Genomic DNA, 57,671 nt, shown 5'->3' on the forward strand with positions numbered 1-57,671 from the left:
CGTATTTAGCACGCCAGTCGTAAAGTGACTTTACGGAAATGCCCAGACGATTAGCGACGTCATAAACAGAGTGCCCGCGCTCGGTGACCTGCTTGACGGCTTCAACTTTAAATTCTTCGGTATACCGTTTGCCTTTGCTCATAAACACCTCTAGTTTTAGTTACATTGTAACTGTTAAAAGTGTCTAGCAAAGTCTGGGACGTCCATAAACACCTCTAGTTTTAGTTACATTGTAACTGTTAAAAGTGTCTAGCAAAGTCTGGGACGTCCATATTTTGGAAATGATGCCTAATTCACAGTCTGATATTATCGCTTTGAGAGAGATAAATGTTCATTTAGAGCAGCCAACTATACTTGACGAAGTTCTGGCGCGATATGAGTATTTACGAAACTAGATTCTTAAATTTAACTGAACTTACCGCTCTTTTACTAGACATTCTGGGACCCCAAAACCGTTTGATTTATCCTGACGGAATTTTTCCAGTTGTAGTTGCTCCGGCTTCCGGAGCGCTTACAGTATTTTTATTGAAGCTTTGCCCGAGTCTATATAGTGTCAAAGCATAGATTACTCCAACCAAATGGCTCGGCTGTCCGCTAACAAAAGCATGCCCAGCAAATATGCCGTGGCCAAGATAGATAGCGAGACCGAGGTTTAGTGCAAAATGCTCTACCGTTGGGCGTCGCACAAAAAGAATGATACTAAAGAGAATAAATAAGCAATGCATTGAGAAAAGTGTTACAGCATAAGGGACACCATAATGACCGACCGCATCGAACCATTCTTGTTCAATTTCACGATAAACACTGAACGAACCTTTATTGTTATCAACAAGGTAATACTCTCGTCCGATACCCTCATATAAGGCTGCACCGTCTCCGGTCAGATAGATTTCTGAAGTATAATTCTCAAGGTTTCTCTTATACGATTCGACAAGTCGCATTCGCGGGCTTGCCCCGCCAATTATCTGTTCGGCTTGTTCTATTTGAAACTTGAAGTCATCGAAATTTGCCTGGACATAGATGGCAGCGCCAGTGAAGCTACTCAGAATCAGCGACATAACGCTCCATTTGAGTAATCGTTCTTTAAAGCCTACCGCTCGAGAAAACAAAACTATTATTATCGCAAAACATGCGGCCGTCACGGAGCTCGCTGCCCATCCCGCTTTCGTACCGAGTAAGGTGACTGCTAAGAAGCACGCACCTACACGAAGCAAGTTCCAGAAACTTAGCCGGTAAAATAATTGGGAAAATAACACAGCTAAACTAATTAGAACCGCTAAACCGATGTCATTTCCTCCAACAAAGAATGATTTTATACCGAAGGCATAATCGCCATAGCTTTCATACCCTAATCCAGTAAAAAATGAAAACAACATAACTACACTAAATATCACTCCGTAGTGAGCGATGCCTTTGATAAGTAGCGTAGTTTTATCACCGTAGTGGTTAAGCAATGCAAGCGTTGAAAGTAAGATGGCAAAAGGGTAAAGCCTGCGTAATAAATGTGTGATGTCCTTAGTCAGTAAAACATTTCCATCTGGATAGGTGGATATCAAAAGCATTAGTCCCCATATTAAAATTAAACTTTTAATTATCCAGGGAACTGGACCTGCTAGTGTATATGCAAAGTAGAGTCCGATAAAAAGAAGAATAGTGCGGTAAATGAAGCTCACTCGTAGGAAGTCAAGGCCAAAAAATGAAAGAACCCCATAGGCCGCGTCAAACCAAATTACCGGAAAAATCAGTAACGCAGCAAGTAGCCAGCCTAGCTGTGGTTTACTCAGAGCAACTTTCATGTGGATTTCTCAACTTTCCGCAATAAATAGAGATTGAGTCCTGTTACACCGATGATAATCCAGAAAACAAGAAATGTGACTATAACCCAATTCTTCTTTGGATAGACTGGCCCCGTATTCACTTCAATGCCGGTAATTATATTTATTAGCGAAAAATTCTTACTCGTAATTAACTTCAGACGAGTTTCGGCAATAGTTAATTGGTATGCAATAATTTTACTAAAATCTTCAATGTGGTCTTCGTTTAATAATTCTTTAAGAATTATTATCTGAAATTTTAGGTCCTCGCTAATTTCTTTTAACAGAGACTGTTCCAAAGATTCGAGGATGGTTGTTAGCTCGTCTTTAATATTAGAGAGTTGGTAGCTATGCCAGTGAATTATATGTGATTCGTCATATTCAAATCGATAATAATGCAAGTACTTCCGCGTAAACATCTCGAAGTCTGTATAAGAATCAAAAGTGCTTCTTACATTTTTTTGTTTTCTATAGAGCTCGTCAGAAACCAGTGAAGCAAATTTAGGGCTGCTGGCATAAAAAGCAACCCTAACTTCAGGGCGGCGGGTCAATGCCTTTGACGCGTACGCAGAGTTTATTCCTAATACTGTATCATCGACCTCGCGTAAAATCCCTTGTTGGTATACAGCTGGGTTTAACGTAAAAAGTACGCTAGCTCGGTAAATTTTTGGTAAGTGTGATGCATAGAAATAAGCGAGTACTATACCGCTACCAAAGTAAATCAAGAGTAATAACCAGTGCCTACTGAGCCACCTGAGATAATCAGTGATCGCTAGCTTATTCATTAGCAACGCGGTATGAGTGCAGAATATTTGTTGCAAGCATTAGAAATGTACCGATTATGGTTCCAATTATAAACCATACTAGAGCACCAAAGCCTGCGGGTTTGTGAGGAACCACAACCGGATCAATAATTTCATATACATAATCTTTGTTTGCTTCCACCAGCATCTGGCGCTTGAACTGCTCTTGTAACAGATAAAGCAATGACTCTCTAACTTCTGTATGCTGTGCTTCATTAGCAACGCTCGTCAAGTAATCGACTTGCCGAGTAATCTTTTCTTTGTCTCTTGCACGCATATATCTGTTGATTTCTTCAACGATAATTTCAACAAGTTGAGTAGCAAACAAAGGGTCAACATGCTTTACAGATAAATTTAAAATGCGCGTCGTACGATCGTTATCCAAAATAATAATGTCATTAAGTGGTCCATAGCCGTACCAAGTCTCGGGTTTGGGCTCAATATGCCAAGTATTACTTTCCGGGTCATAAATTTCCAGGTCGTAGATGGGACGTTGCGCACTTTTATCCCAGCCTTCAACTGCGAGTAGATTAGGTAAAAGGTTGTACTTTTCGATGAGCAAGCTTTTGAATGTTCTTGACTCGATAACTTTTATAGCAAGCTGGGTATTGTTCAGGCGTAAGCCTCCGACGTCGATGCCAGCGAGTCCCGCGAAGCCTGACAAACCACCAGCCAGCTCAGCTAAACCACCTGTTCTCTCCTCACTCGGAGCAAGGACTGTAGAAGCTTCGTACTCAGTTGGTAAATAAGCACGTACACTGGCGAATACCAATCCTAAGAAGAGTGGGAGGGTAAGCCACCACCATTTTAATGCTTTTGCGCTCGCAGTAAGTTGCTCACTAGAAAAGATTATTAGGGGCTTTTGGCTCATGTTTGGTCCTATTTGTTTCGAGTGATGCCGATTTTAGCGAAAGCTCGCTCGATTTACTAACGGCAATTACCAAAGAACTGTAAATTTTGCAATTCTCAGCTGTTGAAATTCCTCAGTATCGTAAATTATATGTTATTACCGAGCCTGATTCGAGCCGGGAATGCTTAGCAATGACATCTCGTGGGCGAGCGGTCGGTGCATCTATTTTGACTCTATTAACGCATTAGCGACCAAGGTCTGCGGGGCCATTGATGATGGCGAGAAAGAACTCGGTTGGATACAGTCAAAATTCGGAATAAAAATACCTGCTCCTCACGTTATTTATTCTGCATTTCAATGGTGCTAGGATACGCGACACTAGTCACGTAGGGATGTAGTGAAAGAATGAAAACAATAGTTGTGGCGGGGGCCGGTTATGTGGGGCTGGCCAACGCAGTCTTGCTTGCGCAAAATCACAAAGTGATCGTTGTTGATATTAACGCGCAACGTGTTGAGGCGATTAATGCCAGACAGAGCCCAATTGGCGATGCTGATATTCAACACTTTTTAACTGAGAAAGCACTCAATCTAAGTGCTACCCTGGATGCGAAAAGTGCTTATAGTCAGGCCGACTGGGTTTTTGTGGCAACGCCGACAAACTATGATACCGAAACGAACCAGTTTGATACGAGTTCGGTTGATGCTATTCTCGAAACTGTCCATGCGGTAAATCCTGATGTTCCTGTTGTGATTCGGTCAACTATTCCGGTCGGCTACACCGAGCGGGTTCGTGATAACTATTTGAAGGATTCTATCTTCTTCGCGCCTGAGTTTTTGCGCGAAGGAAAGGCTCTTTATGACAATTTGTACCCGTCTCGGATTGTTGTGGGTGATCATTCAGAGCGAGGCCATGAGTTTGCTCAGTTAATGGTGGAAGGTGCCGTCAAGAAAGACGTGTCGGTGCAGTTTACTGGTGCAACCGAAGCCGAAGCCATTAAGCTATTTGCGAATACTTATTTAGCCATGCGCGTCGCGTTTTTCAATGAACTTGATACTTATGCTTCGCACCATGAACTCAATACCCGCGAAATTATTGAAGGGGTATGTTCAGACCCGCGGATCGGCTCGCACTACAACAATCCAAGCTTCGGCTACGGCGGCTACTGTTTGCCAAAGGATACGCGCCAACTGCTGGCCAATTACGACAATGTTCCGCAAGTCATTATCGGTGCGATCGTCGCGGCGAATAAGACGCGGAAAGACTTTATCGCTGACGAAATTATCAAGCGTTCGCCAAAAGTTGTGGGTATTTATCGTTTGGTGATGAAATCAGGCTCAGATAATTTCCGTGCGTCGGCGATTCAAGGCATTATGCGGCGCTTATCGGCAAAAAATATTGAGCTTGTGATCTATGAGCCAACCTGCACTGAAGAGACGTTTTTAGATTGTAAAGTCCTGAGAAGTCTTCAGGAGTTTAAACAAAACTCAGATATAATTGTCAGCAACCGTTACGCGAAAGAGTTGCAAGACGTCGAGCATAAAGTCTACACCAGAGACGTATTCAACATTGATTGAAGGCACCATCGGGTTGTTTCCTGTTTTTATTGAGAATCTACAAGAATGACGCTGCACTTTTCGGTCATCATTCCAACATACAACGTGGCGGACTACATCACGGCTACGCTCGATTCGTTGGCGAATCAGTCATTACTTCCAACGGAAATTATTGTTGTTGATGACGGTAGTACAGACAATACGGTCGAGTTAGTTCGGCAGCACCCGCTTATTGAACGTATCACCATTGTGGAGCAGGAAAACCAAGGGCAGGGCGTTGCCCGGAATCATGGCGTCACACTAGCGACAGGTGACTATATTTATTTTCTGGACTCTGACGATTTATTGACTGACAATTTCGTCGCTGAAATTGCCGACGCAGTAGCAGAAAATAACGCGCCGGATCTAATGTTCTTTTCGGGCCGCGAGTTTCAAGACGCAGCTTATTCTGGAAGTGCGTTTAACCCAACGAATTATTTACGGCCTTATGAAACAGCATGGCGTTCGCAAGAAGCTTTTTTCGCTGATTTACTAAAGGTCCCTGATCTATCTTGCAGCCCTTGCTTGTACGTAAGTAAGCGTTCGCTCTGGCAAGGTCAAAAGCTATCGTTCAATGAGTTTTATCACGAGGACGAGGAGCTTTTCTATCGTCTGATCTTCGCTGCTCAGTCTTATTATATGACTCAGGACGTTTACTTCCTGCGGCGGCTACGCGATGGCTCGACCATGTCCGGTAAGAAACAGCCGAAACACGCATTGGGGCTACATGCGTTGCTGCAGTCCCTGGTGGCAATGGCGGCGGCAAACCGTGATAAGCCTTTGCGTATGCGGTTGATCCGCAGACGCATACGCCGCTTCGCGGCAAGTTATATCTTCTGTTGTCGGTTGGCGAAGGTTCCGGTGGACTTGCGGCTGGTTTCACGAGCCGCGCGGGAACTTCGCCATATCCGCGGGCATCTATCTATCGTTCGTGCCCTGTTAGGGTTGGGGACTTTGTAACATTTGCACGAGCGCTTTAAGTATTCTAATTTTGGCTATTAAAGTGTGTGCTTTACGTAAATATTTAAGCATCTTTTAGTGACTTGTGGTAACGTTTCGCAGGTAATTATGTGCGTCATAGCGAACTACAACCGTCAGTCAATGGAACTGATTGATGCAAATCACAAAGTCTATATACGTGATGTTTTTGGAAGTGAATGGAAATGGAATTAAAGTAAATGAGCATCTTATTGGTGTTAACAATTGCCACACTGCTGTCGAGTGTCTTGTGCAAAATCCTGATTCCGGTAGCTCAGCGAACTGAACTGCTGGATACGCCTTGTGAGCGAAAGCAGCATACAGGACGGATCCCGTTGGTCGGTGGCTTAGCCGTTTATGGAACGATGCTAATCCTCTCTCTGGCTGTGGTACCGGTAAGCCCCGAGTTCCGCTTGTTTCTGGTTGCTTCAAGTTTCATGGTACTTATTGGCGCGCTTGACGACCGTTATGATATTGACGCGAGCGTGCGCTTTGTTGCTCAGCTGTTAGCGGCCGCCGTCGTGGTGTTTGGAGCCGATGTACAAATTTCGCAATTGGGCAATTTGCTCGGATTTGGCGTTGTGGAACTTGGCGTATTCGCGATGCCCTTTACCTTGCTGGCCATGGTTGCTGCCATGAACGCCTACAACATGATTGATGGTATTGATGGCCTGTTAGGTGCGCTGGCAATGGTTGCCTTTGCAGGCATCTTTATTTTAAGTTTATCGGCGGGGCTTGCATTGCCGGCCATGGTTGCGACAATTTTGTTTGGCGCGTTGATTCCCTACTTAATAAGGAATGTGGGTGTCAAATCGCGTAATATTCGTAAAATATTTATGGGTGATGCTGGTTCGATGTTGATCGGTTTTACCATTGTCTGGATGTTAATCATGCTTACTCATCCGGCACCTTATAAAGAACTTTGGCTGCAGCAAGGTCGCGAAGCGACGGCGATTCGTCCGGTTGCGGTACTATGGCTTATTGCGTTACCACTTATGGACATGTTAGCTATTTTTGCGCGGCGTGTTCTGAAAGGGCAGTCACCGTTTCAGCCTGATCGGGAGCATTTGCACCATATTTTTATGCGTGCCGGCTTCAGTTCAAGAGAGGCGCTAGGGGTGATCAGTGCGCTTGCCGCGGGGCTTATGTTCCTTGGCCTTGCATTTGAATGGTTCGCTACACCCGAGCCACTTGTTCTGGCCGTATTTGTCGGTATTTTCGTTCTTTACCTGTTGATGCTGAAGAACATCTGGCGCATTGTTTCATGGGTGCGCAGAAAACGCGAAATTGAACCGGCGGCAAATAATAAATAATTTAAAGGGGAATACCAGCGTGAAATCACGGTTGCAGCGCAAATTTGAGGGTGTCGTTAAGGCGTCACTTTTTGCTTTAAGTATGGTTTTATTTGCAGTGCCGAGCGTCGCGGTTATGGCGCAAGAGATGGAGCTTTCGGCTGAGCAAATAGAGAAAATCAAACGCATGCCGCGTGCTCAGCAAGAAGCTATTGCCCGGCAGTTTGGTATGAGCCTGAGCGAGCTTGAAGCTCAAGCGAGCGCGGCAAAACCGAGTATCAGTTCTTCCTCGTCAACAATGCAGCCGCGCAATGGTACGACGCAAACAGAAGAAGAACTGCGTCCTCTTGATGAGTTAAGTCCGAGTGAGCTGGAAAAACGTCTTGCAGAAGATGATAGCGCGCTACAACCCTATGGCTACGAAATTTTTAGCGGAGAGCCAACGAGTTTTAATGCCCTCACTAATACCCCGGTGCCCGCGAACTATATTTTGGGTCCAGGCGATGCGCTGCGTATTCAACTTTACGGTAAGTCCAATTCGACGATCACAGCGACAATAGATAATGAAGGCATGATCACCTTAGACAGCCTGGGTCCTATGAGCCTGGCTGGCCTGAGCTATGATGAAGCCAAGGAATTAATTCGCTCTACGGTTAAAGAGCGCATGATTGGCATGGAAGCGGCAGTTTCGATGAGTGAACTGCGGAGTATTCAGATTTTTGTGGTGGGCGAAGCATACAAGCCTGGTGCTTACACTGTGAGTTCCCTTTCGACGGTGAGTCAAGCATTGTTCGCCGCTGGCGGTGTCAGTGAGATTGCCTCTTTACGTGCTATTCAAGTGAAGCGTGGCGGCGATACTGTAGCAACTTTCGATTTGTATAAGTTGCTGACCCAGGGTGATGCGCAAAATGATGTGCGTTTGCAGTCGGGTGATGTCGTCTTCATTCCTACCCGTGGCGAGACCGTTAGCGTTGACGGCGAGATTTTGCGTCCGGCGATATACGAGCTGAAAGACAACGAGACGTTACGTGATGTCTTGGGTTATGCCGGTGGCTTGTTGCCGACGGCATATAAACAGTCGGTACAAATTGAGCGTATTCGCAATGGTGTCCGCCGTATTGAAACCGTTGATTTAACCAAGCCTGGCATCACCTATGATCTGCATGGTGGAGATAGCGTGGCAATCGCCGCAGTAGCTGAACAACCGATCGATAGCGTGATGTTGATTGGTGCAGCGGTGCGCCCTGGCACTTATGAGTGGCGCGAAGGCATGCGTGTCAAAGATTTGATACCGAGTTATCAATCAGCCTTATTGCCTATTACTGATTTGACCTTTGGTTTATTGGTGCGCACAAGTGACGATCGACGTCGTATAAAGGTTCATCAGTTTGATGTTGCACAGGCTATCAATGGTGTCGATAGTGAAAATCTCGTTTTGCAACCGCGTGATCAAGTCGTTGTGTTTAGCCGCTATGAATCTGTTGAAGCTGAAAAAAACCAACTTGCAAGCTGGTTAAAAACTGAATCGGAAAAAGCGCGGGAGGAACGACAGCGCGTGGTCGAGATTTATCGTAAGCAATATCTTGATCGTTTGATTGGTGAAGGCATCTACTCGCAAGAGATAGAAAGCGGTGAGCCTGAGGCTTCGGCGCAGTTGGATCGGCAATTGGGGTCTCTTTTCGCTCTGGAAGGACGCGACGAAGAAGATCGTGATGAAGACTATTACTCGCAGTTTTCCAGATATCACTTGTTGCAGCCGGTACTTTACCAGCTCCGCAATCAATTTAGTGCGACGGGAACCTTACCTCTGGTTTATATCAATGGCGAAGTTCGTTTTCCGGGCATCTACCCGTTAACTGAGAATGCAGATGCACAATCGTTGATCACCGCAGCGGGGGGACTCCGTGAGTCCGCGTATCTTGCGCGCGCAGAAATTACGCGAACCCGCATCAACAGTTCGGGTGAAGCTACGTCAGATTATGTACCGTTCAGTGTGAGAGAGGTACTTAACGGCGAGATTTCGATCGCCTTAAAAGGGCGTGATCGCGTTCAGATCCTACCTATTCCACAGTGGCAAAATACCCTTGAAGTTGCGCTGGAAGGAGAAGTTCGCTTCCCTGGAACCTATACCATTCGTCGTGGCGAAACATTGAGTAGTCTTATTGCCCGAGCCGGCGGTTTTACCGATTTCGCTTTCTTGCGGGGCTCTGTGTTCACGCGCGAAGACTTGCGTGAAGCCGAGCGTCGTCGCTTAGGTGAGCTGGCACAACAACTGCGTCGCGACATTGCCTCGAATACAATTACTGATTCAGGCAATACGGTTGCTTACGGAGAAATGAATCAACTGCTGAGCGACTTGACCAATGTCGAGGCCGTGGGGCGGTTGATTATTGATTTAGAGACGCTTCTCGCATCCAATGGTAACCAGATTCAACTGAAAGATGGCGACCGCTTGTACGTACCAACGGTTCAGAATACCGTGTCGATCATTGGTGAAGTGCAATTGGCCAGCTCCTACCAGCATCAAGCGGGTATCTCGTTGGAGCAATATATAGAGCGGGCCGGCGGCTTACGTCAGAAAGCTGATGACGAACGCATTTACGTGGTTAAGGCTAACGGCAGTGTGATGGTGCCCGAGCGCCGTTCATGGTTTAGTTCAGGGGACTTTGCGCAGATTGAACCCGGTGACACCATCGTTGTTCCGATGGACACGCAATATATGAACAATATTGAACTGTGGAGCACTGCAACCCAAATCATGTACCAGGTCGGCGTAGCCTTAGCCGCATTGAGCGGCCTGTAAGCGTAGCCCGTAATTTTACTACGGGTTATACCTCCCCCGCAGTAGAACTGCGGGCTACCAGGGCAGGAGACTATGCAAGTAACAACGGAATACCTTAATCTCGACTATACCTTTCAAGGCCTTGATGCTGACGCTATCGAGGCCTTTGCCGCTAAGCGGTTGCCGAAAAACTTTGCACAACTCCGCGAACAGCTTCTGCAAGGCGAATACGAGAACCCGAGCGAAGGTCGGAAAGTAACCCACGTGTTAAACCGCAGCCGCCATTCAGTGGTCGCCGCTGCTGGTGGGCGTAATCGCTTTTCTGAAGTCGTTCGCCTGTTACGCAGCGGGAAATGGTCAGGCGCGACAGGGAAGCCGATCACGGACGTGGTGAATATCGGCGTTGGTGGCTCAGATCTCGGCCCAATGATGGGAAGCTTTGCGCTTAAAGAATTTGCCGACGATAACGTCAACCACAAACTCAATGTTCATTTTGTAAGCTCAATGGATGGCGGCCAGCTCTACGCTGTATTGCCTATCGTCGATCCCGAAACCACAGTGTTTATTATTGCGTCGAAAAGCTTTAGTACGATCGATACTCTGGCAAATGTCGATACAGTGAAGCGTTGGATCAAGCCAGCGCTTACCGAAGAACAGTGGCTTGCAGCGCATGTCATTGGCGTATCGAGCAATAACGAAGCCATGAACGATTTTGGCATTCCGGCGGCCCAGCAACTAAGTTTTGCAGATTCTGTCGGTGGCCGCTATTCCCTATGGTCCGCCATAGGTTTACCAATCGCCTTAAGCATTGGTGCCAACCAGTTCGCCAAGATGCTGGAAGGCGCTCGTGCGATGGATGAACATTTTGGTCGTGCGCCGTTACTCGAAAATATTCCACTACTTTTGGCTGTGTTGGGCGTTTACAACCGTGAAGAACGCGGATTAAACAACGTCGCTGTGTTGCCGTACGACGGGCGCTTGCGCTATTTGCCCAGCTACTTGCAACAGCTCGATATGGAAAGCAACGGCAAGCAGCAGGACCGTGACGGCAAGCCGATCGATTACCCAACCGGTCCGATCATCTGGGGTGGCTTTGGACCAAATGGTCAGCACGCGTTCTTCCAACACTTGCACCAGGGTTATGATAATTTCGCTGCTGACTTTGTCGCCGTATTACATCGGAAAGCACCAGGATTTAATGCCGACGTGCAACAAGGTCTCCGCCAGCAACAAACACTTTCTATAGCCAACTGCCTGGCGCACCGGCGCTTGATGTGGTTTGGTGACGGCGACAGGTACCCGGGGCAACACCCATCAAACTTGCTCTTTGTTGACGAGTTGACACCGCAAAGTTTTGGCGCGTTAATTGCCGCCTACGAACATAAAGTCTTTGCCCAAGGGGTCATCTGGAATATCAATTCTTTTGATCAGCCGGGCGTTGAACTTGGCAAAAAGGTCGCCAAAGAAGTACTTGCAGTCATCGAAGGTACCAAGCATGAAACGTTCGACGAGAGTACCCAAAGTATGATTCAAAGACTGACTCAATGAGCTTTAAAAACACCTCCAGGTTGGTAAAGAACGTCGGGTTCCTTTATACCCGAATGTTAATAACCATGGGGGTTTCCTTATATACCTCGCGGGTCGTTTTAGATGTACTTGGTGTTGAAGACTTTGGTATCTATCACGTCGTGGCAGGCTTTGTGGCGATGCTGGGTTTCCTGTTAAGCGCTTTATCCTCGTCAACGATGCGTTTCCTCTCTCATGCGCTTGGCCAAAATGACTTAGCTAAAGTCAACTCAACGTTTCTGATGAGCATTAATATTCATGGCCTCATTGCCCTTTTAATTCTTGTGGTGGCGGAAACCGTTGGTCTGCAGTTTGTTGCGAATGAGTTGACGATTCCTGCTGATCGTCTCGACGAAGCTCTTTTTGTCTTCCATTTTGCGGTGCTTAGCTTCGTTATTACGATTCTGATGGTGCCATACAACGCACTTATCATCGCTCACGAGCGTATGCGTGTTTATGCATGGGTGAGTATTCTCGACGCCGCACTCAAACTTGCCGCTGTGCTGACCTTAAGCCACTTAGCATTTGATGCACTGGAAAGTTATGGTGTACTCATGTTTGTGGTCGCTGCGATAGTTGCGTCCATTTATATTTCCTATTGCCGGCGTCAATTTAGCGAAGCTGTGTTTCGTTTCCACTGGAACCCGGCGCTATTCAGAGAATTGTTCTCACACTCCGGTTGGACCATGTGGGGCTCGCTTTCTGGTGTGGCCTCGAGTCAGGGCGTGAACATTCTTCTGAATATCTTTTTTGGGCCGGCGTTGAACGCAGCGCGCACTATTGCAACGCAGGTAGGGAACGCGCTCAGTAGTTTCGTGATGAATTTACAACAGGCAATAAATCCGCAATTGATGAAATCGTACTCAGCGGGTGACTTGCAATACACCACGTCACTTATGTTCAATGGCTCGCGCTATAACTTCTTTTTGATAACTCTGTTAGCCTTCCCGGTGCTGCTCTATACCGATGCAATTCTGGAAATTTGGTTGGTCAGTGTTCCGGCCTACGCGACCCTGTTTGTGCAGCTACTGTTGGTAAATATTATTATTGATTCAACCTGTAAGCCGCTCATGGCGGTTTCTCAGGCAACGGGCAAGATAAAGCTGTATCAGTTTACCGTTGCTGGGGTGCAATTGTTTAATTTGCCACTGGTCTATGTTGCTTTTAAATCAGGTTATCCGCCAGAAAGTGCGTTCTGGATATTAATTGCACTGTCTTTTGTGGCGCTATGGGTTCGGATGTTTATGTTACGTCGAATTTACGACTACTCGATAAAACAGTACATTACTTCGGTACTGTTACCGTGCGCATTACTTGGCAGTATCTCCGTATTAGCTCTTTGGCTTCTGCGGCAGCACGTTTTGAGTGAGCTTTACTTGTTGTTGCAACTGATGATTATGGTGGTACTTTACGGGTTTGTCGTTATTGCTTTCGGTATAACACGAGCTGAACGGCAGTTTGTGGTTGAGAAAACGACCAGGGTACTCGATAGAATAAGTTTTTTGAAAAAATTTAAAATAGGGAAGTAATGAAGTGGTGAAATCGAACCCATCATTATTGCGTCGCGGGCTAGGCTATCTTAAACGCAAAGTAAAAGAACGACGTCGTTTTAATGAAGAACGAAAACTTAAAGGCTCTGCCGTCCTACCGTTGAAATATTTTCACGGCACATTAAATGTCGGCGACGTGCTCAACGTATATCTAACCGAAGCAATTTCCGGGCGCACAGTGAAAAGTGTTGAAACCGATGCGGTTCCTCATGTGTTGGGAGTCGGTAGCATTATGCATTTCGGCTCACCCAATAGTTGGGTGTGGGGCAGCGGCGTAATTGACCCGAACCAGCCGTTTGATTATGCCCAACTGACAGCTTCACAAATCTGCGCGGTACGCGGCCACAAAACACTGGCGTTACTGCGCGAGAAGGGACTTGAGGTGGGTGATGTACCTTTGGGCGATCCGGCGATTCTGATGCCTGAAATTTATCGTCCTGAACAAGCCGAACCGAGATATGACGTGGGAATCGTTGCCCATTATGTCGACGAGGAACTGGAAACTGTTCAAGCCCTGGCGAGTAAGCTCAATGCCAGACTTATTAGTGTGCGTCAGCACCCTGAAGCCTTTATCAACGAGTTGGTCGAATGTCGGACGATTTTATCATCGTCGCTGCACGGACTTATTCTCGCCGATAGTTATGCTATTCCTAACCTTTGGGTAAGGTTTAGCGATAAAGTTCTGGGCGGCGACTTCAAATTTTTAGATTATTACAGCACCACGAGTGCGGAAACGCCGAAAGCTTATGAGGTTCACTCACTCGACGATGTTGAACAACTTGTGCAGCAGTTGCGTGATAAAGTTACGGTACACCATTATCAAGGCAATACAGCGGAGTTGCGCGCGGCGCTTCCGTTACAAAATTAAAAGCGTATTGGATGACCACATGATAAGAAGAACAGCAAGGCCTGATAATAGCAAGGCATTGGGGCTAAGACAGCTGCTGAGCATTGCCCTCTTTTCTCTGACGCTCTCTGCCGTGCCGGGTGTTCAGGCTACCCCCTGGCTTGATGCTGAAGAGCTTCATGTTCGTCATTCGTTGCAAGTGCTGGCTGATGCGGGGATATTATCGGCCCCCGTGACCACTTTCCCGGTGATGTGGCGTCCGTTGATTGCGGATCTCGAGCAACTTGATCCTGCCACCCTGACCCCCTTGCAGCGGACCGCTTATTATAAGTTAAGTCATTTACTCGAATATCATCGCCGTGGTCATTATTCTGGGTTTAAGATTGCCGGCACCACGGATACTGGCGCACAGCCAAGTTATCACCGACCGATGGAAGGCAAGGCTTTCGCGACGATCACGCATGAACGCATTGGGCAGAATGTTGCCGGGCGGCTACGCGCGACCTATCGCAACAGTGAGGTTAGTCTCAACCCTCGGGTCAGGACCGATAAGTTGTCATGGCAGGGTAGCTATGCGGCTGTGATGGTCGGAGACTGGGCTTTGTCAATTGATCAGGTGCAAAACTGGTGGTCGCCAGGTTCGGCTCAAGATGGTTTACAGACGCTTAGTACATTGCCATTGCGCTCGGTGCGTGCCACCTACACGCCGTCGGAGGCGAGTGGGGCTTTGCAGCGTTTTACCCTGACGTCGTTTTGGGGCGAAAGTGAGGAAGAGTTTTTGGTGCAAGGTGACGCGCAAACCTGGAAACGCGAGCAGGCCTTTGGTGTACGAGCTGGCTGGCGAGCCCATGAGATGCTCGAACTAGGGCTGCAGTATACTGAGTCAGAGCTTGTCGACAACTCACAAAATTGGACTTTTGATGCGCGCCTCACCTTACCCTACCAATTGAGCTTCTATGGTAGCGTCAGCGAGCATGATGTCGAAGGTGTGCGCGGGAACGGGCATATGGTGGGTTTCGATTGGAGTTTTTCCGAGGCTGGTAGCCTTTCGCGTGTTTATGCCGAACACGACCGCAGTGATCTGCGCAGCCTTACGACCATAGGCTATGCGACGTTTAGAAATAGCGGCCACGGCTACGATGTGCGGTTGCAGGATACCCGCGTTCGACGTGATCATAATAGTTTCGGCCGGCTTGCACGCTGGCAGTATTTACCAGAGTTTCGCCCGGGTATCGCACGCATTCAGCAAGTGGAAGTAGTGGCGTTTTATCCGCTCGGAGCAGGGCGGATCGAGATCGGCGTTCAAGGCTGGAAAGATACCTACGAAAGCGGGCGAGAAGACTCGTTTGGAAATTTAATAGCGAGCTATGAAGTTCGCTGGTAAAGCTAAAACGAAGGACGTGTAATGAGAAGGATCGCTAGAAGACTTAAACAGTTAATCAGGTACCCGCTTTATTTGTCGGCCTACCTCACTCGGGATCGGAAAGCAAATGGTCCGGTATTTGTGGTGGGAACCGGGCGCTCCGGTACGCATATGATTTGTCGTTGTGTTAATAAATTTCCACAGGTGTCTGATTATTACGGCGGTGTGGAAAGCCCGGAAATGTTTTGGTCGATCAGTAATGCCACGGTCGAACAAAAAAGCCTTTCTGTTTTTCAGCTCGGCTATTACGCCTACATGATGCGCAAAGTAAATGGTTTATTTCTTGACCAGACACACCCAAACCTATGGAATATTGAGCAGCTTCTTGAAGCTTTCCCAAAGGCGAAATTTTTAGCTATAAAACGAAATGTCCACTCCGTGAGTTACTCGATGAAAAAGCATGGCGGGGTTTCAAAGTGGGCAAAAAATCATACGCTCTATCCGAAACCAAATGGCTTTTTAGGCGTAACACTGCAGAACGCCAAAGTTTATCAGGAGCAACTCACCGACCTGCAACGGGATGTGTTTCGGTGGGCGAGTCATATGGAACGAATCGATGAAGTTGCAGCGCGTTTCCCTGACAATGTCAGGGTTATAAAATATGAAGATGTGGGCAAGTCGATGAAAAGCGTGATGGTGTCGCTTGCAGATTTTATCGGAACGCAACCGCCGTCAGATTTTCTGGTGTTTAAAGAAGCCTCGTTGCACAAACGAGATGCGTTGACCGATGACGAGATGTTGCAAATAGATGATGCTCTGGCCCTGTGGGGCTTGGGAATAAAAGGGTAGGAACATGATGAGTGAATTGCGAAAGTACGTGCTGAGTCAAGATCCACTTGTTTACATCATTGATGATTTTTTCACCGCATCCGAAGCGCAACAGCTTATTAATGCTGCCCAAGAGCAAATGCAACGCGCTAAAGTGAGTTCAGACGCCGAAGGTGTTTACAGTCATGCACGAACCAATCAACTCGCATGGATAAGCCATAAACATTCGATGGTGGTGACAGACCTTGGTAGTCGAATTGCGCAGCAGGTAGGGTTGCCGTTGCGCAATGCTGAGAGTTTTCAGGTGATTCATTATGACCAGAGCCAGGAGTATCGCTCCCATTTCGATGCCTACAATATGGACACTGAGCGTGGCAAACGTTGCACTGCGCGAGGCGGGCAACGGTTATTTACCGCGTTAGGTTATATCAACGCACCTGAAGGTGGTGGCTCGACGTATTTCTCCAAACTGGATATTAATGTAGCCCCGAAGCCCGGCCGACTGCTGGTGTTTGAAAATGTGGTTCGCGGAACCACTGATGTACACCCTAAATCGTTACACGCGGGCATGCCTGTTGTGAAGGGTGAAAAGTGGGCATTCAACCTGTGGTTCCACGAACGCGAGTTTAAATAACCTGCCGCGGCTGATGCCAGCCGTTTCCACTGTAGCCCGCAGTTCTACTGCGGGTGGTGTCAGCCGTTTCCACTGTCTCCCGCAATTGCTGTTAATTACGACTAGACCCGTACTGGAAGTACGGGCTACATTAGGGTCAAATAATTAAGAGAGAAGGAATTCTGATGAACCTAACACCCTCGTACTGGATGCTCGCCGATACTGAAGTTCCGCTGGCATGGGATGCCTCGCAGCTTGATAGTTTTGCGAGCTATTTTAAGCATGCTTTGTTGTTTAACGAGAAACTCATGTTGTCTGACGCGCAAGCGGTCAACTGTATGAACTTTCGGCGCTTGCTGACCAAAAATGAAGATTTCCAGCAAGTCCTCAATAAAGACTTTTTGTCGATTGCGGTCCGTGCACCTGACAACGCCCCCGCCGGGCAATCTCTAACCCAAGTACGTGATGCGTTTGTCCGTGAAGGCAAGCAGCGTACAGAAAACGCAGATGAATTTCACGCCAATGACGATCTGGAGCTGATTAATTCTAAATGTGAAATTAGTCTGTATAACTACACTCAGTTACGCGACAACTATACCAACGGTGTATTACGAATTATGCAACTGCCGCACGTGGCGGCACAACTTGGCGAAAGTGATCAACGCGAAATACTTGATTTGTTGGCCCATGAAAGCGAGCAAAATAGTGGTTTAGGGCGCATCTATTTACAGAAAGGTTTGGGACATGATTTAAAGAATAAGGGCAAAGAAGAGATTTGGGGACGCCACCGTGATCTTCTCATGAAAGTATCAGATGCACCTTATATTACCGGCATTCCAACAGTGATGGCGGCGGACCCAATTTATTCGCCGATGCACGAAGAAGCGTTTAATTTGGTTTCTGGTGGCACCGCATCTGCGGCAGCTGCGGCGGAAGTGACCTCAGTATTGTCGATTCAGACCGATTTAAATCTGAGCTCGTATCAACATGCGTTGGCGCAATTAAAGCTGGAAGATGTGTTCTATTTACGCGACACAAATGAGTACAAGACGTATCAAAAGCTAAGCAAAAAACCGGTAAGTAGCGAAGCTGAACTCAACAAAGTGACCGAGGCGTTGGTAGAGTATCAGCGGTTGATTGATCACTTAATTATTCGGCGTAAGCTTGGCCTCAAATTGGGGCGGTTATTTAAAGCCCACCGGCAAATACAATCGATGCGCAAAGTTTCGCAAGAAGCTGGCGCCTATTCATTGGGTCTGATGCTCAGTGGCGATGCCTTAACTGGTGGCGCGTTAACCATGGCAAATTTTTTCGTTAGTTCATTTCTCGATAAGCAGGTCGAACGTGAGCAGCGCAAAATGGACGCGCAACGTCACTTGTATGCCGCAAAACTAGAGCGCGAGTACAAGACCGAAAAAATCGGAGCCGAGCGTCGGTTTGCTGAACGTCCCGAGACTGTGTATACCTCAGTTGTCGCTAATCCCGCAGGTTAATCAGCTTAGGGCTTGCAGTTCAAGCAAACTAATAGCGTAGAGTGTCGTCGGATCATGTACTTCACCGGCGGCGATCAGCTCCTTGCATTCGGCTAATGAGAGTAATTTTTCTTGCGCTATCGCTTCGGAAACTTCTGGTGCGCTCGGGTTCTGCGCTTTTATCGTCGCCTTAAACAGGTGAGTAGGGGTGCCATGACTTTGTAGCACGTGGATACTTTGCCAATCCTCGCCCTGGTAACCGGTTTCCTCGCTTAATTCCTTCGCTGCACAGGCTTGCGGTGACACACCAGGCTCCCCGAAGCCTTTGGGCACTTCCCATTGCCAATTTCTGTCCTCATGCCGGAAGTTGCGGATTAGCAGGAGTTGGCCGGTCGGCGTAGTCGCAAAAATGATGACCCCGTAAGGAGCATTCCACCAAAACCTCAGATAATTGCCGGTTTCGCCGCCCGGGAAACGCACTTTGTCATTGTATAGCGTGGCATAGCTATTTTCGAACACCGTGACTTGCTCGATGATTTCGATTTCCCCTAAGCGATGGTCGCCCTTATAAACATTAACCACAGTTTGATCCTATGCTATTTGCCAATGTTCCCGATACCTGCCTTTTTTACGCGAACTCTCCCACTTGGTCCAGCTTAAATAGTAGCCCGCAGTTCTACTGCGGGTGAAACCTGCCGGCATCCCGTGTGTCTGCATGAACATTGAGGCGATGGAGGCGACTGAGGCGATTGAGGTGATTGAAGTGATTGAGGTGATAGATGATTAGACCCGTAGTAGAACTACGGGCTACGGTTAAGCGGTGATTACGGAAGCGCTGGCTCCGGGAAAGCAGCCAATCGAGCAGGAATAAAAGTATGCCGTTCGAGTGGCCAAATGCGTTATTAGCTAACGCGTAAAGCTTTACCGGTAATGTCCGTCTATGCCCTCGGAACGTAGTCTGCTGCCAATTGGTACAGTGACGACCCTTGGTCGGCTTCAGTGGCTGTAAGCAAGTGGTCAATGCGTTCAAACGGCAAGCCATCATTAAGAACTTTCTTGTCATTCAGGCGTAGAACGATAGCCTTAACATTCTGATGAATGACTAACATTTCGTAAGTTGCATTAGCGCTTAATCCTTTGGATAGCAGTATTTGTTTGTCAATGCCGACGCCATCTGCGTCACCCCAGCCAACACCATCCTGAGATTTGCGCAGCTCCTGAACTGTTTCCTGAAGTAAAGTTGATGGCGAGGAACTATCGGTTTCGTCAATCACCACATAAATTGGAATACGGCCATTGCCCTGAAGGCGATTACGAAGCACGTTACGGTACATGAGTAGTCCGGAGGTGTTACCCAGTTCAGGATTAGCGTTTATTTCGCATATTGCCGCAGTGGACTCCTTCCAGGACACACTGATATCAGGAATAATCAGATCAATACCTGCGTTATCGAGCCGCAACGCCTGTGCAGCGCGAATGGCGAGTTGTTTATTATCTTCGTGCATTTTGTCGAGCGCCTCGATGGGGCGTCCACCAGCAGAAATATTGGCAACACGACGAAAATAAACAAACTGGTCTTGCGCTGGAACACTTTGTGGAGTCAGTCCCTGAGCTTTTAATAACTGCAAAGCTTCTTCATCAAGTATTAACGTAGCAAGATTCTTATTGGGGCCTTCGCGACGCCGCTCGTGGCGGTTTTCAAGTGTCGTGAGTTCAGCGATAGTGTGTTTGTTGTCGCCAAACACGCCCGCCGGTACACGTTCTATCGCAAAGTCGACGTGGCCGTCGTGCACATGAATACGGTAATCGCGTCCCTGAATATGTTTTTCGACGAGGACATTCTGACTGTATTTCTGCGACTTTTTGAAAGCTTCGTTTAGTTGAGTTTCGTTTTGTAAATTCGCAGCGACGCCGACGCCGCCATCAAGATCAGCAGGCTTTACAACTACTGGATAACCTAAACGTTTGGCTGCCTCTTGGGCTGTTTTGAGATCGTTAGCGGGAGCGATAGCCGGCACCGGTAAGCCCGCACGTCGTAACATAAGGTTGGCCTGCCATTTTTGACGAGCGATACGCACCGGGATGACGCTGGTGCGTTCGGTAAAAGTATGGTTGAGCCATTGTGACTTATGCCCCTGTCCGAATTGCGTAAGGTCGCTCTGCAGGAGAAAAAATGGAATATCCAGTTCGTAAGCTGCAGCAGCAAAAAATTGATGCGTTCCTTTTTTCATTGGCTCGCGTAGCGGCGTCAGAACCTTCATTAACCAACTTTCCGCAGGAGCGCTGCCTTTTTCCCGCAGGTGCAGCTCAACAACCATTACCACAACACTCCAGGCTCGATTGACAACTTCGGGCGAGCAGTGAGGCACACTGAGTGCGACCGTTGACCATTCGTTTGAGTATGCGGCGTTTTTTGGGACATCGATATAGGGCCGATGAGGCAAAACGGTATAGTTCAGGTAGCCAAGCAACTGTTCGGTCATATCGCACATTTGCAAGAGTAGGCTTGGCCAGTCGTTAGCGGTCTTGGCAGGCTCATCTAAGCACTCGAGCGTTTGACACCACCACTGCTGCACCTTAGCAAATAACGTTGTTGCTTGGGGCTGTAACAGAAACTGTTGTAGCTGCGGAGCGGCTTTTAGCTTAGCCATTACGCAGGGCTGCTTCCGGCCATGTAGATACCCGGATACGTAGCGTTGGTTGCCGGGTTGAAACCATTTCAGTCGATAGTCCATGTGGAATCCGTATGAATAACTTTAATTAATTTGCAGTAGGATAGCCTAATTTGTTGCCAGAAAGTACTGAAGTCTTGCACCGGTTGTTGACAAATTATTAGCAAGGTGTGACCGCCGCGATTGTCATGAGAGACCAGTGCATACCGACGCTACCATCGGTATTTTCGGTAACGCCTAGCTGTGTTTCGATGCTACGCAGGGTGTCCGCCGGAGTAGATTTCTGTATGTCGAATAACTGATGGCAGAAAGCGGCCATGCTTTGGCGATCAGGGAAGCTCCAGTGAAAGTCGTTGCGGTGGCATTGCTCAATGATAAACCCGGCGTGTTCGAGTTCGTTTAGTGTGCCCTGATCGAGAAAGAACCGTTCTCGGGTGATGGTGCCAGGCACGGCACCGTGGTTGGTAAAGCTGGCGCATGGCTCGTGGGCGAGGTAAACAACGCCTGCAGGCAGATATGGTCGTAGGTAGCCGCCACCTGCCGGCACATAGGCCACGGTCATGTTAGGGCTCAGCTGCGCTGCAGCGATAACCTGCTCAAACTCTTGCTGCCGCGCCGCTGGAAACTGCAGCATAGCGCGATCGTAGGCCGATCCGCGCTGCCCGAAATGTTGCTGGTAGCTTTTTCCCACAACGCACCTATCGTGTGTTTATTTAGCGTAGTTTCAACATACAGTAAACATAACTATCAAAAAAGGGCGTTCCTGTTAAAAATGGTGGGGAAAGATCAAGGCAAGCGACGGCTGGCTGGCATCCTGCGTGTCTTCGTGGGCATTGAGGCGATGGATGATTACACCCGTAATAGAACTACGGGCTACCACCGACTATCTCGATCCGCAGCTTCATGCGGCGCTACGTCTAAAAGCGGCGCATACGCATCGGTCGGTGTCCGAGATTGTCAATGATGCGGTCCGTGCGGCGTTGGCTGAGGATCAGGAAGATCTTGCGGCATTTGACGAACGTGTAGCCGAACCAACGATGAGTTACGAGACGTTTCTCGCGGAGTTGAAAGCGCATGGCAAAATATAAGATCGAATTTAAATAATTGGTCGCGAAAGATTTGCGTGCCGTCCCGAATGTCCAGGTCACCGAAATCCTGGAGAAGATTGCGCTGTTGGCGGACGATCCGCGACCGGTTGGAAGCGAGAAACTCTCTGGGCAGGAGCGCTATCGTATTCGACAGGGAGCTTACCGTGTGGTGTATGAGATTGACGATGGTGTGCTTGTTGTTATGGTGGTCAAAGTCGCCCACCGGAAACATATTTATCGCAAGCTATAACAATACATAAGCGTGAAGGTAGTCGGAATTACAATGATAGTTGCGACCCAGTCAACTCGGGTCATCCCTTCAAGTACACCGCCTTTTTATGAAACCTAAAAATGATCCATTTAAGCATCTACTTAAGTAACGAGTTAGTTAGGTAGTCAGGATCAGAAAATAACATATCCGAGAGTACGAATTTTAACCAGATAGACAAATAGCCCTACAAATAACGCGGATATTATGCGGCTCATCGAAAAAGTCTGATTCTTTAAGCTAACTTCACTAGGTTGAGGGCAAAGGCTTATTTAGCCAGAACTAAATCAGGCGCTCCTAATATAGGAGGGTCTAGCAATCCGACACAGCCAGGCCGGTACAGGGTCTGAAGGAAATGTTGCTCGAAAGAGTTTTTGGAAATCGACTCTTTAGAAAAAGCACGGTTCAAATGCTCGGTCGTTGCATTGAGACGAAAGCGGAGGAACTTTTGCAGCACTATTCGCACACGTTCAAGGATGAGAAAAAGCTTAAAAACTTCATTCAAAATAATGACCTGACCGAAAGTAATGGCTTACTACAGGTTCTTTCGGGATGCGATCGACATCAGGTCGAGCCACTTCTTCAGGTGCTTAAAACTCACTTGCCGGATTTTTCAGTATTCGGTGTCTCCACCGCAGGGGAGATTGCGCAGGGACGGACGCTCGAGGGTTCGCTACTGCTCAATTTCATGGTGTTCGAAAAAGACACCAAGGCCAGTCTTATCCGCTTAGAAGATCACACGCCCGCTCAGCTCTCTGTTCTTAAGGATGAATTAGGCGGCCTCAGTCCAGAGGTGATGATTATATATACGAACCCGCTGGATGACTGTCCCGAGGAGTTCGTACGGGAACTCAAGCAACGTCTGCCGACCACGCTTATTGCGGGCGCAAATGCCGCTGATAATTTTGCCTTTAACGAAACCTATACTATTGTCGGTGAGCAAACCTTCACCACGGGATCAGTTATTGCGGTTCTGTCTGGTGAACATTTAATGGCCAAGCAAGAAGTCATGACTGGCTGGAGTGGTATTGGCCCGCAGTTTACTGTCACTAAAGCTGAAGAAAATGTGCTTTATGAGTTAGATAACGAACCGCTTTTGAAGATTTATGAGAACTATCTGGGTTCACAAAGTTTAGACAACTTACCCTGTAGCGTGATGGAATTTCCGTTTTTGCTTAAACGGCCAAAAATGAGTATCTTGCGCGCGGCCATCGGTCGCAATGATGATGGTATTATTTTCGGCGGCAGATTTGAGGTCGGTGATACGGTCATGCTGTCTTTTGCGGATCCGCACGAGTTGCTGACCCAAACACCAGAATTTAAAGCGACCCCAAACGTGGCCACGCTGATATTTTCCTGCGCAGCCAGAAAGTCGTATCTTGAAAAAGATATCGAACTCGAAGTGTCCAAAGTTGGCAGTAATCTGAAAGCCAACGGCGGTTTTTTCTATGGTGAGTTTTATACCGCAGATGCTGACTTCCATTTGCTTAATCTAAGCACCACATTGTTGTTTTTGTCTGAAGGCCAGGAATTGCCTGAAGCCATTTCAGGCTCTGCCGAAAATACCCTTGAACCCAGTACGTTAAAGTCATTGGCTCATCTGGCCCGTACCACAGGCCAGGAACTGGAGGATTCGATTCATTTCCTTGAGCAGCAGCAAAAAGCACTCAACTATACCTCAATTGTCTCGATCACCGACCCTCACGGCGTGATCACCTACGTGAACGGCAAGTTTGAAGAGGTAAGTGGTTACAGCCGCGATGAGTTGATTGGCAACACCCATGCGTTGCTGCGCCATCCCGAGACGCCGGATAGTGTTTTCGCTAACCTGTGGCGGACTATTAATAAAAATAAGCCCTGGAAAGGTCTGATAAGAAATAGAAGTAAGGATGGGCGTTCCTATTATGTACAGACGGTTATCGTTCCCATCGTTGACGATAACGATGAAATTCAGGAGTTTCTGAGTATTCGCAATGAAGTTACCGATATTGTTGAAGCACGGCGTACAATTAGAGAACAAACCCATGACCCGCTGACCGGGCTGCCAAACCGCGTCAAATTGCTAATGGATCTTCGCAAACAAGAGACGAGAAAAGTCGGTGTTTTCGACGTGCGAAACTTTAAAATTATTAATGAGTATTGGGGCATCAGTCACGGCGATAGCTTAATCAAAACTATCGCCGCAGAATTTTTAAAAGCAGCTGAGAAATATGCTCTTAAGGTGTATCAACTTTCCGGTGCATCGTTTAGCGTCAGAATGAAAGCTGGTAGCGACGAGTCGGTATTTACTAAAATCTGCTCAGATTTAAAATCTGAGCTTGAGGACATTGTTTATCAGGTCGGTGACGATATTCACGAAGTCTTTTTCTGTGTAGGCATAGGCGATTCTTACGCTAAGTCTATGATCTTAGCTGAAAGTGCTTTGGATGACGCAAAAAACAATTATTACGGGTCACGCATTTTTTCTAAGACGGAGCAAGACAACGTAAAGAGCACTTATTTTTGGATTGAAGAAGTCAAAACAGCGTTAAAAGAAGATCGGCTGATACCTTTTTTCCAGGAGATCAGCCCGGTGAATCAGTCTGGCTACAGCTGCAAATACGAGGCATTGGCGCGGATAAAGACGCAAAATGGCGAAGTTATTGCGCCCGGTGTCTTTCTTGAGTCATTGAAAAAAACGCCGTACTACGGTGTACTTACGCGGACAATATTCAGTAAGTCGATGCAATTGCTGGCGGTTTACGATTGTAAAATATCTATCAACTTATCGATTCAGGATATTCTCAATGACGCGACCACTGAGTTCATATTAGAAGAGTTGCGCCGCAACGGCGGCCACCGGGTGATTTTTGAAATTACCGAGAGCGAGGCGATTCAGGAGTTCGCCGTAGTCAAAGAGTTTTTTGATAGTATTCGCCAAACCGGCGCCGCGATTGCAATAGATGACTTTGGCAGTGGCTATTCAAACTTTGCTTATCTGGTTGAGCTTAAGCCTGAGTTTATCAAAATTGACGGTTCAATTATTAAATCAATTGCCGTGGACGCCAGCAGCCGGAAAATTGCTAAAAGTATTATCGAAATGGCCCACAGTCTGGGCATAAAAACCATCGCCGAATTCGTCAGCGACGCCGAGATTTACAAAATCCTGGAATGGCTTAACGTCGATTTCGTACAGGGCTTCTACATTTCTAAGCCCGAGGAGGGCATCCGTAACGCTAAGCGGCTTGCCTGATTTGTTGTTTTTGGGAGTACATCATGGCACCACGTAAGAACCGCTTCATCACCCGAAAAATGAACAAGCGACCCGCTGAAGTTCTGGTGTCGGGTGTGCTGTTAGCGCTTGTCTTATGGGGTGTCGGATTCCTGTTCGGACTTTTCGTGACCCCAGGCGTTGCCGAACCCGGCATGCTGCAATCGATGTTTGCGCTCGTTCGCGATTTTCTGCAGATCATCGCCGGCCTGATTTTACTGGCAGCGGTGCTGCAGTATTTGCTGCGTGGGGCGCTGTTGAAGCGTTGAGTAAAGGGTGGGAAGGCATCCACGATGAATCGCTTGAGGGATAAGCATCAGGGAAGAGTGTCATGGAATGACAAATCACCGTAAGTTACCACTTCATTGCAGGATTTTCCCATTTTGGTAATTTCTTTGACATTCCGAGTTTCTGTTCCCATAATGGTAACAAAAGGACAGGCTATGCGAATAATTTCAAGGAAGACGTTAGTTGATTTCTGGGAGCAACCAAGCTTCAAAGGTGCGGAACAACCTCTAAAGGCTTGGTACGATGAAGCCAAGCATGCGATATGGAAAACTCCGCAGGACATCAAGGACAAATACGGCAGCGCCAGCTTCCTGGGAAATAACCGGGTGGTTTTTAATATCCACGGCAACAGATACCGCTTAGTTGTAGCTGTGAAGTATGAATTTTCAATCATCTACATTCGCTTCGTTGGAACCCATTCGGAATACGATAAGATCGATGCAGCGACTATATAGAGGTGTTTATGCACGTTAAGCCAATCAAAACTATTGCAGATCACCGTGCTGCGCTTCAGCGTATCGATGAGCTATGGGACGCTGAGCCGAATACTCCAGAGGGAGATGAGCTTGATGTTCTGGCAACTTTGGTCGCGGCGTTCGAGGAAGCTGAATTTCCTATCGAAACTCCTGATCCTATTGAAGCTATTCGATTCCGCATGGATCAACTTGGTTTAAGGGATATTGATCTTGTGGAGATTATCGGTTACCGCAGTCGAGTTAGCGAAGTGATGAGCCGTAAACGGAAATTAAGCATCAGTATGATCCGCCGACTACACACGAAACTAAATATTCCCGCTGAAAGCTTAATTAAAGATTATCCACTTGCACGTTAGTTTTCCTCGCTGTGCAATACATCGTACGTGAACTAGCGCGCGTTAGCTGATTACCGCTACCGTGCAGCTCGGCAAACCGAAATCCTTATGCGGGTCTTTGCTTCGTCTCAAACCAAGCCGAGGCCTCCGGATGGAAGAGTCGAAACAGAGTGAAAATCTCGATCGGAATTACAATGATAGTTGCGACCCAGTCAACCCGGGTCATCCCCTCGATTACACCGCCTAGTAACAGAACAAAACTCATTCCAATTAATATTGAGTAGAACCAGCGAGCGGTATTACTTCCCTTACTGATCTTGTACGGGAAGATACAAAATAAGGCCATGACCGCTGCGCTAAAGGCAAACTCATCGGCGGGAAGGTCAGTCATCCACCTGTCTACTAACATGTTGAGTACGGATAGGGCGATGGTTAACCAGATCGCAATAATTGCTTGTTCAACTTCCTTGGGTCTATACATCTGTTTTCCTTACAGTTTGTTGAAGCAAAGGCAAGTTATCAATAAGTAAGAGATAAATAAACTAATTTTTAACTTTATTTTTGTTGGTGGTTATACTCACGGTAGGCTGGAAATCACCAGAAACAAAGACTGTTGTCAATTGACAACAGTCTGGTAAGGGACTATCTTATGACGATACGGAAAAAGCACAAATCCAAGGAAACCGAGGCGGCTATTGAGCTTGCGGAATCACTTGGCTGGCGAGTAAAGACTTCTGGCAAGAGTGCGCATTGCTGAGGGGCTTAGGAGAACGACAATGAATAGCTATGAGTTTAGCCTGCGCTTTGATGTTGCGGATTGTGGGCTTGACCATGACGAAATGGATGACCGTTTGTTTGACTCTGGTTGCGATGATGCGCTTGTACGCCATGGTCGTAAAGCTGAACTTCTCATTGAATTTGATCGTCAGGGGGCGACTGCTCTGGAAACTATCGAGACGGCCAAGAGGCAGGTTATTGAAGCTTTACCTGAGGCTCGTTTGTTAGAGGCTAAGCCCGACTTCGTAAGTCCGACCGATATAGCGCAGGTGTATGGTCTTTCACGTCAACGCGTACAGATTCTGATGCAAACCCAGCTTGCTCGCATTCATGCATTCACCTGTGTGGGCAACACACAAGTATTTCGCCTGGTAACTGTCATAGATGAACTGACCAAGCAGGGTAAGCAGGACGTTGATGATACAGTGCGGGAAGCGGCTTTCGCAGCAATGCAGATGAACCGTGAAAATGAGCTGGCGCAGATATAGGTGCCCGTAGAGTTTGTTGAGAACAAAATGAAGTCATTAAGCAAAGACCATAATTGCCCGATCTGCAAAATAAGGCTACCTAGTTTCTCCCGATATCCTAGATACGTGTGCTCTTCCTGTGCTAATAGGACGACCGACGCGAATGGCGTATTTGTAAACTATGCCAACAAGGGCATGTATGGAGGAATTGAAGGCTATTATCCTGATTCGGGTGAGGAATATGCATATCAAGAATGTTTTATCGATGGTGTTAAGTGTTTTGCCGATGCGGCCTATATTGGCGGTATAGTTATTGAAACCTGTGAGCTTCATGAGGAGCTTGTTTTAAATGCAGAAGAAGAAAAAGTAATGGATCGGTTGTCTTTAGAAAATGGCGAATGGTACGCGATGGAAATTATTGGTGACGAGTTCGGACGCGAGGTACGACACTACTCACCGATAAAAATTATCAGTGTCAAACCGCTCAAATCAGGTAAGAGTTTTTTCACTATGCAGTTTTACCATGCGAATTATCCGGAAGGGGTCAGAAACAAAGCTTATACGTTAAAGACGATTCAGCGCTGCGAAAATTTTCTTTTAGCGAAAAAAAACGGAAGTTCGACTATGCGGTATTTGTTGATTTTTGAACTGAGTGTTGAATGGTTTGAAAAGCATTTCCCGGGGAAGTTGAAAAAGGGTGAAAGAATTGTAGACTGGCTCGAGCGGAATGCATAGTTAGAAAAGAACCCGCAGCAGAAGTGCAGGCTACAAGCGAAGGTGCATATTAAAGCTTCGCTTGTAACTTCTCTTTCGCGTTGAGCCTCAAATTTGGTGCAATTTTGCTCGCTGCATCATATTTGCTGCATGAGAAAATTAATGCGTCATATTTGAGGCGTTATTTTTGGAAAATTTAAATAGGGTATGCATACATATGCCTGCGCCCCTCGTGAGCAGGTCCTGAGCTCCGAATTTGCCCCTCTCCGTCATCACTTACTATAGTTATTAGCGAGCAATGAAGGAGCAGAGGATATGGATAGCAAAGAGCGGATGATTGAGCGTCATTTGAAGGGCAGAGATATTCACGACGAGCGGGTGTTAGACGCGATGCGCGCCGTCGACCGTTCATTGTTTGTTCCAGATGATTTGCAGCATCACACTTATGCCGACAGCCCGTTGCCCATCGGCAAAGAACAGACCATCAGCCAACCTTATATTGTTGCCTACATGGCGCAGGCTCTGCAGCTTAGTGCGAACGACAAGGTATTGGAGATTGGTACCGGTTGCGGTTACAACGCCGCGGTGCTCGCGCAACTTACCGAGCAGGTGTATTCCATCGAAATCATTGAATGGCTTGCCGATCTGGCGAAGGAAAACCTTGCTAAAATCGATAGCGAGAACATCACCGCGCGTTTTGGTGATGGCTATGACGGCTGGCCTGAAGAGGCGCCGTTTGATGCCATCCAGCTGACCGCGGCACCACCCAAAATCCCCGAAACTCTGAAACAGCAGCTCAAAATCGGCGGCAAACTGCTGGCGCCTGTGGGGCGATTGCAGCAACAATTGCAGCTCATCGAGCGTGTTGGTGAGAACGAATTCACCGAAGAGACGCTAATGCCGGTGCGTTTCGTACCTATGACCGGCCAGGCTGAAACCTTTTGAGCACTATGAGGAGCGATACAGTGATAGACATTTTATCTACCCATAAACGCGACTTTGCCAGCATCAAACATCTGCGGCCCTTGCTGGAATCAGTCAAAGACAAACGACTGGTGATGCTCGGCGAAGCATCCCACGGCACCCACGAGTATTACAAATGGCGGGCGGCCATCTCCAAAGCGTTGCTGGAGGATTATGACTTTGATTTTGTCGCGGTAGAAGGTGACTGGCCAGCCTGTTATGAGCTCAATCGTCATGTGAAAGGCTACGATGATGCCATTACCGACACCGACAAGGCGCTTAAAGAGTTTTCGCGCTGGCCTTCGTGGATGTGGGCCAACTGGGAGGTGCACGAGTGGGCACAGTGGTTACGTGAGTTTAATCAGGGACTGGCGCAGGATAAGCGTAAGGGCTTTTATGGCCTGGATGTTTACAGCTTGTGGGAGTCGCTGGATGCCATCATGGACTATCTGGCGCGCGAGGATCCCGCTGCGCTGGAAACCGCGCAGGAGGCAATGCGTTGCTTCGAGCCTTATCGCGATGAGGACGGCCAGAGCTACGCGCTGTCGACGCGTCTTGTGCCTGAGGGCTGCAGCGCAGAGGTGACGAAGATGCTGCAGGAGATCCGCCGTAAGGTGCCGACCTACAATTCGGATCGTGAGCATGCTTTTAGCACCGAGCAAAACGCGCTGGTGAGTAATAATGCCGAGCGCTATTACCGTGTTATGGCCGGGGGTGGTGCTGGTGGTTCTGACGGCTCTGGTGAAGAGTCGACCTGGAATCTGCGTGATCGCCACATGATGGATACGCTCAATCGGTTGATGGAATTTCATGGCGCCGACGCGAAAGGTATCGTCTGGGCACACAACACCCATATTGGCGATGCGTCTTACACGGATATGAAGTCCGCGGGTTTGTTTAATCTTGGTGAATTGGGTCGTAACGAGTATGGTCGTGATGAGGTAGCGCTGGTTGGTTTTGGCGGCTATCGCGGCACTGTTATGGCGGGCAGTTCCTGGGGCTCACGGCCGCAGGAGATGGAGTTGCCTGAAGCGCGCGCCGGCAGTTGGGAAGACTTGTGTTATCAGGCAGGCGATCAGTTCTATATTGCCTCAGCTGATCTACCTGATGTCGCAGAGCTACAGCGAGCTATTCCGCATCGCGCCGTCGGTGTGGTCTATCATCCTAAGCATGAACGCTACGGCAACTACGTGCCGACGCTCATTCCTGAGCGCTACGACCATTTTCTGTTTTTTGCTGAGACGCAGGCGTTGCATGCCCTTGATCTGCAGGGTGACACCAGCCGCATGCCCGATACGTACCCGTTTGGGTTGTAGGGTTGTAGCCCGCAGTTCTACTGCGGGGTGCATCCGGTAATTGCAGCCGTTATTGTAGTTGGCACCGAGGTTGCGGCGAGGCGGACCCGCTGTAGAACTGCGGGCTACGCGCGGTTACCAGGGAAAGGCTTGTGGGATCAGCCAGAGCGCGGTGATGCTGTAGGCGATGACAACCAGGGTGCCGATTTTGGTAAAGTCGCCGAATTTGTAATTGCCGGCGTTCATGACCATCAGATTGGTCTGATAGCCGAAGGGGCTGATAAAACTGGCTGACGCGCCAAAGGCGACGGCCATGACAAAGGGCATGATACTGACGCCGAGACTTTCAGCCATGCCGATGGCAATTGGAAACACGATAGCCGCTGCGGCGTTATTGGTCACCACTTCGGTGATGAGCCAGGTCAACACAAATATGCCTATCAGCGCCAGATAGGGGCTGGTGCTACCCAGCAGACTAAACATGCCTGCCGTGATTGTGGTGGCCAGCCCCGAGGACATAAACACATCAGCGATACACAGTGCTGAGCCTATTACCAGCCAGATATCCAGCGGCAGGCGCCGGCGAATATCTGCCGCGCTGATGACCTGCGTCCCCAGCATCAGCGCAAGGTAAATCACCAAACCGTTGAAGAGCGTCAACAAGCCGCTGGCCGCACCAATCACCACACCTGCGAACCCCGCAAGTGCAATGATCTCCTGCCGGCCACTCAGCATCGGGCTTAAGCGTTTACCTTCGAGCAAAAAGAAGTTCCGCTCAAGGTTGCGATGGCGATAGAAATCCTCACTGGTTGCCAACACCAGCCGATCGCCCGGCTGGATCTCGACTTGTCCTAACTTTCCGGAAATCCGTTCACCGCCGCGGCCAATTGCCACCACCGCTGCATCGAACAATGCCCGGAAGTTGGCCTGTTTCAGCGTGCGTCCGACCAGTGTCGAGGTGGGGCTGACGATGACTTCGGTCAGATTATCGTGCAGCAGCCCGTTGGTGTCGTTAAACACCTCATTGGCATACATAGTAACGCCGGGTAAGGACGAGACCTGCTGGGCCTGCTTTACATCGCCACAGAACACCAGCCGGTCGTTGGCTTGCAGCACGGTTTCCGGTTTTACCGGGCTCATGAGCTGGCCATTACGTACAATTTCCGCCAGAAACAGTCCGTCGAGCGCGCGCAGCCCTGCCTGTTGTACGGTTTTGCCCGTAAGTAGCGAGTCATCAGTGATTTTAGCGTCGAGAAAATAGTCCTGACTGATATCGCTTGCTACCTTGCCTTTGGGGAGCAGGTAGGAACCGACAATAGTTGTTGCACCGGCAACCAGCAATACGCCCAGACCGACAGGCAGGAAGTCGAAAAAGCCAATTCCCGGATGTCCGGTTTCAACTAAAAAGCTATTCACCACCAGGTTGGTTGAGGTGCCGATAAGGGTCAGTACGCCACCTAAAATCGCAAAGTAGCTAAGTGGGATCAACAGGCGCTGCGCCGGATGCTCACGGTTCTTGCGCACGCTCTGCATTAGTGTAGCGACCACCGCGGTATTATTCAGGAAGGCTGAAGTGATGCTCACCAGGCCCATCATTCGTAGCAGGGTGAAGAACTGGCTTTTGTGAAATAAGCTGCGACTGACCCACTGCAGGGCTTTGGTGCGCTCGAGCGCCATCGAGCCCATAAGCAACAGCATTAGCGTGATCAAGCTTAAATTGACGTAGTGATTGAGCAGATTCTGGGCGCTGATGAGGCCGGGGAGGTAAAGTACCAGTGCCGCTGAGACAAAAAGCGTTGCAGGGCGATTACGTGTGGTAATCAGCCCTGCAAAGAGTGCGAGTATGACCAGGCCAACATAGATTTGGCTCATGAGCGCTTCGCCTCGTTAGCTTTTGGTGACGTCTTTGGCGTCCCAGTGTGGGAAGTGCTTGCGCACGAAAGCATTGAGGTCGCGCTCTAGTTCACTGACTTCGTGGCGGGCTTCGTCCTTCTCGACCAAAGGTTGCTCGACCATGCCGGCACCGATGGTGACGTTGGTCATGCGATCGATAATGATAAAGGCGCCGGTCTTACTGTTTCGCTTGTACTTATCGAACACCACTGGCTCTTGCAGGCTAAAATCGAGGGTACCGATTTCGTTCAGGCTGAGGGTCGCTGCGTCTTTTTCTTCCAACGTGTTGACGTCGATGCGGTGATGGATCTTCTCACAGCTACCGCTGGTGAACTTGGTGCCCATCTTGATGTAGTAATCGCGATGCGGTACTAAGGCATCTTCGTGCATCCATACCACTTTGGCGCGTAAACGGTTTGAGGTGTGAGGCAGTGCGTCTTTTTCGACAATCATATCGCCACGACTGATATCGATTTCGTCGTTCAACGTCAGGGTTACGGCTTGTGGTGCGGCGGCTTCCTGCAGTTCGCCTTCAAAGGTAACGATGCTTTTAATCGTGCTGACTTTGCCTGAGGGCAACGCGCGTATAGTGTCGCCGACTTTGACTGTGCCTGAAGCAATAGTGCCGGCGTAGCCTCGGAAGTTCAGGTTTGGTCGGCTGACGTACTGTACCGGGAAGCGGAAGTCGTTGTTCTCCTGATCGCGATTGATTTCCAGCGTCTCCAGATACTCCATCAAAGTACGGCCGCGGAACCATGGCGTATTTCCGCTGCGGTTGACCACGTTATCGCCATCGAGGGCGCTGATCGGTACGAAATGGATGTCAGGAATATCCAGCTGTCCGGCAAGCTTTAGGTATTCGTCTTGTATTTCTTTGTAGCGGTCTTGCTGGTAATCGACCAGGTCCATTTTGTTGACTGCGACGATGACGTGGCGAATGCCAAGCAGGCTGACGATGAAACTGTGCCGTCTGGTTTGCGTTTGTACGCCGTGTCGTGCATCGATAAGGATGACAGCAAGCTCGCAGCAGCTGGCACCGGTGGCCATGTTGCGGGTGTACTGCTCGTGCCCTGGCGTGTCGGCGATGATGAACTTACGCTTGTCGGTGCTGAAATAACGATAGGCCACGTCGATGGTGATGCCTTGCTCGCGCTCAGACTGCAGGCCGTCAACGAGCAGCGCCAGATCGACTTTATCGCCGGTGGTGCCCATGGTCTTGCTGTCTTTGGTAATGGCGGCCAGTTGATCTTCAAAGATCATCTTGCTGTCGTGCAGCAGGCGGCCAATAAGGGTACTTTTACCGTCGTCGACGCTACCGCAGGTAATGAACCGCAGGAGTTCTTTGTTCTCGTGCTGTTCGAGATACTTCAGGATGTCTTGTTCGATTAATGGAGATGCGTGGCTCATGGTTAAAAGTATCCTTCCATTTTCTTTTTCTCCATTGACCCGGCGCTATCGTGGTCGATCACGCGGCCCTGGCGCTCTGATGTGGTGGTCAGCAGCATTTCCTGGATGATTTCCGGGAGCGTTGCAGCGGTTGATTCCACCGCACCTGTTAGCGGATAGCAGCCTAAGGTACGGAAGCGCACCATTTTTTGTTGCGGCTTTTCGTGGGGTTCGAGTGGCATGCGGTCGTCGTCGACCATGATCAGGGTGCCGTCTTTCTCGACGACCGGACGTTCCTTGGCGAAATAGAGATCAGGGATCTCGATGCCCTCTAAATAAATGTACTGCCAGATATCGAGTTCGGTCCAGTTGCTTAGCGGGAACACACGGATACTTTCGCCTTTGTGGACGCGGCCGTTGAAGATGCTCCAAAGCTCAGGGCGCTGATTCTTCGGATCCCAGCGGTGTTTCTTATCGCGGAAGCTGTATACGCGCTCTTTCGCCCGTGACTTCTCTTCGTCTCTTCTGGCGCCACCAAAGGCGGCATCGAACTGGTATTTATCGAGCGCTTGTTTGAGCGCCTGGGTCTTCATGACATCGGTGTGCACCGCGCTGCCATGCGTGAACGGGCCTACGCCTTGCTTGATACCTTCTTCGTTGCTGTGGGTGATGAGCTCAAGGCCGTGTTGTTTGGCCATTTTGTCGCGAAACGCGATCATTTCTTTGAACTTCCAGGTGGTGTCGACGTGCATCAGAGGAAACGGGATCTTGCCCGGCGCGAACGCTTTGCGCGCAAGATGCAGTAGTACCGAACTGTCTTTACCGACAGAGTAGAGCATCACAGGATTCTGGAATTCCGCAGCGACCTCGCGGAAGATATGAATCGACTCTGCTTCCAACTGCTTCAGGTGAGTTAGTTTTTGGCTCATTTTGGCGCGTCCCTACAGCATATGTATCTAGCCGCGATTGTACCTTGTCACCGCTCAGGCTTCCAGCCTGTCGTACGCCATCCCCCAAGGAGGGGCTGCCCTTACATTGTAAAGATTTAGCAGGGGCTGCCCCTTGTGGGTAACTTTGAATGAGCGCCGTTAAAAACTAGATTGGTGTGCGGGATTTGCCATCGGCGTTGAACGATAGTTGGACCCGTACCAGAGGTACGGGCTACTTAACGATAAAGTACGGATTCAGCAGTGATTCTTTCTGGTTATAGGTCAGCGGTTCGCCCTCAAGCGTAACCACTTCGGCGCCGGCCGCCAGCGCAACTGCGTGCGCCGCCGCTGTATCCCACTCGCTTGTGCGGCCCAGGCGCGGATACAAATGTGCTTTACTTTCGGCCACCAGGCATAGTTTCAAAGAGCTTCCCATCGGTACCATTTCATACGGCTTGTTGAGCTTTTCAAGGTAGGATTGCATATCCGGCGATGCGTGGGAGCGCGAACCTACAACCTTCAGCGTAGGAGCACCGCTATCTTCACGGGCGGAGATGGGCTTATCATTTTTGTAAGCTCCAAGGCCAGCTGCGGCGCTGTACATGGTCCGCGTTGCTGGCGCGTAAACAACCCCAGCGAGGGGCTGCCCCTTGTGGATAAGTGCGATGTTGACGGTGAACTCGCCGTTGCGTTTGATGAATTCTTTGGTGCCATCAAGTGGATCGATGAGCCAGTAGGTCTGCCATTGCTGACGCTCTTGCCAGTCAATGTTCGCGGATTCTTCTGACAATTGCGGAAGTTCTGCGAGCGTCTTATCGGTTAGCTTTGTAAGCTCCGCTTTGATCACTTCATGCGCTGCTAGGTCTGCCTGCGTCAACGGGCTGTCGTCGCCTTTGGCCTGCACCGCAATGCGCTCTTCAAAGTCCGGCGCATGGTAAATTTTCATGATTGCATCGCCGGCTTTGCGAGCGATAGCTTCGAGTTCTTTAAGGGTGGTTTTTGTGATCATGCTTAATCCTTTGGCCTACTTCGCAAAGCGACATTTCCCGCCGCTCGTACTTAAGAAATATAGTTGTGCGTGCGCAGGTAGTGGAGAACTTGCTGAGCTGCAGCTTCAATAGAAACTTCGTCAGTTTTCAGGTGTATCTCTGGCGCTTCAGGCTTCTCATAAGGTGAGCTGATGCCGGTAAAGTTGGGGATTTCACCCTTGCGCGCTTTTTGGTACAAACCTTTCGGGTCCCGCTGCTCACAAATTTCTAATGGCGTATCGACGAAGACTTCAACAAATTCATTTGCCTGCATCAGTGCCCGGACCTTGGCGCGATCTTCGGTGAAAGGGGATACAAAGGCGCTAAGTACGATCATTCCGGCGTCGGTGAAAAGCTTACATACCTCGCCGATACGGCGGATGTTCTCAACCCGATCCTCTTCGCTGAAGCCCAGTCCCTTATTGAGGCCCATGCGAATATTATCGCCATCGAGTAAATAGGTATGGTTGCTGTTGCGGTTCAGTAATTCGTCGACGGCATTGGCAATGGTCGATTTGCCCGACCCTGAAAGCCCGGTAAACCAGAGCACCACGGGCTTCTGAGCCTTCTGCTCCGCGCGACGCTCGCGGCTGACCTGATGATTATGCCAAACGATGTTTTCCGTACTGTTTTCGCCACTCATTCGTAGTTCCATGCTTACTGGTGCGTGAGCTTGGTATCATACCGATATTTCGTTCGGCTCGGTAGAGCTTGATGGTTTTTGCGTGCAGAGCCTCAGGAGGGGCTGCCCCCTGTGGATAAGCAGGAGGGGCAGGAGGGGCTGCCCCTTGTGGATAAGTGGGATTATAGCCACCTAAATTGAGGCGCGGATAATCATCCAGAGACCTGCCAGGAACATCATCACGTTCTCGGTCAGTGAGATGAAGCCGAGCGGGACATCGCTGTTGCCGCCCACGCAGGCACATTTAAGTTCACGCTTGTCGATATAAACGGCCTTGATCACCGATATGCTGCCGGCGACACCAATAAAGATGGCGACCGGACCGACAAACCAGCCCCAGAGCCCTGCGAGCATACCGATACCGGCATAGGCTTCTGCAAACGGATAGATGTAGGCGTAGCGTACCCAGCGCTGCGAGAGTAGGTCGTAGCCAAGAAATTGGTTGGTAAAAGCTTCGACATCCTGGAGCTTTTGCAGGGCAAGCAATGCCATGCTAAAGGCGATAAAGCGTTCGATTGTAGGAATTGACCAGAGCGCAGTACCCATGCTCCAGTTCACCGCTAATGCCATTAGTAACGCTAGGCTGAAAATAGCTATTACTGGACGGTAAGAGGCGGCAAACTTGTTCTTAGGACGCGTTTTACCAAAATGATCGAGCAGCTCGTCATAACCGCCGATGCGTTCGCCATCAATGAATGTCTGTGGCGTCGTGTCAACATCATGCTTGTCCATGAAAGCGTCGGTTTCTTCGCGTGTGGTGAGATGATGATCCTCTACCTCATAGCCTTCGCGCTCAAGTAAATCTTTCGACTTCATGCCAAACGGACAGATGTGCTTGTCCATTACCATACGATAAAGCTTCGCTTGCTTGGCCACGGTAACTCCTTTTGTTTGTTGGCTTAATTATAAACTTAGCGGCTGTGGGCGCGAATTCAAGGCGGCTCACCCAGAAGGGGCTGCCCTTACATTGTAAAGACGGTTTCAGGAGGAGGGGCTGCCCCTTGTGGATAACTCCGCTGTGCGGCCGTTTTTAAGTGTCACCGTCCTGTAGGATTAATCGCAAATTGTGTCACGTAATGTACGAATCTGTTCGCGTGAACTGCTGGTGAAGTCGTAAATCAGCATCACGCGGAGGTATCGGCTTACATATTGGCAATGGAACTTTTGGTTGGGTGGCAACCACTCATAGGGGCCGCGTGCGCCTTTGCTGCGGTTGAGATCGAGTTTTACCGCGAATAAGTTTACCGGATCGTTAGCGAATTCTTTGCGCCGTTGCGGGGACCAATCTGCCGCTCCGTGTTGCCATGCCCAGGCGAGCGGCACCAGGTGATCAACATCGATAGCTGCGGCATCGAAGATGATCTGTCCTGAGTACGGATCATTCCAACGTCCCCGCAGGACCCGACAGCCGTTGCGTGTGGTAGTCACTTTAATTGTCGATAGGTCGGTTAGCAGTTCATGTCGGGTGTCCAGGCAGTCTTTATCTTCGTCAATCCAATGTTTGTAGGCATTACGGGAGTATCCGGGATTAACGGTGGCGTGATTATTGGCCCGGATATTTTTCGGCAAGCGCCCGCCATCGGCCAGGCAGGCATCAAGCGAAGGATAGCTGGTGAATATTTTTACCCTTTCGTAATAGGGGCTCCGCAAGTCATGGCAAATCTTTGACGTACTCATTTTAACCGTGGCCGCTATGGCCGGTTGAGTCGGAATGCTCGCAATGAGCAAGGCACAGCACACACCGAAAGCTACTGCGGCCTTGTTCATAGCAGTGCGCAACCCTTGAAAGCATTTCATGCGAGATTGACCTATTGTATTGTAAGTCTATTGCTTATCGTACGGTATTTCTGCGGTACCGCCAACAAGAGGAGGGGCTGCCCTTACAATGTAAAGACGATTTCGGAGGTAGGGGCTGCCCCTGCTAAATCTTTACAATGTAAGGGCAGCCCCTTCTAAGGGAGGCTTAAATGCTAGTAAACATGCTGCTCGTCACCTGGCTTGCCGGGCTTGCGGGGTTTGTCGGTGCGGTGCTGGCAAAGTGGGAGGGCAGAGCCGGAACGTCGCTTAAGCAGCGCTTCGTGCATGGTGTAGTGGCGGCCGGCGGAGGTATTTTGTTGGCTGCGATCACCTATGCGTTGCTGCCTGAGGCGAATAAACATCTCCCGGTATGGGCGGTCGCTCTGGCGTTTGTCGGTGGTGGCGTGTTGTTTTGTGCCATCGACGAATGGCTCGCGAAGAAAATGACTCGCATTTCACAGTTGCTCGCGATGTTGCTCGATTTCGTCCCTGAAGCACTGAGTCTCGGTGCAATGTTTGCCGTAAATCCAAAATTCGGCATGCTGTTGGCGCTATTTATCGGTTTGCAGAACCTTCCTGAAGGGTTTAATGCCTTCCGCGAACTTGAGGATTCCAAAGTGTCGCCCCGACGCCGATTGGTGGGCTTTTTTCTGGTGTCCTTTGTCGGACCTATCGCAGCGCTTGTCGGCTATTACTGGCTGGCCGACTTTCTGCAAACTACCGCAGTTATAATGGCGGCCGCTTCGGGTGGGATTTTGTATCTTATCTTTCAGGATATCGCGCCCGACTCGACGATGCGGCGACACTGGACCCCGCCGCTCGGTGCGGTTATTGGTTTCGTGATTGGAATGGTGGGGCACCAGTTACTTGCCGGATAACGTAAGGGCATCCCCTTCTAAAACTGGACGGTGACGATGATGACGTCGGTGTAGGTGCCGACGGCGACATCCTGGCCGGCGGGCATGCGGCCGTAGATGTCATGTAGCTGGGTGGTGGCGGTGGCGCCGGATACGGTGGTGGTGACGCCGGAACCGTCGCCCCAGATGAAGGAGTAACTCGGGTCGCTGTAAAGGTTGTAGATGAGCGCATCTTCACCGTTTAGCATTTTGCGTTCGGTATAGACGCCGGCACCGGGACTCAGCGATAAGGTATAACTGGTTTGCGCGTCGCAGCTGACTTCTACTACTCCGGTGCTTTCCGAAGGAGCGCCGCTTAAACTGTCGTAGCTGCCAAAACTGACACCCTGCGCCGACACCAGGCAATTTGCCAAAGCATTGCTCGCACCAAGCATCAGGCTAAGTGCTACAACGCAGCGGGCGAATCGATGAGCTGTTATTCGCATGATATGTATCCTAAATCTTGTAAGCTATGTTCGCTCTCGGGCACCACAAGCTGAATCACACATTCCTGCTGTAACCCATCTTGCGCATAGCGAATCGTCACCAGATGTGCGGCCGCGACGCTAGTTAGATAAAGCAAACCGTCATAGCCAATATGCACTGGCTCCGGACGTTCATCAATGTAAGCCTCAGCTCCTACCGGAATGAAGGTACCCTCCGAGTCTGTGACGTTCATCATGACACTGTGCAAACTCGAAACCGCGAACTTGATGACCACGCCGCTGCGATAATAAGGCGCGATTTCCTGTTGAAGCGACTCGATGTTCGCACTTAACGGTAAGTCAGTGGCATCTAATCGGATGCGATTGCGCTGATAGGCGCGCAGTCGCGGGATAAAAGCGAAACCATCGGCGTCAGTGGTGGCGACATGTTGATTTTCCGCATAGACGCGAACATCAGCAAAATTGGGCAGGTGGACCAGGCCAAAACTATCGCGCACCGGTTGGCCAAAAGAAAAGTAGCCGCCGACAAAACTAAGTGATCCGCGAGCGGACGCGCGATAGGCGTCGATACGCTCATTACCGTAGTAACTTGCCTCATAGTTGCCCACCGCCGTGTTCAACTTAACATCGGCCTGGCTGCGCGATTCATCCAAGAAGCCTTGTCTTAACCGATAGCCAAAACCTGTCCCTACTGGCGCCTGGCGTAAAACTTGCGCGTAACCCGTGTCGCGTGAGTTGTAATGGGTCGCACCCGTGCTGAAGTTAGACTGTTCGCCAAAAGGAATATTCAAGGACACAGAGATCTGAAAATCTTCATCCTCTGTTAAAAACTGCAATGCATTAAAAGACAAGTGACCAAACGCGCCCAAATGTTTTGATAAACTGGCGTTAATAAAAGCAACATCCATATCGTTCTGACGCTGCTCTGTATAAGCTAAGCGCATGCTGCCAAAATCGAGTGAAGACCAACTCAAATACGACGTCAACTGAAACTCCGGGTAAGGAATAACCTGTTCGTTCGGACTGATACGGAAATCATTTAACGACTTTTGCGCCTCGATACCGAAATTAAAATTACGGCGTTGATGCTGCAGTCCTAATTGAATTAATTGACCCTGACCATCGGCATGATGATTTCCCGCTACGGAGAATGTCATTGAATTATTCCAGGGTAAAACCTGTATTCCGCCGACACCCAATAACTGATAATCCTCACCAGCGCGTGCTGAAAACTCTGCGGTAAATGCATTACTCACGCCATAACGATGATAAGCATTCGCCAGCCAACCGTCATAATCGGCGTCGGTTAAGCCGTAATTATTTCTTATCGATCCTAGTGCATAGGAATAATCGTGCAGACCCGCGCGCAATGCTCGCCGATCGGTAAAGTAATTTTGATAGGAGACTCGCTGTCGTCCTAATAAATCCGTAACTACCATTTGCACATCGCCATAGCCAGTAATAGTAGGCAGGTCGTCAATACTAAATGGCCCAGTTGGAATCGTGCGACGAAAACGAAGTGCGTCGTTGATATATAAATCGACGGTGGATGGTTCAGTTGCCAATCCGGTAAATGCGAGCGTCGGTACCTTTATTATTTCTGGTTGCGTGGTGAAGTTAGTTGCCCACTTTATTCCGGCCAGGCGAATATCGCGGTTCCATCCCGCTGATCCAGTTAACATGTCACCGATATATAAAGAAGTCATACGCTCTGGAAAATCCGTACGCCAGACAGTATTCAGTCGAATCGATTCAACGGATGAAGTGTCCTCATTATAGCGATGCACGGAAGTTTGGTTTAAATTTCCCCATCGATTGAAAGCGCCGAATTCCAGAAAACCCGCACCTGTGGTCTGCAGATTATTTTCTGTGGCTGTGAGGTCGTAATTCAAATAGAAGCCGGGACTTGAAGGTGCCAATTTAATCGGTGAGCGCTGATGTCCCCGTAATTTTATTTCGGCAAATTGGGTCGCTGGTATTTCGATTGCAAGCTGCATAAGCGCGCGATTGAGTTTGAACTCGACACCGAGATTTCGCAGGGAGTAATAATTTGTCGCGTAATGTTCAAGGAACGGCTGCTCAGGTAGCTTTACCCGCCACGCGCTAAGATCCTCGCCGGCGATGAGGATATCATCATTTTTAAATGCCAGCGCCAGTACTGTGCCGAAACCATTCTTCCGATTTAAGGTGACATCAACCCATAGTTCTTCAACTGCTTCGCTTGCGTCGTGAAAATCAATTACCAGCCGTGGTAAATAACCTTCCATTGCCTTTAAACCAAAAATATCGACAAGCATTGGCGAATTAAACTCCAGATGCAGGTCTGCAGTGGTTGCATTCACTACTTTATATTTAATTGATTTTATCGCCGGATGTCGCTTTGGAATAATGCGTGGTAGCCAATTCTGTACAACTTTTGCGTCCGGCAAAGCTAATCTTAGATGAATATCAGTTGCACTACTTTTTGCCATTACGCTGGCGCTTAGCTCACCTCGCCCTTCAAAAACCAGGCGCGTTTTGTGGGGCTCGCTGCCAAATCGAACACTTTCTATTAATTCCTGCTCTGGCTGTGCTAATACTGTGGGGCTGGTAAGAGCAAACAGCATGACAGAAGCTACCAGTGCGAGAATTGAATAGAGGGATGGCATGCGCTTAATGCGTAGGTAAGGTTTGAGAAACCGCGTCGCCGAGAATATCTGCTTTTACGACTAATTCGTTATGCTTTTTAACCTCCGACGATAGCTTCCATTCATAGTAGCTGTTGGGAAGTATGTATATATTTCCTGTCGGTGCGGAGTTTGTCAGCGCCGGCGGATTTAAAGATAGCTGGTTAATTTTCGCATGCGCGGTACCGGAATTCTCAACCACTAAAAATGAGGAGTCGTCCCGATGCTCAACCCGCCAGTTTAATTTGTTTTGCGCTGCCTTTTCGGGCGCAATAAATACCGGAATAGATATTCTGAGTGTCATGGCAATGCCGACATTATCTTTCGGTGGCAGTTCTTCAATCATTAGTCGATAAGACTTTTCAATTTCTGAATCTGGCTTAATGCGCAAGCCAACCCGAACGATTTGCGTTTGATTTGCCGGAATAACAGCAATAGGGGGCGCGGCAATAAGATCTTTAGTTGCGGTCAGTTGCGTCTTTTGGCCTTCGTGCTGCCAGTTGTAGAGGCGCAATTGAATCGACTTAGGGCGATCACTGGCGTTCTTTACGGTGATCGATGCGACAGGATTCTGGGCTGACAAGGTGACGCGCACCGGGGAAACACCCAAGGTATCTGCCTGGCTGGGAAAGCTGACAAATAACCCCATGATGAGTATGAGTAATGACGTGCGGAAAAGACTGTAAAAAGGCAGGCTAGTTTTACTAGCCTGCGTTACACGGCCTTTTGTTACTTCTAAAAGGCTTTGCATGATTTCACCTTAGTAGGTAACTGTTACGGTGACAGTGTCAGCATAAGCGGCGGATACTTTTGCAGCCGGCTGTGGCTCGATGTTACCGTGAACAGTGAAAGAGGTTGGTGTTGAAAGACCAGCTCCTGTTACCGTCTGTCCTACAGTCGTTCCATCCCAGACAGTGGCATGACCTGCGTCAGTGAATAAACCATAGGCTAAAGTTTCAGCGCCGTCGATCATAGTCCACGTATTTGCAGAAGCTAGCGTTACTACACCTGATGATCCTGACGTACAGGCGACATCAAGTGTAGCTGTACCGCTTGTGCCAACAGATGGGTCAAATGCGCCAAAGGCTAATGGGTTAGTGGTGATCTGACAGCTTGCGGCGACTTCAGCTGATACTTCAAAGGTAGAAGTTTCAGTAGCTGCGTGGGCCGTGGTGATCATCGCTGATGCGAATAAAGACGTTAAGATTAGCTTTTTCATATGTGTTCTCCACAACATTTGTGAGCGTAAGATTACGCAGAAGAACAACCTTGAGAGGAGGACAAAACAACAAGTGGTCGGATGCCACTATGTCGCTCCAAAAAGCCACAGCAGAACAAGAGATGAAGATATCTCGTAGAAACATTGTGTGGTGGTTCCTCGATCATGGGTGGTCATTGCTGACAACCTTTAGACAGGTAACTTTGCGCCATCACCTTTCGATGATTTTGCCTTTATCAACTCAACGTTGCAAAACCAAGCGCCTAATTGTATAGACAGCTTGTGGAACCATCTTTTCACGTTTATCCGGTGAACGCAATAGCAGGGGCTGCCCTTACAATGTAAAGATTTAGGAGGGGCAGCCCCTGCTTCTGAAAGTGTCTTTACAATGTAAGGGCAGCCCCTTCTGGGCTATTTGGCGATAAGGTGCGGATTCAAAAGGGATTCTTTGGTGCTGTAGGATAATGGCTTATGTTCGAGTGTGTTCACTTCTCCACCAGCGGCGAGCACGATTGCATGCGCGGCTGCGGTATCCCATTCTGAGGTGGGGCCAAGACGCGGGTAGAGGTCGGCTGCGCTTTCGGCGATCAGGCATAACTTTAACGAACTACCCATCGGTACCATTTCATATGGCTGTTTCAGCTTATCGAGGTATGCTTGCATATCGGGTGACTGATGTGAGCGTGAGCCGACTACCTTGAGCTTTTCCGGATCTGGATTCTGGCGTGCCCAAATGGGAGTCGAATTTTTAAATGCGCCAAGTTGCTGGGCTGCACTGTACATGGTGTCTATGGCGGGCGCGTAAACGACACCAGCAACTGGTTGATGTTGGTGAATGAGGGCAATATTGACAGTGAATTCGCCGTTACGCTTGATGAACTCTTTGGTACCGTCGAGCGGATCGATGAGCCAGTAGGTCTGCCAATTTTGTCGCTCTTTCCAGCTGATCGCCGCAGATTCTTCGGAGAGTTGCGGTAAGTTTGCGAGAGTGTCGTTTGATATATTTGTGAGCTGCGTGTGAATTATTTCGTGTGCAGCTAAATCAGCTAGCGTGAGCGGGCTTTCGTCGCCTTTCGCTTGCACCGCGATGCGTGTGGCGAAGTCATTTGCTTCATAATACTTCATGATCGCGGCGCCGGCCTGGCGCGCGACCGCTTCAACTTCTTTCAACACTTGCTCGCTGATCATAGTGCAGTCCCTGTTTATGAGATAAGTTCATCGAATCAGCGGCAAATGTTAGGCTTTTTGGGCCAAGACGGCCACACTAAAAGTCGAAAAGCTCACCCAGCAGACTTTTCTTTTTGCGTTTTTTGTAGTCATAACTATCGCTTGGATTTTGATAGTGAGGCTGTTGCGTATGTCGTGGTTCAGGCGCTGGAGCGGGTCGTGCTTGCGGAGCTTCAGGCTGCGTACGTTCGATGATTTTATCGAGCTCGCCACGATCGAGCCAAACGCCCCGGCATTTAGGACAATAGTCGATTTCCACACCTTGTCGTTCGGTCATCATTAAATTCTCATCAGCACATACTGGACATTTCATAGATTCCACCTGGTTGTATTGGTTTATTTGTATTTAAGATACAGGAATTGCCGCGAAAGTTCCTTTACTATAACAAACCTCAAGGAGGGGCTGCCCTTACAATGTAAAGACGTTTTCAGGAAGGGGGGCTGCCCCTGCTGCTGATACCTGTGCATTTCCCGCACGGAAAAAGCTATACTCGCGGCATCAGTAGGGATCCAGACAAGGTCAAAGAATGATTTTAGTAACGGGTGGCGCAGGCTACATCGGCTCGCACACGGTGGTGGAATTGCTGCAAAGCGGTCATGAACTATTGGTGATCGATAATCTCTGTAACGGTTCAGCGGAAAGCTTACGCCGCGTGGCGGAAATCACTGGCAAGGAAGTCGCCTTTCAAGAGGGTGATATACGGGATGCTGACTTTTTACGTGAGATATTTCGCAATAACGCTATTGATACTGTCTTACATTTTGCTGGGCTAAGAGTTATCGGCGAAAGTATTCGAGTTCCACTGCGTTATTATGAAAATAACGTGGTTGGCACGCTTACCTTATGCCAGGTTATGGCGGAATTCGATGTAAAAAAGATTGTTTTTTCATCCTCAGCTGCAGTCTATGGTGATCCCGCGTCGGTACCCATCCGAGAGGATGCTCAGGTTGGTGGCACAACCAATCCTTATGGCACCTCGAAGTATATGGTGGAACGTATGCTGGAGGATATCTGCCTATCAGACCCTAAGTGGTCGGCGATGGTGTTGCGCTATTTTAACCCGGTTGGGGCGCATTCATCAGGAAAAATTGGTGAGGATCCAAACGACATTCCGAATAATCTTTTGCCCTACATTGCGCAAGTAGCTATCGGAAAATTGCCAAAACTGAGCGTATTTGGCAGTGATTACGACACCGTTGATGGCACTGGTGTGCGTGACTACATCCATGTCGTTGACTTGGCTCGCGGGCATCTTGCGGCGTTAGATTGTTTAGCAAATACTCAGGGGGCGGGCTTTGAAGCAATTAATTTAGGCACGGGTAATGGTTATTCGGTATTAGAGATGGTGCGAGCTTTTGAGGCTGCATCGGGGCGCGATGTTCCGTTTCAAATCGTCGATCGCCGACCTGGTGATATTGCCAAGTGCTATGCTGATCCCCGCACGGCCATGGAGCGTTTGTCTTGGCGCGCTGAACATAATCTTGAAGATATGATGCGTGATACCTGGAAGTGGCAGTCGCAGAATCCATGGGGATACCGCTGATTTCGAGCTTCTAAAAAGGACTGATAAGTTGAAACGTGATCTTAAGTGGTTGATTTTTGGTTTGAGTATCGCGGCCTTCTTGGCGGCGGTTTTTGCTTTGCTTATTTATTTTTTGATGAACCTTGTCAAAGGTGAAGCTTATGAACTTTCGCTTGCGGCTGTTTCAGAGCATGCTGCGGTGCAGACCTTGATAGGTGAGCCAATTGAGCCGGGATTGTTGGTGCTTGGCAACGTGAATATCAGAGGCCCTGGCGGCAATGCTGAGCTGCAGTACGACGTTGCGGGTCCTAAGGGAGAAGCTACGGTTTATGCGTACGCCATCCGTGATGCCGGTGAGTGGCAGCTGACGCGTGTGATTGTTGACGTGGACGGCGCGCGCGAGCGGCTGGATGTTGTGGCGCCGAACGACTCGCTTTAGAAGGTTCGGAGGTTAGGGAGAGGGGGCTGCCCCTTCTGCGAGCAGGGCGGCGAGGGTGCGGCGGGCGTCGTCGTCGCCGTGGATGAGGCGGATTTCGCCGACGGGCGGTGAGGCGCTGCGGACGAAGTCGATAAGCTCGGCTTGGTCGGCATGAGCGGAGTAGCCGCCAAGGGTGTGGATGCCCGCGCGGATGATGATTCGCTCGCCGTCGAGGTCGACGTAGCCACCGCCAGGGCCATAATGTTGAATTGCGCGTCCCGGGGTACCAGCCGCCTGATAGCCGACAAAGATGACGTCGGTGCGCGGGTCAGGAAGTAGGGCTTTTAAGTAATTCACCATCCGTCCGCCCGCACACATGCCGCTGGCGGCGATTACGATGCAAGGTTCTCCGGAAGATTTCAGAAAGTTCACAATATGCTCATGGTCAGCGTGGCTCTCGACTGTATGCAAGCGCGAGAAATCAAGGGGGTTGCGGCCTTTGGCCTGCAATGCCAAAGCTTCCTGATCCCATAAATTGGTCAACTGCTGATAAAGCGCGGTGAATTCGGCGGCCATCGGCGAATCGAGTATGACGGTTATCTTCGGCCAAATTCCTTCATTACTGGCAATAATGCCCTCGATCTCATACAACAGCTCCTGAGTACGGCCGATGCTAAAAGCCGGAATGAGTACTGCGCCGCCGTCTGAAACACAACGCTCGATAACGGCGCGTAACCGTGACGAGCGGTCGACGCGTGACTCGTGCAGGCGGTTGCCGTAGGTGCTCTCCAGAAACAATAAGTCGGCGCGCTCAAGTGGTTGTGGATCGGGTAATAACGGGGTATTGCGACAGCCGAGGTCACCGGAAAAGACGACGCGGTAACCCTCTGGTAAATCGAATAATGCTTCACAAGTAAGGGGGTCTGGTGTGGCGGTTGAAAGCGAGCTGGCACTAAAGTTTTTTACCCACTCGAACTCGACATAAGCGGACCCAAGAATATGTCCAGCCTGACGAAACCGGAGCCGAACTGCGCTCGCAGCATCCGCCGACCCCGCAGCTCCCGCAGCATCCGCCGACCCCGCAGCTCCCGCCGCATCCGCCGACCCCACAGCACCCGCCGCCAGCCAACACCAGTCATCATAGTCCACAGGCACCAGCATGCGGCGTAAGCGATTAAGCACCGCAGCTATCAAGGCGGGGTCCCGGGTGAGGCCAATTTTGAGTGCATCGTCGATCACCAGCGGCAGTAAATGCGCGGTCGCTGTGGTGCAGTAAATTGGACCAGTAAATCCTGCCATAAGCAGATAGGGCACACGGCCAACGTGGTCAATATGGGTGTGAGTAATCACTAACGCTTGCACCGCGTCGAGCGGAAATTCGATTTCTGGTGAGGACGGGCCTGCTCCACCGCCGGATGTCTCAGCGCCCTGAAATAGTCCACAATCGATAAGCACTGAGCAGGACTCACCGAGGAAAAGTTCGTGACAGGAGCCGGTCACGCCAGCGAATGCGCCATGATGTTTAACCTTAGGTGGCGTGGTCATGCTCTATTATCCTTAAATAAAAAAACATCGAAGAAACAAAAACATAACTCCATGTATGAATATCTGCAAGTAAAAAGTCTGCAAAGGTTGTCGCTAAAAGTAACTCCCGCTATAATCTTCGCCTATAAGGAATGCCCGAAAGCCATTCATTTACTGGGATGTAAATACGCGTGAAATTACTTACCTCTTTGTTACAACTGCCGCGGGCGGCAAAGCGCGCGATCAGCGTGATCATCGATATTTTCGCGATCCTGATATCACTTTCTTTAGCCTTAGTGTTGAGTCGAGATGCGATAAGCATCGATTCTGCGCTGAGTTGGTTGGGTCTAATCACCTGGCTGCTCATTGGCTCAATCGCCGTTTTCGTCAAGCTCGGCCTTTATCGAGCTGTGGTGCGCTATGTTTCCGTGCGCGCGTTTGGCGTTGTGCTTACTGGGGCAGTGTTTTCCACGCTGTTCTTGTGGGCATTGCTGATCGCATTTAACGTAGATTTGCCGGCTACGGGCATTGTTAACTATGGTCTGACTGCGCTGTTGATTATCGGCGGCAGTCGCTTCGCCATGCGCGAGCTGTACCATCGTATGGTTAGTCGGAAGAAGATCCCGGTGATGATTTACGGTGCCGGTTCGGCCGGGCGTCAGTTGGCACAAGCTCTGAACAATGGTGAAGAATATGCGCCTGCGGTACTGGTCGACGACGACAAAACCTTGCAACGCACCTTGTTACTTGGCATACCGGTCATTGATTCGTCAGGGGTGCCGGACGCTATTGAACGCTATGGTATCCAGCGTATTTTGCTCGCGTTACCTAGTGCGCCACGATCGGTACGTAAGCAAATTCTTGAATCTTTAGAATCATTTAACGTGAAAGTTCAGACGGTGCCCGGGATGGCTGACATGGTCAATGGCGACATGTCGATTGACCAGTTACAGGATGTGCGGATTGAAGATTTGCTGGGTCGTGATGCTGTCGAGCCAGATCCGGCGCTGATGCAGCAGCATATTCGCGATAAAGTGGTGCTGGTGACAGGTGCGGGTGGTTCAATTGGTTCTGAGCTGTGTCGACAGATCGTCTTGCAGAAACCTAAAGCGCTGATTCTGTATGAGATTTCCGAATTTGGCTTGTACAACATCGAGCGTGAGCTGCAGGAGATTATGCAACGGCATAAGCTCAAAGGTATAACGATTTATCCGATTATTGGTACGGTGCAGCGGCGTAATCGTATTGCCGCGGTGATGAAATCGTTCCATGTACAGACGGTTTACCATGCCGCTGCGTATAAACATGTGCCTTTAGTTGAGTTCAACATGGTTGAGGGTGTGCGCAATAACGTATTCGGCACCTGGCATACGGCTGAGGCGGCGATTGCGGCGAACGTCGAGCTTTTCGTATTGATTTCAACCGATAAAGCTGTACGCCCGACCAATGTGATGGGCACCACGAAGCGTCTGGCTGAGCTGGTGTTGCAAGGTCTTGCCGAACGAAATGGCAGCGCGACGCGTTTTTGCATGGTGCGATTTGGCAATGTGCTGGGCTCATCAGGTTCCGTCGTGCCGTTGTTTAAAAAGCAAATTGAGCAGGGCGGGCCGGTGACGGTAACGCATCCTGATATCACCCGTTATTTCATGACCATCCCCGAGGCGGCGCAGTTGGTGATTCAGGCCGGGACTATGGGGGGCTCTGGTGCGGTATTCGTGTTGGATATGGGCGAGCCGGTGAAAATTACCGATATGGCGCGTAAAATGATTCATTTAAGTGGTCTTGAAGTGCGTTCAGAGCAGAATCCGACGGGAGATATCGATATTGTATACAGTGGCTTACGTCCTGGCGAAAAGTTATACGAAGAGTTGCTTATTGGCGACGATGTGGTGGAGTGTGATCACCCACGTATTTGTCGTGCGCAGGAATTGACGCTGGCTTGGCCTGAGGTGGAAGTTCTGCTGGAACGGCTGAATGATGCCTGCCAGAACTTCCGCATTGATGAGTTACGTGAGATTTTACTGGATTCACCTACTGGGTATAAGCCGAGTGACGAAGATATCAATGATCTGATTTGGACAAATATAAAGCAGTAATTTATTCGGCGGGTAGGATGCTCATTGGTGAGCATGTAATGACGGCGGACTCAGGAAAGCGAATGTCAGAATGTGTGTCAGAGAATAGGCTTGAAACCTGGTACGTGGTGCAGACGAAGCCGAGGCAGGAGCTGCGCGCTAATGCGAACCTTGAAAATCAAGGGATTGAGGCTGCTTTACCCATGATCACGCTCGAGCGGATCCGGCGTGGAAAACGGGTGCCGGTGCGTGAACCTCTCTTCCCAGGTTATATTTTCGTAAAGTTCAGCAATTACTCACAAAACTTTCATAAGATTCGCAATACCTTCGGCGTTACGAAGCTGCTACAGTTCGGCGACTCACCTGCCAGAATCTCAGGTGATCTTGTCAATGAATTGTTAGCGCTCGATGGCGAATCTGCGGAAGTTAAAGAATTACAACGACATGCTGTACCGCAGGTCGGGGATAAGGTGCAAATCCTCGATGGCCCGTTTGCGGGGTTGATTGCTGAGATTGTTAAGCTTGATGGAGCATCTCGTTGCGTCGTCCTGCTCGACTTCTTACATAAGCAGGTTCGTGCAGAATTTGACCTAACGAGCGTCGAACGTTAATAAAAGGTTGCTGCACTCCACCGGGAAGTGGGATACTAGCGCACGGAAAATAAAGAATCCCGTAATCGGGAGCGCATTTAGGAGCGGTAACCCTAGGGGCGGTAGCGTGTCTCGATTAAAATTTGACCCGCCGGGCGGTAACAGGCTAAAGTTACAGCAACGGAAAAAATAACAGTATCGTTTGAAGTTGGCAGAGCAAAAGCAAGTTCGAGCGAGGCATTTGAGTTCAACCCGCAGTAGAACTGCGGGCTACAGTAAACAAGGAGTTTATAATGAAAGCATTTACAACTATCGCAGCGGCAGCTGCATTGGCATTCAGCGCATCAGCTGTAGCTAATCCAGAGCCGAAGCCAGAACCAAAGCCAGCTCCAAAGCCAGTTATGCAGGAAGCTGACGCTTCCAGCCAGATTGTTAGCTTGGGTGGCGTAGAAATGACTATGGCACAAGCCGTAGCCGCAGCAGCAGCTGTTGGCATGATGATTGTAGTCGTAGCTAGCGATGACGATGGTTCACCAACCACAGTAACAGCCGTAAACAACTAAGTTAGTCTTAGATTGGACGTCACACGGATGCGTGGTGTCGTTATAGCCGCAGCTCTACTCGGTTTGTCCGGGGGGCTGTCTGGCTGTTCGTTACTGAATTCGCAAGAATCTACTGAAAATACTGCAGCGACCCAATCGCTGCAGTTTTTATTTGCGGATGCCCCAGCCGCGCCAGACCTGGCGACGCTACAGCAATTCCCTTATCCGGTTACCTACGTGCAGTTTGAGGATGCGCCGCGCACTATTTTGGTGCTCGCAGCCACAGGCAATCACGGGCAGTACTGGTTCTCGGCGGGCGACGAAGCTCTGACGCTATGGCAAGGTCGTGTTATCCGCTCCAGTGCGCTGGAACGGGAAAACCGTGTGCATACGGATCAGCTTCACAAGGATCCGCTGGCCTGTTATTTAGAGCAGCCGACAGAGCAGCCGACAGAGCAGCCGCAACAGCAAAGCCAACAACAGCAAAGCCAACAACAGCAGCCGCAGCAGCAAAACTGCCGCAGCAACTGGCAGCGCAATATCCAGATTCAGCGTCCCACCGCGCGGTATACCCCGCACGATCCGCAATTTGAAATCGTCACCTTGCAGGTGCAGTCAGAGTTTCAGCGCAATGGTCGCGATCTGACGGAGCAGGGTACAGCGACAGAATATGTCGCAGGCAAGGCGGTGAAGACCCATGATTTCAGCAATAGTTACCGTTTGAGTATCGACAACCAGTACGTGATCAGCAGCAAGCAGTGGCTGAGCCCACAGCATGGTTACGTCGAGCTGGAGATGGTCAATCTCGCACGGCCAATTGCACCGCGTGGCGATGCTCAAGTGACCCGCTTCCAGGTGCCAATCACCTCAGAAGCGCAACCAAGATTGCGCTATTTCGTGGAAGCCAATCAGCAGCACTTTTATCCGGACAGTTACTGGCCAGGTCTGCGCATTCACAGCGACGAACTCGATGAGCGCTTTGTTGGGCGTCATACCGGCATGCTAAAACGCCTGCGCATGCTGGCGGAAATCTATCAGCACGACGGCGACACCGAATTAGAACAAGCTGCGCGACAACTTATACAACAATTCCAGCAATGGCCAATGCGGGCGAGTTATGTTCATGGCCTCGATCCGGCAAAGATGCGCACCGCCTTAGAGCACAATCCGGTGCTGAACGCGCGTGATGCTGAAGATGCCTACGAAATCGTGCTGGCACCAGCCAGCAGCACACAAGTTGGCGTTAGCAATCTGATAAAAACCGAGCGTTGGCTGATTCAGCCAAACGGCAATATCCGTCAGCTTGAGCCGCGCGAGAAATTAAACGACGGTCAGCCGGGCATCGTGCTGACCAGTATCGCCGAAAGTGATTTACCGTCAGGCTTCCGTGATATCAACGCGCAACTCGCCATGTTCCTGCAGCACTGGGATTACAGCCAAGGCGCACAAACAAGCGGGGCAGGCAATAAATGAAAGCTCCAGCCCTGATGCAAAGCCAACTCCCAGCGAAACATGCGACAAAATATGTCGCAGCAGCCATTGTTGCTGCCCTGGCTCTGAGCTACGACGCAACGCAATCGGCCGCGCAGGCGCAGGAATACGAGCCCGACCCATACACCACCAGTGATTTCGGCGGCGTCGGCCTGTTACAAACGCCGACCGCGCGGATGAACAGCGAAGGCCATATCACCATTGGCTACAGCGATACCGATGATTACCGGCGCACCTCGATCACGTTGCAAGTGTTCGACTGGATGCAAGCCACCGCGCGCTACACCGATTTACGCTATTCGTTTTACTCCCGCGACCCGGAGTTCAGCGGCGATCAGACCCTGAAAGATAAAGGCCTGGATCTTAAATTCCGCTTATACGAAGAGTCTAAATGGCTACCGGAAGTCGCTGTAGGTTTTCAGGATCTTGGTGGCACCGGGTTATTCGCAGGCGAATATTTTGTCGCCAGTAAAGGTTACGAGACCGAGAAGCTCGGCGTTTTTGATTTCCATCTAGGCCTGGGCTTTGGCTACTTAGGTCGGCGCGATAACGCCTACAACCCGTTCTGCGAAATCGTCGACGAGTTCTGCGTGCGTCCCCGTGGTTTCACTCAGGGTGGCGGCGATGTGGAATGGAATAAGATGTTTAGAGGCCCGGCGGCAGTATTTGGCGGGCTGGAATGGCGCACACCGCTCGAAGGATTACGACTAAAAGCCGAATACGATCCGAACGACTACCAAAGCGAACGCTTGCCGGTTCCGATTGACCCGGAAAACCCGCGTGAAATCGTGGTCGACAGCCCCTGGAACGTCGGCGCGGAATACGCCTGGAATAACTTTATCAACCTGAAGCTTGGCTATCAGCGCGGCAACACCATGACCTTTGGTTTCAGCCTGCGCTACAACCTGGCGACGGCGTATCAGATCAAGCTCGAGCCGGAAATGCGCGAGGCCAAATACAGCACCACCAGTAATTTCAGCGCGCTGGATATCCAGCGTCTGAGTCAGGACTTGCTGAATGAAACAGGTTATCGGGTGAGTGCAATTGCCACCGATGAAGAGCAAGAGCGGGTAACCCTGTACGCCGAGCAAATGCGTTACCGCGACCGTGAATTAGCCGTCAGCAAAGCCGCCCGGATTCTCAGCAATGAAATGCCCGAAGATGTAACGCGTTACGAAATCGCCGAACTGAAAGATGGCCTTGGCATCGTGCAGTACAACATCAACGCCCCCTATTACAAGACCGCCGCCCGCGGCGAGCGCTTTTTCCGCGACGAACACGACGCCATCAGCATTGGTTATGTCCGCCCGGTGGATCTTGTAGCCCGTAGTTCTACTACGGGTCAAACCACCCGCACGGGCAATGCCAGCAACAACACCGGCACCACCAGCAACGTCGACAACGGCACCAGTACAACCATCACCGAACCGGCAGATTTCACCCGTAGCAGAACCACCGGTTACAGCTTCACACCCAAGCTCAGCCAGGCGTTCGGTGGCGCAGAAGATTTCTACATTTACCAGCTGGCACTGATGGCCGACGGCTACTACGCCTTCAGCCCGAACCTGAAGCTCAGCGGCGAAATCGGCCTGAACATCATCAACAACTACGATGAATTCAACTTCCTGGTCGACGATCTGGAAAACTCGCTACCACGTGTGCGCACCCGCATCCGTGAATACGCCGATAACCAGAACCTGTGGCTGCAAAACGCCCAACTGGTGTACACCGACCAGGCCAGCAGCAACACCTATTACGCCCTTTACGGCGGCTACCTCGAGCGCATGTTCGGTGGCGTAGGCGCTGAAGTACTGTACCGTCCGCTGAACAGCCGCATAGCTTTCGGCCTCGATCTCAACTACGTGCAACAACGCGACCCGGATAACAGCTTCAGCTTCGAAGATTACGACGTGCTGACCGGCCACGCCAGTATGTACTGGCAGCCAGAATTGCTACCAAACAGCCTGATTAAAGTACAAGCCGGGCGCTTCCTCGCCGGCGACGAAGGCGTGCAGTTCGACGTCTCGCATCAGTTTGACTCAGGCGTCAGCGCCGGAGCTTATGCCGCGTTCACTAACGTCTCCCGCGAGGAGTACGGCGAAGGCGGCTTTACCAAAGGCTTTTACATCAGTATCCCATTCGATCTGTTCTTTGTACGTCATACGATGTCCCGCGGTACCGTCGGCTGGAACCCAATCACCCGCGACGGTGGACAAATGTTGAACAGAAGCATTAACCTCTATCAGACCACCGAAGCACGTGGCTTCAGACCTGGGCAGAACTAAACAGGAACAACAACCATGAAAACGAAACTGACCGCAGTATCATTTATCGCCTTGCTGCTGAGCGGTTGCTCACTGGCTCCGGGCGGCCATATACCTGACAGTAGTAGTGGTGGCCTGTTCAGCGACGACACGCGCAATGCATACGAGCAAGAATTCAGTGAAACCGAGCTGATGAAGCTGGTAGATGTGTACCAGATATCACCGATGTTATTGGCCGAGATGCAGACCCAGCCGTCGAAACCGCAACTGAACGATGCGCTGGAACAAGCGCGCAACAACTACGACTATACCGTAGGCCGTGGCGATATTTTGAACATCACTGTTTGGAATCATCCAGAGCTGACCATTCCTGCAGGTTCAATGCGTAGCGCACAAGAAGCAGGTAACTGGGTGCATAACGACGGCACCATTTTCTATCCGTACATTGGTGAGATTGAGGTGGCAGGTAAAAAAGTCACCGAGATCCGCGATTTAATCACCAAACGTCTGGCGAAATACATTGAAAGCCCGCAGGTTGACGTGACCGTGGCCGCTTTCCGTAGCCAGCGCGTGTACGTAACTGGCGCGGTGAACCAGCCGGGCACAGTGCCGGTCACTAACGTGCCGATGACCTTAATTGAAGCAGTGAACGCTGCCGGTGGCTTAAGCGAAGCCGCCAACTGGAATCGCGTGACCCTGACTCGCGACGATCGCACGCTAAGCTTTAATTTGCGCGAGCTGTATCAGTCGGGCAACACCGACCAGAACATCATGCTGCAGACCAACGATGTGGTGCATGTCGCGCGTAACGATGACAACAAGATTTTCGTGCTGGGTGAAGTTCGTGCGCCGAAGTCGTACATGATTGGCCAGTCGGGCACCACACTCGCCGAAGCTTTAGCTGACGCCGGTGGCTGGCAGGAAATCAGTGCCGATGCCGCAGGTATCTTCGTGATTCGTCAGCCAGAGCCGGATTCAGGCAAAATCGCCAAGGTGTATCAGCTGAACGCCGAAAACGCAGTGGCATTGGTTATGGCCGAGCAGTTCGAGCTGCAACAACGTGATATCGTGTATGTGACCGCCGCACCAATCAGCCGCTGGAACCGCGTCATCAATCAGTTACTGCCGTCAGTCACAGGCCTCTACAGCCTTGGCCGCTTCAGCGACGATATTTCGAATTAAGAACAACGGCGTTATTGGATCTGTGGTAGCCCGTAGTTCTACTACGGGTCCAACCACCCACCGCCTCGGTGTATGCTAAAACAACCATCGCGACACGTTAGCCTGGTAGCCCGTAGTTCTACTACGGGTCCAACCACCCGTTACCTCGGTGTATGTTAAAACAACCATCGCGACACGTTAGAATTTGACCCATAGTAGAACTACGGGCTACAAATTAGGAAACCATGTTTAACCGTATTCTAATCGTCTGCCTCGGCAACATCTGCCGCAGCCCGACCGCCAAATTCCTGCTGCAGCAGGCGCTGCCAGATAAACAAATCGACAGCGCTGGCATCACCGCCATGATCGAGAAAGATGGCGAACGCCAGGGCAAAGGCTGGGACATGGACGCCAAAGCGCGCGATATCGCCGCTAAAAACGGCCATCAGTTCGACGTACACGAAGCGAAACAACTGACCCGCGAGCTTATCAGTAATTACGATCTCATTCTGGTCATGGAAAACGAGCAGCGCAGTCACATTGCCAAGCGCTACCCCGAAGCCCACGCCAAAACCATGCTGCTGGGTCACTGGCTCGACGGCAAAGAAATTCCCGACCCGTATCGCCGTAGCGACGAGGTCTACCAACACGTATTTGAACTCATTGAGAAGAGCTGTAACGAATGGAAAACAAAGCTGTGAACACGACTAAGCCCGAACCAGTAGTTGCAGAACGCCGCGACGACGACGAGATCGATCTCGGTCGTCTGTTTGGCATGCTGATTGACCGCCGCTGGCTAATCATCGGCGTGACTTTCGTGTTTATGGTATTCGGCGTCCTGTATGCCGTGCTAAGCACACCCGTGTATCAGGCTGACGCATTACTGCAAGTGGAAGAAAAATCCAGCGGACTGCCAGCCTTAGGCGGTGAGTTCGGCGAGATGTTCACCAGCGAAAGCCAGGCCGCCACC

At 49.9% G+C, this 57,671-nt stretch carries 54 protein-coding genes and 1 riboswitch (1 of these 55 running past the window's edge); of the genes, 32 read left to right on the forward strand and 22 right to left on the reverse strand.

Annotated elements, in window-relative coordinates:
• The 4 genes from CWI69_RS00005 to CWI69_RS00020 all read right to left on the reverse strand — a co-directional run.
• Positions 1-142: transposase (locus CWI69_RS00005; protein WP_157984221.1), on the reverse strand; the 142-nt coding region annotated here is incomplete at its 3' end.
• Positions 143-461: 319 nt separating this feature from the next.
• Complete coding sequence (locus CWI69_RS00010; RefSeq protein WP_126760770.1) at positions 462-1,796, reverse strand: O-antigen ligase family protein; 1,335 nt, start codon at positions 1,794-1,796, stop codon at positions 462-464.
• Positions 1,793-2,599 carry a hypothetical protein gene (locus CWI69_RS00015; protein WP_126760772.1) on the reverse strand — a complete coding sequence of 269 codons (807 nt, stop codon included), beginning with the start codon at positions 2,597-2,599 and terminating at the stop codon, positions 1,793-1,795. Before CWI69_RS00015 ends, CWI69_RS00010 begins: the two co-directional genes overlap by 4 nt.
• Positions 2,592-3,488 (reverse strand): GumC domain-containing protein, encoded by an 897-nt coding sequence (locus CWI69_RS00020; protein WP_126760774.1) that lies wholly within the window; start codon positions 3,486-3,488, stop codon positions 2,592-2,594. The genes CWI69_RS00015 and CWI69_RS00020 overlap by 8 nt, the downstream gene beginning before the upstream one ends.
• A 384-nt stretch (positions 3,489-3,872) precedes the next feature.
• Between CWI69_RS00020 and CWI69_RS00025 the strand changes: the two genes are divergently transcribed.
• The 11 genes from CWI69_RS00025 (at position 3,873) to CWI69_RS00075 (ending at position 18,372) form a co-directional block, all read left to right on the forward strand.
• A complete protein-coding gene (locus tag CWI69_RS00025) occupies positions 3,873-5,042 on the forward strand; it encodes a nucleotide sugar dehydrogenase (RefSeq protein ID WP_126760776.1) in 1,170 nt (389 codons plus the stop codon).
• A gap of 45 nt (positions 5,043-5,087) precedes the next feature.
• Positions 5,088-6,020 carry a glycosyltransferase family 2 protein gene (locus tag CWI69_RS00030; RefSeq protein ID WP_126760778.1) on the forward strand — a complete coding sequence of 311 codons (933 nt, stop codon included), beginning with the start codon at positions 5,088-5,090 and terminating at the stop codon, positions 6,018-6,020.
• 218 nt (positions 6,021-6,238) lie between these two features.
• Complete coding sequence (wecA, locus tag CWI69_RS00035; RefSeq protein WP_126760780.1) at positions 6,239-7,351, forward strand: UDP-N-acetylglucosamine--undecaprenyl-phosphate N-acetylglucosaminephosphotransferase; 1,113 nt, start codon at positions 6,239-6,241, stop codon at positions 7,349-7,351.
• 19 nt (positions 7,352-7,370) lie between these two features.
• Positions 7,371-10,133 (forward strand): SLBB domain-containing protein, encoded by a 2,763-nt coding sequence (locus CWI69_RS00040; protein WP_241971002.1) that lies wholly within the window; start codon positions 7,371-7,373, stop codon positions 10,131-10,133.
• Between the two features lie 72 nt (positions 10,134-10,205).
• The gene (gene pgi / locus CWI69_RS00045; RefSeq protein WP_126760782.1) at positions 10,206-11,660 is read left to right on the forward strand and encodes a glucose-6-phosphate isomerase; all 1,455 of its coding nucleotides are present in this window, start codon (positions 10,206-10,208) and stop codon (positions 11,658-11,660) included.
• Positions 11,657-13,207: an oligosaccharide flippase family protein gene (locus CWI69_RS00050; protein ID WP_126760784.1), complete on the forward strand. Its 1,551-nt coding sequence runs from the start codon at positions 11,657-11,659 to the stop codon at positions 13,205-13,207. Before pgi ends, CWI69_RS00050 begins: the two co-directional genes overlap by 4 nt.
• A 4-nt stretch (positions 13,208-13,211) precedes the next feature.
• Complete coding sequence (locus CWI69_RS00055; protein WP_126760786.1) at positions 13,212-14,096, forward strand: polysaccharide pyruvyl transferase family protein; 885 nt, start codon at positions 13,212-13,214, stop codon at positions 14,094-14,096.
• A gap of 19 nt (positions 14,097-14,115) precedes the next feature.
• Positions 14,116-15,459, forward strand: coding sequence for a hypothetical protein (locus CWI69_RS00060; protein WP_157984222.1), 1,344 nt, complete (start codon positions 14,116-14,118; stop codon positions 15,457-15,459).
• Between the two features lie 21 nt (positions 15,460-15,480).
• The gene (locus CWI69_RS00065) at positions 15,481-16,287 is read left to right on the forward strand and encodes a sulfotransferase family protein (protein WP_126760790.1); all 807 of its coding nucleotides are present in this window, start codon (positions 15,481-15,483) and stop codon (positions 16,285-16,287) included.
• 4 nt (positions 16,288-16,291) lie between these two features.
• On the forward strand, positions 16,292-16,900 hold the full coding sequence (locus tag CWI69_RS00070) for a prolyl hydroxylase family protein (RefSeq protein WP_126760791.1): 609 nt from the start codon (positions 16,292-16,294) through the stop codon (positions 16,898-16,900).
• Between the two features lie 164 nt (positions 16,901-17,064).
• On the forward strand, positions 17,065-18,372 hold the full coding sequence (locus CWI69_RS00075) for a hypothetical protein (RefSeq protein ID WP_126760792.1): 1,308 nt from the start codon (positions 17,065-17,067) through the stop codon (positions 18,370-18,372).
• On the opposite strand, the gene CWI69_RS00080 is transcribed toward CWI69_RS00075, so the two are convergent.
• The 3 genes from CWI69_RS00080 to CWI69_RS00090 all read right to left on the reverse strand — a co-directional run bounded on the left by CWI69_RS00080 (position 18,373) and on the right by CWI69_RS00090 (position 21,714).
• Positions 18,373-18,933, reverse strand: a complete 561-nt coding sequence (locus tag CWI69_RS00080) for an NUDIX hydrolase (RefSeq protein WP_126760793.1) — start codon at positions 18,931-18,933, stop codon at positions 18,373-18,375.
• Positions 18,934-19,289: 356 nt separating this feature from the next.
• On the reverse strand, positions 19,290-21,002 hold the full coding sequence (locus CWI69_RS00085; protein WP_198678851.1) for an ATP-binding protein: 1,713 nt from the start codon (positions 21,000-21,002) through the stop codon (positions 19,290-19,292).
• Positions 21,003-21,183: 181 nt separating this feature from the next.
• The gene (locus CWI69_RS00090; protein WP_126760797.1) at positions 21,184-21,714 is read right to left on the reverse strand and encodes a hypothetical protein; all 531 of its coding nucleotides are present in this window, start codon (positions 21,712-21,714) and stop codon (positions 21,184-21,186) included.
• 154 nt (positions 21,715-21,868) lie between these two features.
• Between CWI69_RS00090 and CWI69_RS00095 the strand changes: the two genes are divergently transcribed.
• From CWI69_RS00095 to CWI69_RS00120, 6 genes are all read left to right on the forward strand, one after another.
• Positions 21,869-22,111, forward strand: a complete 243-nt coding sequence (locus CWI69_RS00095; protein WP_126760799.1) for a CopG family transcriptional regulator — start codon at positions 21,869-21,871, stop codon at positions 22,109-22,111.
• 31 nt (positions 22,112-22,142) lie between these two features.
• Positions 22,143-22,361, forward strand: coding sequence for a type II toxin-antitoxin system RelE family toxin (locus tag CWI69_RS00100; protein ID WP_241971004.1), 219 nt, complete (start codon positions 22,143-22,145; stop codon positions 22,359-22,361).
• Between the two features lie 466 nt (positions 22,362-22,827).
• Positions 22,828-25,611: a bifunctional diguanylate cyclase/phosphodiesterase gene (locus CWI69_RS00105; RefSeq protein WP_198678852.1), complete on the forward strand. Its 2,784-nt coding sequence runs from the start codon at positions 22,828-22,830 to the stop codon at positions 25,609-25,611.
• Positions 25,612-25,634: 23 nt separating this feature from the next.
• The gene (locus CWI69_RS00110) at positions 25,635-25,898 is read left to right on the forward strand and encodes a hypothetical protein (RefSeq protein ID WP_126760803.1); all 264 of its coding nucleotides are present in this window, start codon (positions 25,635-25,637) and stop codon (positions 25,896-25,898) included.
• A gap of 174 nt (positions 25,899-26,072) precedes the next feature.
• Entirely contained in the window at positions 26,073-26,372 is a 300-nt protein-coding gene (locus CWI69_RS00115; RefSeq protein WP_126760804.1) for a type II toxin-antitoxin system HigB family toxin, read from the forward strand.
• Positions 26,373-26,380: 8 nt separating this feature from the next.
• Positions 26,381-26,749, forward strand: a complete 369-nt coding sequence (locus CWI69_RS00120) for a helix-turn-helix domain-containing protein (protein ID WP_126760806.1) — start codon at positions 26,381-26,383, stop codon at positions 26,747-26,749.
• An 85-nt stretch (positions 26,750-26,834) separates the two neighbouring features.
• Here CWI69_RS00120 and CWI69_RS00125 read toward each other — a convergent pair whose 3' ends face one another.
• Positions 26,835-27,209, reverse strand: coding sequence for a hypothetical protein (locus CWI69_RS00125; RefSeq protein WP_126760808.1), 375 nt, complete (start codon positions 27,207-27,209; stop codon positions 26,835-26,837).
• Positions 27,210-27,504: 295 nt separating this feature from the next.
• On the opposite strand from CWI69_RS00125, the gene CWI69_RS00130 reads away from it, so the two are divergent.
• From CWI69_RS00130 to CWI69_RS00145, 4 genes are all read left to right on the forward strand, one after another.
• Positions 27,505-27,993 (forward strand): hypothetical protein, encoded by a 489-nt coding sequence (locus CWI69_RS00130; protein ID WP_126760810.1) that lies wholly within the window; start codon positions 27,505-27,507, stop codon positions 27,991-27,993.
• 174 nt (positions 27,994-28,167) lie between these two features.
• Positions 28,168-28,707 carry a hypothetical protein gene (locus CWI69_RS00135; protein ID WP_126760812.1) on the forward strand — a complete coding sequence of 180 codons (540 nt, stop codon included), beginning with the start codon at positions 28,168-28,170 and terminating at the stop codon, positions 28,705-28,707.
• A 294-nt stretch (positions 28,708-29,001) separates the two neighbouring features.
• Positions 29,002-29,631: a protein-L-isoaspartate(D-aspartate) O-methyltransferase gene (locus tag CWI69_RS00140; RefSeq protein WP_126760814.1), complete on the forward strand. Its 630-nt coding sequence runs from the start codon at positions 29,002-29,004 to the stop codon at positions 29,629-29,631.
• Positions 29,632-29,651: 20 nt separating this feature from the next.
• On the forward strand, positions 29,652-30,965 hold the full coding sequence (locus tag CWI69_RS00145; RefSeq protein ID WP_198678853.1) for an erythromycin esterase family protein: 1,314 nt from the start codon (positions 29,652-29,654) through the stop codon (positions 30,963-30,965).
• 114 nt (positions 30,966-31,079) lie between these two features.
• Here CWI69_RS00145 and CWI69_RS00150 read toward each other — a convergent pair whose 3' ends face one another.
• From CWI69_RS00150 to CWI69_RS00180, 7 genes are all read right to left on the reverse strand, one after another.
• A complete protein-coding gene (locus tag CWI69_RS00150) occupies positions 31,080-32,816 on the reverse strand; it encodes an SLC13 family permease (RefSeq protein WP_126760816.1) in 1,737 nt (578 codons plus the stop codon).
• Positions 32,817-32,831: 15 nt separating this feature from the next.
• Entirely contained in the window at positions 32,832-34,244 is a 1,413-nt protein-coding gene (cysN, locus tag CWI69_RS00155) for a sulfate adenylyltransferase subunit CysN (protein WP_126760818.1), read from the reverse strand.
• A 2-nt stretch (positions 34,245-34,246) separates the two neighbouring features.
• The gene (gene cysD, locus CWI69_RS00160) at positions 34,247-35,152 is read right to left on the reverse strand and encodes a sulfate adenylyltransferase subunit CysD (protein ID WP_126760820.1); all 906 of its coding nucleotides are present in this window, start codon (positions 35,150-35,152) and stop codon (positions 34,247-34,249) included.
• 232 nt (positions 35,153-35,384) lie between these two features.
• Positions 35,385-36,161 (reverse strand): 3'(2'),5'-bisphosphate nucleotidase CysQ, encoded by a 777-nt coding sequence (cysQ, locus tag CWI69_RS00165; protein ID WP_126760822.1) that lies wholly within the window; start codon positions 36,159-36,161, stop codon positions 35,385-35,387.
• Between the two features lie 50 nt (positions 36,162-36,211).
• A complete protein-coding gene (cysC, locus tag CWI69_RS00170; protein ID WP_126760824.1) occupies positions 36,212-36,823 on the reverse strand; it encodes an adenylyl-sulfate kinase in 612 nt (203 codons plus the stop codon).
• A 171-nt stretch (positions 36,824-36,994) separates the two neighbouring features.
• Complete coding sequence (locus CWI69_RS00175) at positions 36,995-37,738, reverse strand: MauE/DoxX family redox-associated membrane protein (RefSeq protein ID WP_198678855.1); 744 nt, start codon at positions 37,736-37,738, stop codon at positions 36,995-36,997.
• A gap of 177 nt (positions 37,739-37,915) precedes the next feature.
• Positions 37,916-38,659, reverse strand: a complete 744-nt coding sequence (locus tag CWI69_RS00180) for an HNH endonuclease family protein (RefSeq protein WP_126760826.1) — start codon at positions 38,657-38,659, stop codon at positions 37,916-37,918.
• 170 nt (positions 38,660-38,829) lie between these two features.
• Here CWI69_RS00180 and CWI69_RS00185 point away from each other — a divergent pair, with 170 nt between their 5' ends.
• Positions 38,830-39,537: a ZIP family metal transporter gene (locus CWI69_RS00185; RefSeq protein WP_126760828.1), complete on the forward strand. Its 708-nt coding sequence runs from the start codon at positions 38,830-38,832 to the stop codon at positions 39,535-39,537.
• A gap of 17 nt (positions 39,538-39,554) precedes the next feature.
• On the opposite strand, the gene CWI69_RS00190 is transcribed toward CWI69_RS00185, so the two are convergent.
• From CWI69_RS00190 to CWI69_RS00215, 6 genes are all read right to left on the reverse strand, one after another.
• Positions 39,555-40,001 (reverse strand): Csu type fimbrial protein, encoded by a 447-nt coding sequence (locus CWI69_RS00190; RefSeq protein ID WP_126760830.1) that lies wholly within the window; start codon positions 39,999-40,001, stop codon positions 39,555-39,557.
• Entirely contained in the window at positions 39,992-42,649 is a 2,658-nt protein-coding gene (locus CWI69_RS00195; protein ID WP_126760832.1) for a fimbria/pilus outer membrane usher protein, read from the reverse strand. Before CWI69_RS00195 ends, CWI69_RS00190 begins: the two co-directional genes overlap by 10 nt.
• A gap of 4 nt (positions 42,650-42,653) precedes the next feature.
• Complete coding sequence (locus CWI69_RS00200) at positions 42,654-43,418, reverse strand: fimbrial biogenesis chaperone (protein WP_126760834.1); 765 nt, start codon at positions 43,416-43,418, stop codon at positions 42,654-42,656.
• A gap of 9 nt (positions 43,419-43,427) precedes the next feature.
• The gene (locus CWI69_RS00205) at positions 43,428-43,886 is read right to left on the reverse strand and encodes a Csu type fimbrial protein (RefSeq protein WP_157984223.1); all 459 of its coding nucleotides are present in this window, start codon (positions 43,884-43,886) and stop codon (positions 43,428-43,430) included.
• 147 nt (positions 43,887-44,033) lie between these two features.
• A riboswitch (cyclic di-GMP riboswitch) is annotated at positions 44,034-44,128 on the reverse strand.
• A gap of 169 nt (positions 44,129-44,297) precedes the next feature.
• Positions 44,298-45,074, reverse strand: a complete 777-nt coding sequence (gene cysQ, locus CWI69_RS00210) for a 3'(2'),5'-bisphosphate nucleotidase CysQ (protein WP_126760837.1) — start codon at positions 45,072-45,074, stop codon at positions 44,298-44,300.
• Positions 45,075-45,150: 76 nt separating this feature from the next.
• Positions 45,151-45,426 (reverse strand): TFIIB-type zinc ribbon-containing protein, encoded by a 276-nt coding sequence (locus CWI69_RS00215; protein WP_126760839.1) that lies wholly within the window; start codon positions 45,424-45,426, stop codon positions 45,151-45,153.
• A 214-nt stretch (positions 45,427-45,640) separates the two neighbouring features.
• Between CWI69_RS00215 and galE the strand changes: the two genes are divergently transcribed.
• On the forward strand, positions 45,641-46,657 hold the full coding sequence (galE, locus tag CWI69_RS00220; protein WP_126760841.1) for a UDP-glucose 4-epimerase GalE: 1,017 nt from the start codon (positions 45,641-45,643) through the stop codon (positions 46,655-46,657).
• Positions 46,658-46,685: 28 nt separating this feature from the next.
• Positions 46,686-47,075, forward strand: coding sequence for a cytochrome c oxidase assembly factor Coa1 family protein (locus tag CWI69_RS00225; RefSeq protein WP_126760843.1), 390 nt, complete (start codon positions 46,686-46,688; stop codon positions 47,073-47,075).
• Positions 47,076-47,087: 12 nt separating this feature from the next.
• Here CWI69_RS00225 and CWI69_RS00230 read toward each other — a convergent pair whose 3' ends face one another.
• Positions 47,088-48,599, reverse strand: a complete 1,512-nt coding sequence (locus CWI69_RS00230) for an MBL fold metallo-hydrolase RNA specificity domain-containing protein (RefSeq protein WP_126760845.1) — start codon at positions 48,597-48,599, stop codon at positions 47,088-47,090.
• A 170-nt stretch (positions 48,600-48,769) separates the two neighbouring features.
• Between CWI69_RS00230 and CWI69_RS00235 the strand changes: the two genes are divergently transcribed.
• The 8 genes from CWI69_RS00235 to CWI69_RS00270 form a co-directional block, all read left to right on the forward strand.
• On the forward strand, positions 48,770-50,674 hold the full coding sequence (locus tag CWI69_RS00235) for a polysaccharide biosynthesis protein (RefSeq protein ID WP_198678856.1): 1,905 nt from the start codon (positions 48,770-48,772) through the stop codon (positions 50,672-50,674).
• Between the two features lie 62 nt (positions 50,675-50,736).
• A complete protein-coding gene (gene rfaH / locus CWI69_RS00240) occupies positions 50,737-51,264 on the forward strand; it encodes a transcription/translation regulatory transformer protein RfaH (RefSeq protein WP_157984224.1) in 528 nt (175 codons plus the stop codon).
• Positions 51,265-51,536: 272 nt separating this feature from the next.
• On the forward strand, positions 51,537-51,806 hold the full coding sequence (locus CWI69_RS00245; RefSeq protein WP_126760849.1) for a hypothetical protein: 270 nt from the start codon (positions 51,537-51,539) through the stop codon (positions 51,804-51,806).
• A 27-nt stretch (positions 51,807-51,833) separates the two neighbouring features.
• Positions 51,834-53,258 (forward strand): YjbF family lipoprotein, encoded by a 1,425-nt coding sequence (locus CWI69_RS00250; RefSeq protein WP_126760851.1) that lies wholly within the window; start codon positions 51,834-51,836, stop codon positions 53,256-53,258.
• The gene (locus CWI69_RS00255; protein ID WP_126760853.1) at positions 53,255-55,561 is read left to right on the forward strand and encodes a YjbH domain-containing protein; all 2,307 of its coding nucleotides are present in this window, start codon (positions 53,255-53,257) and stop codon (positions 55,559-55,561) included. Before CWI69_RS00250 ends, CWI69_RS00255 begins: the two co-directional genes overlap by 4 nt.
• Positions 55,562-55,576: 15 nt before the next feature.
• The gene (locus tag CWI69_RS00260) at positions 55,577-56,722 is read left to right on the forward strand and encodes a polysaccharide export protein (RefSeq protein WP_126760855.1); all 1,146 of its coding nucleotides are present in this window, start codon (positions 55,577-55,579) and stop codon (positions 56,720-56,722) included.
• A 224-nt stretch (positions 56,723-56,946) separates the two neighbouring features.
• On the forward strand, positions 56,947-57,402 hold the full coding sequence (locus tag CWI69_RS00265; RefSeq protein WP_126760857.1) for a low molecular weight protein-tyrosine-phosphatase: 456 nt from the start codon (positions 56,947-56,949) through the stop codon (positions 57,400-57,402).
• Positions 57,384-57,671 carry the 5' portion of a polysaccharide biosynthesis tyrosine autokinase gene (locus CWI69_RS00270; RefSeq protein WP_126760858.1) on the forward strand. 1,947 nt of this gene lie beyond the right edge of the window, so the window shows 288 of its 2,235 coding nt (coding positions 1-288); the start codon lies at positions 57,384-57,386; the stop codon falls past the right edge of the window. Before CWI69_RS00265 ends, CWI69_RS00270 begins: the two co-directional genes overlap by 19 nt.

The sequence above is a fragment of the Pseudidiomarina halophila genome (assembly GCF_003987215.1).
Taxonomy (GTDB): Bacteria; Pseudomonadota; Gammaproteobacteria; order Enterobacterales; family Alteromonadaceae; genus Pseudidiomarina; species Pseudidiomarina halophila.

What these genes read in the sequence shown, in the direction of transcription:
- CWI69_RS00010 (WP_126760770.1), bottom strand. Translation starts at nt 1,796, where the DNA reads ATGAAAGTTGCTCTGAGTAAACCACAGCTAGGCTGGCTACTTGCTGCG.
- CWI69_RS00015 (WP_126760772.1), bottom strand. Translation starts at nt 2,599, where the DNA reads ATGAATAAGCTAGCGATCACTGATTATCTCAGGTGGCTCAGTAGGCAC.
- CWI69_RS00020 (WP_126760774.1), bottom strand. Translation starts at nt 3,488, where the DNA reads ATGAGCCAAAAGCCCCTAATAATCTTTTCTAGTGAGCAACTTACTGCG.
- CWI69_RS00025 (WP_126760776.1), top strand. Translation starts at nt 3,873, where the DNA reads ATGAAAACAATAGTTGTGGCGGGGGCCGGTTATGTGGGGCTGGCCAAC.
- CWI69_RS00030 (WP_126760778.1), top strand. Translation starts at nt 5,088, where the DNA reads ATGACGCTGCACTTTTCGGTCATCATTCCAACATACAACGTGGCGGAC.
- wecA (WP_126760780.1), top strand. Translation starts at nt 6,239, where the DNA reads ATGAGCATCTTATTGGTGTTAACAATTGCCACACTGCTGTCGAGTGTC.
- pgi (WP_126760782.1), top strand. Translation starts at nt 10,206, where the DNA reads ATGCAAGTAACAACGGAATACCTTAATCTCGACTATACCTTTCAAGGC.
- CWI69_RS00050 (WP_126760784.1), top strand. Translation starts at nt 11,657, where the DNA reads ATGAGCTTTAAAAACACCTCCAGGTTGGTAAAGAACGTCGGGTTCCTT.
- CWI69_RS00060 (WP_157984222.1), top strand. Translation starts at nt 14,116, where the DNA reads ATGATAAGAAGAACAGCAAGGCCTGATAATAGCAAGGCATTGGGGCTA.
- CWI69_RS00065 (WP_126760790.1), top strand. Translation starts at nt 15,481, where the DNA reads ATGAGAAGGATCGCTAGAAGACTTAAACAGTTAATCAGGTACCCGCTT.
- CWI69_RS00070 (WP_126760791.1), top strand. Translation starts at nt 16,292, where the DNA reads ATGATGAGTGAATTGCGAAAGTACGTGCTGAGTCAAGATCCACTTGTT.
- CWI69_RS00075 (WP_126760792.1), top strand. Translation starts at nt 17,065, where the DNA reads ATGAACCTAACACCCTCGTACTGGATGCTCGCCGATACTGAAGTTCCG.
- CWI69_RS00085 (WP_198678851.1), bottom strand. Translation starts at nt 21,002, where the DNA reads ATGGCTAAGCTAAAAGCCGCTCCGCAGCTACAACAGTTTCTGTTACAG.
- CWI69_RS00095 (WP_126760799.1), top strand. Translation starts at nt 21,869, where the DNA reads ATGATTACACCCGTAATAGAACTACGGGCTACCACCGACTATCTCGAT.
- CWI69_RS00110 (WP_126760803.1), top strand. Translation starts at nt 25,635, where the DNA reads ATGGCACCACGTAAGAACCGCTTCATCACCCGAAAAATGAACAAGCGA.
- CWI69_RS00115 (WP_126760804.1), top strand. Translation starts at nt 26,073, where the DNA reads ATGCGAATAATTTCAAGGAAGACGTTAGTTGATTTCTGGGAGCAACCA.
- CWI69_RS00120 (WP_126760806.1), top strand. Translation starts at nt 26,381, where the DNA reads ATGCACGTTAAGCCAATCAAAACTATTGCAGATCACCGTGCTGCGCTT.
- CWI69_RS00125 (WP_126760808.1), bottom strand. Translation starts at nt 27,209, where the DNA reads ATGTATAGACCCAAGGAAGTTGAACAAGCAATTATTGCGATCTGGTTA.
- CWI69_RS00130 (WP_126760810.1), top strand. Translation starts at nt 27,505, where the DNA reads ATGAATAGCTATGAGTTTAGCCTGCGCTTTGATGTTGCGGATTGTGGG.
- CWI69_RS00135 (WP_126760812.1), top strand. Translation starts at nt 28,168, where the DNA reads ATGTATGGAGGAATTGAAGGCTATTATCCTGATTCGGGTGAGGAATAT.
- CWI69_RS00140 (WP_126760814.1), top strand. Translation starts at nt 29,002, where the DNA reads ATGGATAGCAAAGAGCGGATGATTGAGCGTCATTTGAAGGGCAGAGAT.
- CWI69_RS00150 (WP_126760816.1), bottom strand. Translation starts at nt 32,816, where the DNA reads ATGAGCCAAATCTATGTTGGCCTGGTCATACTCGCACTCTTTGCAGGG.
- cysN (WP_126760818.1), bottom strand. Translation starts at nt 34,244, where the DNA reads ATGAGCCACGCATCTCCATTAATCGAACAAGACATCCTGAAGTATCTC.
- cysD (WP_126760820.1), bottom strand. Translation starts at nt 35,152, where the DNA reads ATGAGCCAAAAACTAACTCACCTGAAGCAGTTGGAAGCAGAGTCGATT.
- cysQ (WP_126760822.1), bottom strand. Translation starts at nt 36,161, where the DNA reads ATGATCACAAAAACCACCCTTAAAGAACTCGAAGCTATCGCTCGCAAA.
- cysC (WP_126760824.1), bottom strand. Translation starts at nt 36,823, where the DNA reads ATGAGTGGCGAAAACAGTACGGAAAACATCGTTTGGCATAATCATCAG.
- CWI69_RS00180 (WP_126760826.1), bottom strand. Translation starts at nt 38,659, where the DNA reads ATGAAATGCTTTCAAGGGTTGCGCACTGCTATGAACAAGGCCGCAGTA.
- CWI69_RS00185 (WP_126760828.1), top strand. Translation starts at nt 38,830, where the DNA reads ATGCTAGTAAACATGCTGCTCGTCACCTGGCTTGCCGGGCTTGCGGGG.
- CWI69_RS00190 (WP_126760830.1), bottom strand. Translation starts at nt 40,001, where the DNA reads ATGCGAATAACAGCTCATCGATTCGCCCGCTGCGTTGTAGCACTTAGC.
- CWI69_RS00195 (WP_126760832.1), bottom strand. Translation starts at nt 42,649, where the DNA reads ATGCCATCCCTCTATTCAATTCTCGCACTGGTAGCTTCTGTCATGCTG.
- CWI69_RS00200 (WP_126760834.1), bottom strand. Translation starts at nt 43,418, where the DNA reads ATGCAAAGCCTTTTAGAAGTAACAAAAGGCCGTGTAACGCAGGCTAGT.
- CWI69_RS00205 (WP_157984223.1), bottom strand. Translation starts at nt 43,886, where the DNA reads ATGAAAAAGCTAATCTTAACGTCTTTATTCGCATCAGCGATGATCACC.
- cysQ (WP_126760837.1), bottom strand. Translation starts at nt 45,074, where the DNA reads ATGATCAGCGAGCAAGTGTTGAAAGAAGTTGAAGCGGTCGCGCGCCAG.
- CWI69_RS00215 (WP_126760839.1), bottom strand. Translation starts at nt 45,426, where the DNA reads ATGAAATGTCCAGTATGTGCTGATGAGAATTTAATGATGACCGAACGA.
- galE (WP_126760841.1), top strand. Translation starts at nt 45,641, where the DNA reads ATGATTTTAGTAACGGGTGGCGCAGGCTACATCGGCTCGCACACGGTG.
- CWI69_RS00230 (WP_126760845.1), bottom strand. Translation starts at nt 48,599, where the DNA reads ATGACCACGCCACCTAAGGTTAAACATCATGGCGCATTCGCTGGCGTG.
- rfaH (WP_157984224.1), top strand. Translation starts at nt 50,737, where the DNA reads ATGTCAGAATGTGTGTCAGAGAATAGGCTTGAAACCTGGTACGTGGTG.
- CWI69_RS00245 (WP_126760849.1), top strand. Translation starts at nt 51,537, where the DNA reads ATGAAAGCATTTACAACTATCGCAGCGGCAGCTGCATTGGCATTCAGC.
- CWI69_RS00250 (WP_126760851.1), top strand. Translation starts at nt 51,834, where the DNA reads ATGCGTGGTGTCGTTATAGCCGCAGCTCTACTCGGTTTGTCCGGGGGG.
- CWI69_RS00255 (WP_126760853.1), top strand. Translation starts at nt 53,255, where the DNA reads ATGAAAGCTCCAGCCCTGATGCAAAGCCAACTCCCAGCGAAACATGCG.
- CWI69_RS00260 (WP_126760855.1), top strand. Translation starts at nt 55,577, where the DNA reads ATGAAAACGAAACTGACCGCAGTATCATTTATCGCCTTGCTGCTGAGC.
- CWI69_RS00265 (WP_126760857.1), top strand. Translation starts at nt 56,947, where the DNA reads ATGTTTAACCGTATTCTAATCGTCTGCCTCGGCAACATCTGCCGCAGC.